The sequence below is a fragment of the Chryseobacterium indoltheticum genome (assembly GCF_003815915.1).
GTDB classification, from domain to species: Bacteria; Bacteroidota; Bacteroidia; order Flavobacteriales; family Weeksellaceae; genus Chryseobacterium; species Chryseobacterium indoltheticum.
Genome location: NZ_CP033929.1, coordinates 1,613,831 through 1,671,501, shown reverse-complemented (window position 1 = coordinate 1,671,501; position 57,671 = coordinate 1,613,831). Strand labels below are relative to the sequence as shown.

Here is a 57,671-nt window from a genome sequence, read left to right as displayed (position 1 = left end):
TACTCTTATTCCTTTTGGTTTAGACTGCAATGCCAATGATCTTGTGAAGGAAACGATTGCGCCTTTTGTTGCAGCATAATCTAAAAGTTCTTCGTGACCTTGATATGCAACTGCTGAAGTGGTATTTATTACGCTACTACCCCCTTTTAAATAAGGAAAAACCGCTTTTGATAATAAGATCATTCCGATAATATTTGAGTTGAAGGTTGTGCGAATATCTTCTTCTTTTAATTTTGAAATATCATCCTGTGGAGTTTGTGTTCCTGCATTATTGATTAAAATATCAATTCTACCAAACTTTTCAACAACCTCTTTGCCTGCTTTTTCACAAAAATCATTTTCATTGATATCCCCTTTCATTATTATACATCCGTTTCCAAAAGCCAGTATTTCTTTTTGAGTTTTTTCGGCGTCTTCATCATCACTGTGGTAAATAATTGCAATATTGGCTCCTTCTTTAGCAAAAAGTAGAGCTATAGCTTTACCAATTCCACTATCTGCTCCTGTAATGAGAGCCGTTTTATTTTTTAGTTGTAAATTGTTCATAGTCTTATTTTATGATTTAAAATAATTGTTAAATACTATCTGATTTGTGTTGTTCTAAGTAAGTCTTGAAACATCCTAAAATAAATTCGGAATAATAAATCTGGACATTTTCCGCCTCTGTTCTGGGATGTAAATCAAGCTTTTTTGTAAAAATTACAGCATTTTTATAACTAAAACTGAAATAAGCAAAAATTTTGTTATCAGACTTTTCTACCGGAGTTGCGTATCCTGTAACAGCTATTCCCCAATCGGTACTAAAAGATTCGGCAATATGCAAAGCCATCACTTCAGCAATATGCTCGGAAACACAATCCCAACTTTCGGCTTCATCTTTATTAACCTTTAAAAATTTCACTTTTTCTTCTAAGGTATAGGCCGTAATTCCGCCCTTATAGAATTTTGAAGCATCAGGCATTTGTGAAAATGAAAACTGCAAAAAACCAGAAGTTACACTTTCTGCAACCGATACGCTTTCTTTCATATCTAACAATAACTGACCTATTCCGGACAGCAGATTTTTTTCAAGTTCCATAAATAGGTTTTTAAAAAGTTTAAAAGAAATTACTTTATCGTGCAATCAATTGCAAATTTTAAAACTTTACAATCAATAAGTATGCTGACACGAAATGCACAGATCAAATTATTTTAATTCGGATGAATTGAGTTTTTCATATTAATTATTGATGATTCGATTAGTGTTAACCGAATTTAGTAATTAAACATCTTTTAGAGTATGCTTGTAATCATAATGCTAAAATTTTTATATCTCAACAATATAGATCTGAAACTCACAAAATTTTACTTTGTCTTAATATTTCAATTTTAAAAAGCTTATTATGATTACAATTATAACTAATCTATAATCAAAAATTTAAATATCTAGAACCTAGACAATGGTCTTGTATTTGTAAATTATAACGTAATACAAATTACCACCTCACAAAAACAAATATACCATGCCTTCAACTGAAAATACAGAACTTCAAGGCGGACAAGGACAAGTTTTAAGTCCAGAAACTTACCGCGACTCTATTGGAACAATGGAGCAATCAGGAAAAAGAAAATGGGTTTTTCCCAAAAAACCAAAAGGCAAATACACCAATTACCGAACTATTGTTGCTTACATTTTATTAGCTTTTTATTTGGCAGTTCCTTTTGTTAAAATAAACGGAAACCCTTTTATATTGCTTAATGTAATCGACAGAGAGTTTTTTATTTTTGGGCAGCCATTTTATCCCCAGGATTTTTTCCTTTTGACTTTAGGAGCTATAGTTGCCTTAGTGTGTATCATTATTTTTACCATTGCATTTGGCAGAATATTCTGTGGCTGGATTTGTCCGCAGACTATTTTTTTGGAATCTGTCTTCCGTAAAATAGAATTTGCTATTGAAGGCGATCGAAACCGACAGATGAAATTGGACAGACAGGAATGGAACAGCGAAAAAATCTGGAAAAGATCATTAAAATGGACGATATTTTTCATCCTTTCCCTTATTTTCACTCATTTTATGATGATGACGATTGTTGGTTCCGAAAAAGTTTTTCAGACTGTTGCTGAAGGCCCTTTTGTACATCCAACCAATTTTATTGTAATAATCCTTTTTACTATTGCTTTTTATTTTGTTTTTGCATGGTTCAGAGAGCAGGTTTGTACTTTGGTTTGTCCATACGGAAGACTTCAGGGTGTTTTAATCGATAAAGAAACCATCAATGTATTTTATGATTATAAACGTGGCGAAAACAGAGCAAAATGGAGAAAAGGTGAAAACCGTAAAGCAGTAGGAAAAGGAGATTGTATTGATTGTTTTCAGTGCGTAGTTGTTTGTCCTACCGGAATCGACATTCGTGATGGACAACAATTGGAATGTGTAAATTGTACAGCTTGTATCGATGCCTGCGATGAGGTAATGGAGAAAGTCGGGCTTCCAAAAGGGCTAATTCGTTATGCTTCAGAAAAAGAAATCGAAACCCGATTGCCTACAAAATTTACGACAAGAATGAAAATATTTATGATTGTTTTGGTTGCATTACAGCTTTTATTAGGTTATCTTCTTTATAACCGGGGTGATCTTGAAGCAAAATTTATAAAGCCTGCTGGAAGCACATTTTTTGTGAGAGATGAAATGATTATCAATACCTACAATTATACCTTTTTAAATAAATCAAATGATAAAAAAATCTTAACAATTAAAGTTATTGAGCCGTCTCATGGTGAAGTTATTTATAGCGGAACAAGTAAAATTACGGTTGATAAAGACAAAATTACAAAAGGAACAATTAGTATTACTTTTCCGGAAAAGGAAATGAGTTTGAGCAAACAGAATATCACAATTGGCGTTTATGATTTAAAAGGAAATCTTGTTGATTCTTACGAAACATATTTTGAAGGACCATTTAAACTGCAGTTTTAAACTAAAGAAAAAAGAGGGATCTTATTAGTGCGCCTCTTCTTTTTTACGAAATAAATTTATTTGAATTCTACCAAACCCTTTGTTAGACATTTCCACTGTATTTTTGAAAAACCAAGCATTCCTCCAACTGCAATCATCATATTTCTTATTGAATTAAAAAATCCTGTTTTTAAATTAGGATATTCATTTCGCCCATAAATTCCCGCTTTTACACCATCTTTTTCTTTTGAAATAATAAACGTTGAAGTCGCATTATTAGAATAAAAATGGGCAATTTTTTTTGTGTTTTCTTTTACAGGATCTTTTGAAGGTCTACATTGAATGATTACCATATCGGGATTTGCAAGATCAATTGAGATAATCTGAACCCAATCAAACGATCTTCCTTCACTCCCACCCGGTCCGGGAATATCAATTCTGATGTAATCACCACGTTGGGGAAAACGTTCTACATTTTTTCCTACAGAATCACAAAGCCGAAAATCAGTAGTACTCTCCTTACAGTAATCTCGCCATTGGTTGATGGATAAAAAACGTTTTTTCAGAATGGTAAATTTCAGATCAAGATCATTAGGATTCCCTACTTCTTTTTTACTTTCGGTGTCATGAAAGCTACCCTTTACATGCTTGGGAACTCCCGGTATATTTTTAGGTTTCATTAGATTTTTTTTTATTTTAAAAAGTGATTACGGAGTTTCATCATTCGCCATATCGACCGGTTTAGATTCCGGCGAGCCTTTTTCCCGAAGCCAGATTGACAAAACAACCAAAGAGAAAACTGCCAGAAATTCGCTCTGCCAGTTTTGTAAGGATTCAAACCAGAACCTGGATTCCGAAAGATAATCGTACCATCGCAATGGCATTTCTCCTTTGATTATTTTCTCTGTATTCTCATCTTTAAAACTTCCGTAAAAATGAAGGATAAAACTTATGAGAAATAGAATAGCGAAAGCAAGCGATAAAGAATGCTGATAAATTTTAAGATAAATTCCACCTTTTCTCACCGGCCAAGGCGCATTTGGATGAGGTTGTGGTTTCTTGTCAACATCTTCAGGCTCTGTTAAAGATTTCGATTCGCTTGAACCTTTTTGCCTTAATGAAATGGTTAAAAGCACATAAAGCATCATCTGCAAAAATTCACTTTCCCAATTTTCGAAAGTAGCCTGAATGAAATGTCCGCTCTGGAAATATTCTGCAAAATTTAACAAAGGTTGTCCTAGCTTTACAAGTTCTTTATTTTCGGTAGTAAATCCCGTAAAAAACTGACCAACCAGACACAAAATCATTAGAATCAATAAAACAATTCCTAAGCTGTTTCGGTAAACAAAACTTGTTTTAAGCATTTTCTTCATTTCCATATTCATCAAAATATATTCTCTGTAGACCTTCTGTAGACGGTGCAGTAAGCAATTTTCCATTGACTGCAAATCTGGAGCCGTGACAAGGGCAATCCCAACTTTTTTCGGCACTGTTCCAACGGACATCACAATATGTGTGGGGACAGGTGCTTTTCAGAACATGAGTCTTACCGTCGGTTTCTTTATAAATTGCATATGAGTCACCTTCGTATTTCACCACTTTTGCTTCACCATCATTAAGTTCTGCAAGACTGTTTATTTTTTCTTTAAATAATTTATCTTTCACAAAATCTGTTGCTGAACTTGCATTTTCCTTCACGAAACTGGCAAATCCTGCAAGTGGTTTTATTCTCCCGGGATCGAAAAGTTTTTCGTATCTGCTGGTTTTTTCCGTAATTAAATCTGAAATAACTTCTGAACTGATCGTTCCGAAGATCATTCCATTGCCCCGAAAACCTGTGGCAGTATAAATATTTCCTGTGCTTCCGGGAAGTTTTCCGATATAAGGCATTCCGTCGACAGGTTCATAATACTGGCTCGACCAACTGTAAACAGCCGCACCAACATTGAAATGTTCTCTTACATAGTTTTCAAGATTAGATAAGCAAACTCCGGTATCTTCTTCGTGACCGGTTTTGTGGTCTTCACCTCCTGCAATCAATAGTTTTTTATCATCAATAATCTGCGTTCTGTAGTATCGGTAAGGATCGTACAAATCATACATCAAATCTTCTGAGTATTTATGGTCTTCAATTTCAAAAGCCATCGCATAACTTCGATAAGGAGCCGTCATCAAATGAAGCACATTTACTCCTGGCGGAATATGTGTTGCATACACCAAACTTGCAGCTTGGAATAAACCCTTTGAAGTTTCAACCGAAATAATACCATCCTCGTTTTCAGTATGATTAATGCACATGCAATCTTCCAAAATAATTCCGCCTAAAGAAATAAAAGCTTCCACAAGTCCCTTGATATATTTTATCGGATGAAATTGTCCCTGATCGGCAATAGAAGCTACACTCACAAAAGAAACAGGAAAAGAAACTCCATCACAGAATTTCATATCGATGCCTACTTTTTGAGCGCCTTCAATCATTTTCTTCAGTTTATCGTGCTGTTTTTGATCTAAAGCAAAAATATAACCTGTCTTTTTTTGAAAATCACATTCAATTTGATAATCTGAAATATTGTTTTTTATTATTTGGATCGCTTCGGTTCCAACATCCGCCAGAAGTCTTGCCTGTTCTTCACCAAAATTACTGATGGCTTCATCGAAAGTGATATCGAAAAACGTATTGAGATGGGCGGTTGTTCCGCCGGACGTACCGAATCCAATGTTTGAAGCTTCCACGAGAAGACATTTCTGACCACGTTTCTGTAATTGCAAAGCCGTTGAAAGCCCTGTAATTCCTCCGCCTGCAATGATTACATCGAACATTTTATTATTTATGATCTGCTCCTCAGAAAAAAATCTCTTTATTTCTTCCTGCCAAATGCTTTTTCTTGCTCCGTCTCTAAACATCTTTTGTATTTTAATAGTTAAATAAATTTTGGCTGCTTATTTTTTAAAATTTAGAGCAAGAGCAAGATTTTATAATTTGTTTTAAATGAAATTAGATTTGTTCATCTGATGGTTTCTGCATTTCATTCATGTGATAGGCAGCCATACTGTCTGATGAAATATTTGACATCGCAACAGTGAGTTTATTTTTTAAACCTGAAACAATTTTATCATCTCCATTCATTAAAGCTTTAAACCCATCTTCTGCAACTTCTTCAGGGGTCGAGAAATTTTCTTTATCCTCCATAATTTTGCTGCGGTTCATTTCGGCTTTGTTGAAAAAATCGGTATCGGTTGGTCCGGGAAGAAGTGCCGTAACGGTAATTCCTGTATCTTTTAACTCTTCACGAATTGCTTCAGACCATGAAAGGATAAATGCTTTTGTACCGTGATACACAGAATGCCACGGTCCGGGAGCTTTACTTGCAATAGATGCCAGATTCAAAATTTTACCTGATTTATGAGGAAGGCGGTCTTTCAGAAATAATTTAGTCAAAATCAAAACTGAGGCAATGTTTAAATTTACCATATCAATCTCACGATGAATTTCTGTATCCTGAAACTTACCATACAAACCTTGTCCGGCATCATTCACAAGAATTTCCGGACTAATCTTGCTTTGCTTTAAATCTGCATATAAAGAGTAAACTTCCTCTGTATGAAATAAATTTTTTGCCAGCGGAATCACATTGATTCCGAAACTTTTAAATTCATTTGCTTTTTGTTTAAGTATGTCCTGATTTCTTCCTACAATAACTAGATTGTAGCCTTCTTTAGCGAACAGTTTTGCCAATTCGTAACCTATACCGCTACTTGCACCAGTAATTAAAGCATATTTGTTATTTTGATCCATCGTTATTGTTTTAAATTTAAATAAATAAAAGCCACACGACAAGAGCTGTCGCATGGCTCTGTAAGAATTTAATCTTCCTGTTCTGCTTCAAAATTGATGTACGTTTCGGCAATTTCGGTAAGATTATAATCTGTATCTTCTTCTTCCTGAAGGGTTTTGTCTAAAAGATCTGCCGCTTTATCGTGTCCCATTGTAATCGCTAATTGAACAAGACCCCCATAGGTTGCAATCTCGTAATGCTCCACTTTTTGTGCAGCAATAATCAATGCAGCATCACGCGTCATTGTACCTTCCTTGGTAGATTTTATAACTTCTTCACCTTCTTTAATGATTCCTTCGATGGCATCACATTTTTTCTTTTCGGGTGTTTCATCGATAGATCTAAAAACTTTTTCGAGTCTGCTGATGTGTTTTTTAGTTTGAAGCTGATGATCTTCAAAAGCATCTTTCAGTTCTTCAGTTGTTGCAGCTTCCTGCATTTTTTCTAAAGCTCCTACGATAGCTTCTTCAGCATAATAAATATCTTTTAATGCATCTACAAAAAATTTATGCAGTGGTGCATTTTTCATCTCACTTTTTACAACAGTAGCATTGCCTGCTTTCATTGTAGAATCTTTTTCAGATTTATTTTCTGTTGCTGTATTATTTTCTGAAGCGTTACTTTTTGCTGCAGTTGCTTCAGTATCCGATGTTGTACTTGATTTGGTTGGCATAATTAAATATTTTTTAATTGGTTAAAAGACAGTCTCTTCAATACGAAAGAGACTGTCTGTAAAAAATTTATGAATTTCTTCTTCCTCCGAAACCTGATCTTCCTGAGCCTGAATTTGAACCTCTTCCGCCACCGTGAGAAGCCTGACCTCCCATTCTTGCGATTCTTGTTCTTTCTTCTTTACTCATAGAAGCAAATCCCTGTCTTCCTGAACCGGAGCTTCCGCCTCTTCCGGAATTACCAGAATTTCCGCCTCTTGAACTGCTTCCAGAGTTACCGCTGTTTGATCCACGTCCAGAATTTGAGTTTCCTCCTCTTGAACCGCTTCCTGAATTACTGCTGTTTGATCTTCCACGACCAGATCCTGATCCTGAATTTCCTCCTCTAGAACTGCTTCCGGAATTACTGTTGCTTGATCTTCCTCTTCCTGAACCAGAACCAGATCCTCCTCTCCCACCGTGAGAAGCTTCACCTCCCATTCTTGCAATTCTTGTTCGTTCTTCTTTACTCATTGAAGCAAAACCTTGCCTTCCTGAACCAGAATTTGATCCTCTTCCAGAATTACCGGATCTTCCACCAGAGTTGCCTGAATTTCCTGAACTACGTCCTGAGTTACCGCTATTTGATCTTCCACGACCTGAACCAGAGTTTGAACCACGAGAACTTCCTCCACCTGAGCTGAATCTGCCTTGGCTGTCTCTGTTTTGATTTCCATTTCCTGAGCGACCAGATCCAGATCTTCCACGACCTCTGTTATCATCATCGTCGTAATCATCATCGTAATCTTCGTCATCTTCATAATCATCATCGCTGTCATCCTCATCATCATATTCTTCATATTCTTCATCGTCGTAATCGTCATCATCATATTCTTCATCGTAATAATCTTCATACTCTGAAAAATCATCATCGTATTCCTCATCTTCTGTAGCATCGGTAAAACCGTGGTCATACCCTAATTGATAAATCTCTTCAAGTAAAGAACTGTTCTGAGACGAGCTGTTTCCCGAATTTCTGTTGTTTGAATTTCTGTTGTTCATAACTGATTTTTTTGACATTAATATTGAGTGATTATGGAAATTCCTGACTAGTATAGAACTTCCACATTTTTTGCATTGATTTTCTTCCTTGAGACTTATTAATAGCTCACGGTAAGTTTTATATTGAAATAATTATTGTGAATATTTGAATCCTACTTACAAATTCTATTGCAGGAAATATTCACATAGACAAAATTATCCTGATGACAATTTGCAGTATTTTATAATGAAATTTTGAAGATCCAAAACATCCTGCACGGAAACTTTGGACAGCAGAAACGCTGAAGCATCTAATGAGTTCATAATATATCTTGTTTGGTGTTGACCAAAGTTAGGACTATATTTTAGGAGATGGTTATGACCTTGGTCATAGCATCAAAAGTTCTAAGAAAATAATCTGGAGTCTACCCTACATTTGCTAAACTGTAACTGAAAGGTATGATAATCGTACATTTCAAAGTATTAAATCATTTCATTACATTTATTATAAGTACATTTTTGATTTAGTAATTATTTAAGTGAAAGGTAAAATAAAACGTTCTTTCATAAGTTTAGTATAAATAAAGTACTATCATACTTTTTCATAAGCAATTAAAAAAAAACTCAATTATCTACTAAAGTTACAAATTACAATAAAACACTAATAATCAACAACTTAAACACAAAAGATGTACAGGATTTATTAAAATTTAAGCTTGAAATTTAGTAAAACTGTCTATTCATGGTAGTTTGATGTGATGAAATTCTTGGAAAGATGTTCAAAAAAAAGATGTTGCAGCATTTCATTTTGTACAACTTTTGTACACCTTAGATTATATAATACATTGAATTTCAACAATATATTACTTTCTGTATCGGAAAGTAGGGAACTAAAACTTCTAAATATTTAATAAAAAAGTCTTTTAACAGTTAACTGTTTCAAAAGACAATGCAAAATTGACGGAAGATTTTATTTTAATTTTAATGTTTTTGAAGCTAATTTCCCATGAAAAAATTTAATATTATTTTTGTAATTATATTTAATATTTTCTAGTTCCTTTTTGTCTATTAAGTTAGTATCTATATCCATTTTTATTTTCAGATGATATCTCTTTTTATCGTCTAAAATAGGATATGTTTTGCCTCCTTTTATATTTGTAGAATCAATAAATGGAAGAGTAAAAATAACTGAACTTTGTGGAGATATTACTCTATGAATACGTTTCTTCGCCAATGTACTGTATTTTTCCATTTCTTTTATATCCTGTGGATTAAACGAACCATTTTCATTTAATATATATAAAGGATCTGAAGAAACTTCAACTTTAGCAGCTATATTTTCAGCACTCACTTCAGCAATTATAGGATTTTTACTCTTTGAATTATAATCAAGTTTAGGATTTTCAAAATAAAACAAATAGTGTTCATTTGTATTATTGTAAAGCTCGAACCGAACAGAATCATTTGTTGAAATCGAAGTATTTAAAATTTTAATTTCAAAATTATCTTTTTTGCAAGAGCAAAGGATGGTTGCCAGTATAATAAGTAATATATTTCTCATAATTCGTTTTAAATGTTCCTTTTTACCAAAAGAAACCATATACTTTTGAGTTTGTTTTTTTAATAAATCAACAAATCAAAAGTAACCGATATTCCCCATCATTTTCCACAGGAGCTCGATGAACACAAGGCAAAACTTTTTGCGAAGGATAATCTACCGCCAAACGCCAAAGATGTCCTATGCCTAAATTTGTTGGATTTGCATCAGGTCTGGCCTCATAATGAAGGTCGAAAAAGTTTTCTTTTAGAAAGTTTTCAAAGTCTTCTTCCGGACCGTCGTGCAATTGTTTAAGCTTTGCTCTGATTTCCGGAATTAATATTTTTTGTTTAACCTCATCAGTAGGTATAATATCGCTTGCTGCACCATAATACGTACATAGAAAAGTATCGGTACCAACTGGCGAGCGATCTACATGAAAAGAATATACATCTGTCGAAATGAAATCGAACTCCTCATCTTGTTCGTAATTTTTGAGTAAATTGAGTGAAGGCGATGCTCCAAAATCACTTAATAATTTTAGATCATTTAAGATAATTTCTCTTGCTAAAATACCATTTTCTGATAATTCTAAAGCCAAAAGATCTTCGATAGAAACTTCTGTAATGTTTTCTTTTAATTGCAGCTTATAAACAATTTCTGCAAAATCACCATTCAATTTTCTGCTCCAACAGATTGCGTTCATAGCTCCATGAAAGCTTGTATCTACAAGTTCGGAAAAAGAAGAAACTACTCCAACTTGATGGTTATCGGAAGATGTATTGTGCATATATTAAATAATTGTATGGTCGTTTAACTTTATGCAAAAATAATGAAACAACGTAAGACAAATATTAGATTGTAAACTTATTTTAGGACGGAACAATTTTAACAAAAAAAGCTGTCTCTCAGAGACAGCTTTCGTTTGATTTGATCGAAATAATTATTTTTTAATAATCTTTTTTACAGTAATTGTTTTATTTCCAGCTGACATAGCTTTTAATATATAAGTACCTTTTGAGAGATGAGATAAATTTAAATCTTTCTTATCTGACACGTACACTATTTTACCGGACATATCATATATAGATACATTGCTTAGTTTTTCAGTAGTATGGATATGAATGTCATTAGTAAACGGATTTGGATACAAATCTACATCAGTTTTATTTCTAATTTCAGCAGTAGCCAAAGAGCTTACAACATTTAAAATTCTTGCAATTCTATTTTTTCCGTTGCCTTTGTAATTGGTAAACACCCCTCCTATTAATACATTATTATTTGGGTCTAAAACCATTTTATTGATATTGTTATTTGTACCGCTACCAACATCAAATGTTGTATCCAGCGTAGCATCTGCATTCAGCCTCATGATTTTATTAGACAATGTAGTCCCGTATTTGGTAAAGGCGCCTGCTATAATCACTTTATTGTCTGGTTGTACAACAAGGGTTTGCACAGAACCGTCAATATTTGTTCCCGGAGCGAATGTAGTGTCCAGACTTCCGTTAGAATTTAACCTTGCAACTCTTGCATTGGCAATCCCGTTAAATGTTGAGAAGTTTCCTCCAATCAATATTTTTCCATCCTGCTGAACTGCTATTGTATATATCGGTAAATTAGTTCCCGTTCCTCCGGTGCTGAAGGATGTATCTATCGTTCCGTCGGTATTCAGTCTGAAAATCCTGCCTGTAGTTCCATTGAAAGAGGTAAATAATCCTGTTATAATCATTTTCCCATCTGTAAGAAGCATAATAGAAGAAATAGAACCGGAATTAGCGCCTGTTCCAATTGAAAAAGTAGCATCTATTGTACCATCGGTATTCAGTCTAGCGAGTCTGTTAATTGCTGTTCCGTTGTAATTGGTAAAGCTGCCTCCTACAATTATCTTTCCGTCATTTTGTACGGCAACTGCAGTAACAGAATTATTGAAACTTGTTCCTAAAGTAAGGTCGTTACTATAAGATCCATCAGCATTTATTCTTACCAGATTAGTTATATCATTTCCATTATATTTTGTAAAAGTACCTCCGGCAATAATTTTACCGTTGTTTTGTAAAGCTACGGCAGAAACAGTTCCGTTTGCACCTGCCCCATTCATATTAAATGATGTATCTAATGTTCCATCGGTATTGAGTCTTGCGATTTTATTCTTTACCGTTCCGTTATAGCTTGTAAATTCGCCGCCTATAATCATTTTATTATCGGGTTGAAAAACAATGGAGCTCACATTGCCATCTGCACCTGTACCTAAATTATAGGTGGTGTCTGGCGTTCCGTCTGCGAGAATATGAGCACAGTAGTTTTTTACCAAACCATTATACATATTAAATGAACCTGTAATAAAGATCGTACCGTCTAAATTGTCTATAATATTAAGTACAGAAGAATTTGCACCTGAATTTCCTGCATTATAGGTGGTATCAAGATTACCATCTGCATCTAACTTTACCAATCTACTCACTGGCACTCCGGCGTAAGAAGTAAAGTTTCCTCCTACAAAAAGTTTATTTCCTATCGTTTTTATAGCATAAACACCTGTATTTGCAGCATTATTAAAATTGAAAGTACCATCTAAAGTACCATCACTATTCAGCCTGCAAATATTTTTGAGGGTACCATTGCCATTGTAAGACCCAAAAGTTCCACCAACGAGAAGTTTACCTGTACTTAAGAGTACAATTTCAGAAACCGTATTGTTAAAGCCTTGTGATGTTCCGCTTCCGATAATAAAAGAAGTGTCTACGGTGCCGTCACTGTTTAATCTTGCAATTCTATTTACTGTAGTACCATTAATTGAAGTGAAGCTCCCTCCAACATAAATCTTCTGATTTGCAGCATCATACTCCATTTTATTGATTGATGCGCTTGAATTTCCGACTCCCGGACTTGAGACAAATGTGGCATCTAAAGAGCCATCAGCATTAAGCCTTGCAATTTTAACCGCAGTAATATTATTATAAGCACTGAAGCTTCCACCTATCAAAATTTTTCCGGTAGGTAAAATCACAATATTATCAACTAAACTATTGCCGCTTGGTCCTGCTCCTACACCTGAAAATGTACTGTCTAAAGTTCCGTCAGAATTTAGTCTTATGATTCTGTTAACTGTAGCTCCGTTGTAGCTGGTAAAGCTTCCGCCAATAATTATTTTACCATCAGGCTGCTCAGCGGCTGAATAAACATAAGCATTTACTCCTGTTCCACTGTTAAAGGTTGCATCAATGCTTCCATCGGTATTAATTCTTACTATTCTTCCTAAAATACCATCATTGTATGAAGTGAAATTACCCACCAGCAATAGTTTACCGCTAGATAATTTTAAAGACTTCGAAATATTTCCGTTGGCACCATCACCAGCACCATTACCCGAATCTGCAGTATTAAATGTTGCATCTATATTACCAGCCTGCGAAAAGTAGAAATTGCAGGTTAACAGTAGAAATAAAAGTATGTATTTTCTCATCGTTTATTAGTTTTTAATTACTTTTTTTGTCGATTCGTTTCCTTTTTTGTCCAAAATACGAACCCAATAAACTCCTTTTTCGAATGAAGAAAAATCAAGCTGACGTGTTTCCTTAGAAGCATTGATCAACTGTCCTGCTGTATTATATATAGTTAACGATGAAATATCTTCTTTAGATTGAATGTGTAAAACAGATCGTACAGGATTAGGGTAAACAGACAAATCATTTTTATCATTTTTTACCAAATCGTTTGTAGAAAGGAAAGATGAGAAGTCATAATTCTGTGCATACGGACTGGTAATCCCCGTTCTGTTCTCAGTCCAAGTCACAATAAACTGATTGTTTAAGCCTTTGTTAAGATAAATATTTCCTTTTGCAAAAGCTGATGTTCCGACCCCTACACTACCTCCGGGAATAATAAATGTAGAAGGTGTATTTTCGTTTAAGATGGTTAAAGAAATAGTTGTAGCATTAGCGCCATTATAATTACTGTCAATTGTGGCAAAAACAGGTTTTTCTCCAAGCATTTTCAAAGTACTCGTCGGTTGCTTTGAAGTTGGTGTTACCGGATAAATTTCCTGCGCACTATCAGATAAAAGTCTGGCACCTGTATTTTTATCGAATTTCTGAACAAATGAACCAATGGAGCCTTGTCCACTTGACGTGAGTCGAGATAAAGCCCAAATATAATTAGAACCGGAATTCATCGCAATAGAGGTATTAAACTCAAAATATTGGTTTGTAGTCGCAAAATCGACCCCGTTAATTCCCCATGGGATAGTTCCGTCAGCAGCAATTTTTTGCAGAAAAGAATCTGTTCTTGAACTGTTTGCCCCGGAATATCCTAAATATAATATATCATTATCCTGCACACAAGTATAATTGGTATTAGAAAAGGTAGTTCTGTCAGAAATCTTTGTTGGAGCTGCTAGCATCGGGGCTCCGGTAGTACTGTTATATTTTTGTGCAAAAAAATTAGAATTGGAAGTTGTTATTGCTGTTTTTGCATGAAAGAGTGCCAAAAAACTACCGTCAGAAAGCACTGCACCTTCACCAAGGCTGGTTACGTTGTAGCTTACCGGAGCTGGAATAGTTTGAGTGGCAGGCCACAATAAAGTTTTACTTGCGTCATATTTACCCAAAACTCCCAATCCGTTCTGAAACGAACTTACATATACGTTAGATGAATTCTTATCCGTAAAAACTTTAGGAAAATACGCTGCATTTCCTAACGGTAATCCATCCGAACCCCACAATTCTGTACCTGCAGGTGAAATTTTGTGTACAAATCCTCTTTGGCTTCCACCCGTTTCCATAAAAGCAATATAAAAATTATTATTGCTATCGATCGCCGTATTATATATTGAAGTATAGGATGACATATTGAGTGGGAAATCTCCACCGGCATGAACTTCCATTCCAGTAGGTCCAAATAGTTTATTTCCATTTTCATCCAATAACTGCACATACAATTTAAAATACTCGGGAGCAGGTTTTGAAACCCAATATGACAAATAAGTTTTACCGTCCGAAGTCGTTTGTGAATTTGAAGCCAATACCGATGCATCCGAAGCAATTGTATTTACTGCATAATTGTTTGTCCACTGTGCTTTACTTGCAACTGCTGCTAAAAGCGCTAAAAAAAAGAGAGATTTTTTCATATACCTGTTGATTATTTCAAACAACAATACAGCTTAGGAAAAAACAGGGCAAATTTATAGCTACATCAACAGCACTCACTTTACAAAGCAAACCACCTACTTACCACACACCTGAAAATTTAAATCTGATAATCAATCAATTAACTTGATAGATATTCGACAAAATAAACATGATTATATTAGTAATTTTTTACTTTTAGAATTTTTAATGATTATTTTCAATACTAAAATTATGATATTTACCAGATTAAAGTCATTAATCAACACATATAAAAACGAAATACTACTCTTACTAAATAAAATTCTTTAATATCAAAGTTACTTTGTTAAATACACATTTAATTATATATTATTTGGAACCTCGGTTTTTATCAAATAAATGGACTGGTATTCTATTTTTAGTCTTAAAATTTCAGACAATTCTTTTTTATTTACATAACATCTTTTATTATGACTTTTTAGAAGAAATTTATAAATTGTAAATATTGATAAAACTTATTTCGTTTTCATTTTACCATTTTTAAACCTTTCGCTTGCAGTTTGATAATAAGAGATTGTTTCAGAAACAAGATCTTTATTTTTAAAGTTAACTTCCTGCAATGATTTGTCGGTTCGGGAAACGGTAAACTGCTTTACTCTTTTTCTGTCGTCAATTTGAGTAAAAAGATCATTCCGAAGTAAGCCCAGAGTGCGGTAATTCCCTATAAAAGCCCTCTCCTCTCCTATTTTGGTTTTATTAATGTCTTTTCCGTACCAACTGGTATCGTATGACCAATTCAGATACCCGAACAGCGAAGGCATAAGATCAATCTGAGAAGTAAGTCTATTGATTTCCTCAGGTTTTTGTTTAAGATTATAGATAATCGCAGGAATATGATGTTTCCCAATATTTATTTCCCATTTTCCTGCGCTGCTTGCACAATGATCTGCAACCACTACAAAGACTGTATTTTTAAACCAAGGTTTTTTCTTTGCATCGCTGATGAATTTTCCTAATGCATAATCTGTATATTTTACCGCTGCGTTTCTGTCACCTTGCGGAAGATCAATTTTTCCTTTTGGAAATGTATAGGGTTTATGATTAGAGGTAGTCATTAGAAACTCAAAAAACGGTTTATTTGAATTACTTTCTTTATCTGCATATTTTATTGCCTGCTTGTATAGATCTCCATCACAAATTCCCCATGCATTTTCAAAACTCACTTCGTCATCTTTTATCTGAAAACGTTCGGTCTTTATACTCTCCGATAAAGGATTTCCTCGATTTCTGTCTACAATCGTAAATCCTTGTCCGCCGAAAAAATTATTCATATTATCAAAATAACCGTCACCACCATAAATGAAGTAAGGCTGATATTTTTTATCTTTTAAAATGGTTGCTACAGAAAACAAATTCTGGTTATTCGGTCGTCTTACGATACTGTTTCCCGGAGTTGGCGGAACGCACAAAGTGAGAGCCTCCATACCACGCACGGTTCTGGTTCCTGTTGCATAAAGATTGGTAAAGAAAATACTTTCTTTTGCCAATTGATCGTAATTGGGAGTAAGATGATCTTTATTCCCGAATGTACTTAGAAATTCTGCGCTAAAGCTTTCAATAGCGATTACTACGATATTTGGTTTTTGCTCTCCATTACCTTTTGTAAGTCTCGAAATATCATCAAATTTCGCTGAGGAATAGCTTTGATTTTCCTGTAAAAGATTCTGCTTTAAAATTGAATATGCTTTTTTATCTGAAATTTTAGGATAAAAGGTTTCATAATCCAGTTCATTTGATCTGAAAGCTGCTATAAATGAAAATGCACCGTTTTTTCCAAGTTCATTGTCTACAAGATTATTACTGAAATCTGCATATTTGTTTTTCATGAAAAATCCCAAAACAATTGTCAAAACCAAGACAGGACTCACAAAAAATGCTCGTTTTTTTAATTCTATATGATCTGAAAAGGTCTTTCTGAATATTTTGAATTTTGTCAGAAGAAAAAACGTCAAAGCGACCAACCCGAACAATATGGCGATAAGCAAAGGTAACGGATAAGACTGATTGATGTTTTCTACAACTTCGTAAGTGTAAATTAAATAATCAACTGCAATAAAATTAAATCTAACTTCAAACTCGTCCCAAAACGGAATTTCCGCAAGAAGACTGAAATAAATGACCAAGAGAATAACCGCTAAATAAAAATAAGTAAAAGCTTTGTCAAATAAAGAGCCTATCCATTTTTTTGGAAAAATCAAAAGGTAAAGAAGGTAAAGAAATAAGAATAATGACCCCGAAATAAAATCATAAAGAAAACCTGTGAAAAATATTCTCAGAATATAAACAAAATTAAAATCTACATCTTTTGATGACCATAAAAAAAATACTAATCGTATTAAAAACGACAATAAAATATATAAACTTAGAATACTGAAAAATGCAGAAAATCTACTGTTAAATGCCTTTCCTGTAAGGTTTGAAAGTTTTTTTGAGAACATGCTTTACTTTTTTAAAACGTAAAGATGTTTCTCAATTTAGAATTAATTTAGAATTTTAAAAATTCACTGTAAAAATATGTTGATCATTTTCAAATGTGTAAATAATTTCCCAATTCTGAAATTTGCAGATTTCATAGATAATGGCAAGCCCTAAACCGCTTCCGGTACTGTCAGCAGAAAGTCTGGAGAATCTTTTAAACAAAAAATCTTCATTAAGCTTTTCCGTTCCTGAATTTGTAATTTGAAAAGAAGAGTCTACCAATTTCATATCAATAATTCCATTTTGTGTAGTATGCCGTATTGCATTAACTATTAAATTATTGATCAAAACTTCCGTTAAACTCATGTTTCCATTTACAAAAACTTCCATTTCAAGAGAAGAATGTACTTTAATATTTTTTTGATGAAAATGCTCTTCCAGCATTTCACAGCTTTGCTCAATTACCTTATTAAACAAAATATTTTCAGATATATCAAACTGACTGTTTTCAATTTTGGCAAGCAGCAAAAGATTTTTATTGATTCTGGAACTTCTGGTCAAAGCCTTGTTGATATCTTCTACAATTTCATATTGTTTTGAAGTTAAATCTTCATTCTGAAGAAGAATATCCAATTTATGCTTAATAATTGCCAAAGGAGTCTGCAATTCGTGAGAAGCATTTTCAGTAAATTCCTTTTGAGTTTTATAGACCGAGATACTGTGTTCTATTAATTTAGATAGTGACTGGTGAAGCTCCTCAAACTCTGTAGTATCGGTTTTTTCAAATTCTATTTTACTTTGATGGTTCAGGTTGAAGTTTTTTAGTTTTTCTAATGTATTTCTGAACGGATTCCAAACCACTACCGACAGTCTTCTGTTGAGAAAAAGAAGTCCCACAACAATAATTGCAAAGAAAAATGCCGTATTGAGCGCAATAGCAGCAATAGTTTCACGAGATTCTTCGATATTGGTCTGTACCGTAAAAAGAAAGGGTTTGTTGTTGATGTAAACTACTTTTTTCAGACAACGATATCGTTCTATTTCAGGTTCGGCAGCAAAAGTTTCGGCTTTTTCTACGGTAAAATATTCGTCATTTTGCGGAACTTCTGCTTTTATGTTTTCAATATTTGTCTCCGGCTGAATGCTGTTCCAAAGTTTAATACTTTCGTGCAACATTTCATTAGAAAGCTTCAGGTGATTAAATTCATAAGCTGTTTTTTCTGCAATAGTTTTGTTATGCTCATCAAGCTCATTCTGCCAAATCGTATCTACAATAAAATAATAAACAGGAATACTCATTAATAAAATTACGAGTACATAGATAATAAACGGTTTGGTGGTTTTACTTAAAAGCGGTTTCATTAAAAATTATAAGTTATGAATTATAAATTATAAATTTTTCGATTTGTTATTATAATGGCGCTACGAATCATTTTTAATATTTCTAATGTATAACAATGTGTTTATATAGTTTTACAATTCTTATTGCAAAAAATAAAGCTCTTATCTTTCAAAATATTCTTTTTATCATTCATAACTCATCATTTATAACTCATAACTAATTATCACCCCATTTATAACCGGTTCCGTAGACTGTTTTAAGATAATGTTCGCAACCTGCATCATATAATTTTTTCTTGAGGTTTTTTACATGAGCGTAGACAAAATCATGACTGTCGAGCATGTCTGCCAAATCTCCTGAAAGGTGCTCTGCCAGAGTACTTTTAGAGATTACTTTATTTTTATTTCCTATAAAGTAAAGAAGCAGATCAAATTCTTTTTTTGTAAGATTAATATTTTTATCGTTAATCATCACCGTCTTGGCCAAAAGATCGATCTGAAGCTCGTTCTGAACGATAATATTAGAATTGTTAAATTGTTTTCTCCTGATGATCGAGTAAATTCTCGCCATGAGTTCAGAAAGATGAAAAGGCTTCGTCAGATAATCATCTGCTCCCAATTGTAAACCTTCGATTTTATCTTCTAAAGCATTTTTTGCCGAAACAATAATGACACCGTCTTGTTTGTTTTGTTTTTTTAATTCTTTCAAAATAGTAAGCCCGTTTCCATCGGGAAGCATGATGTCTAAAACAATACAGTCGTACTGGAACATTTCTATTTTATTCATTGCCTGCTTAAAAGTAGTGGCAAATTCACACAAATAGATTCCTCCCGAAAGATATTCTGCAATACTTTTAGACAGTTCTATTTCGTCCTCGATGATTAAAATTTTCACAGCATCAAATTTAATGATTCATTCCCGAGGAAATTATGAATTAAAAAAGTAATAAAGATAAGATTTAAAACTTATCAATCTGCAGAAAAATATTACCGATAACAACACCTTGCAAAAACTACAAAATATTTTAATCAAAAATCCGTAACTTTGCGCTCTACGAAAAATTTTATGGAAAGTATTCAAGTTCACGACAAAACTTTTGTTCCCTATTTAAAGGATGCCGAAATTCAGGAAATTGTAAAGGCAACCGCTCTGAAAATCTATGAAGATTATAAAGATGAAGTACCTGTTTTCATCGGTGTTTTAAACGGTGTTATCATGTTTTTCTCTGATCTTCTTAAACATTATCCCGGGCCTTGCGAAATCGCTTTTATTCAGATGAGTTCTTATGCAGGAACAGAATCTACAGGTATTGTTTATCAGAAAATGGAATTGACGAAAGATGTAAGAGATCGTCACATCATTCTTGTAGAAGACATCGTAGACACAGGAAATACTGTTGAAAGTCTTTTTAAATATTTTAATGAGACCCAACGTCCTAAGTCTGTAAAAATTGCTTCTTTCTTATTGAAACCTGAAGTTTATAAAAAGGATTTTAAACTGGATTATATTGGAAAGGAAATTCCAAACAAATTTGTTTTGGGTTATGGATTGGATTATGATGAACTAGGCAGAAACCTATCGAATCTATACCAATTGGAAGACGGACAAATCAACCATTAAACGCTGTAGGCTAGGAGCTCACAGCTTTTAGCTTAAAAAAGTAAAATAAAGAAATAAATTTAATAATAACTAAAAAAGCTGAAAGCAAAGTTGCAAACCGCCAAAAGCAGTTGCCAATTGCCCAAAGCAAAACAACATTATGATAAACATTGTTCTGTTCGGCCCTCCAGGAAGTGGAAAAGGTACTCAAGCGCAAAACTTAATCGAGAAATTCAATTTAAAGCAAATCTCAACAGGTGATCTTTTCAGATTCAACATGAAAAATGATACCGAATTGGGAAAATTGGCAAAATCATATATCGATAAAGGAGAATTGGTTCCGGATCAGGTAACGACAGATATGCTGATTGACGAAATCAGAAAACCAAGCGATGCGGCAGGATTTATTTTCGACGGATATCCCAGAACTGCAGTGCAGACAGAAGCTTTGGAAAAAATAGTAAAAGAAGAACTGAATGATAAGATTGATGTTTGTCTTTCTTTAGTTGTTGAAGACACTATTTTAGTTGAAAGATTACTGAAAAGAGGTGAGATCAGCGGAAGATCAGACGACAGCAATGTAGAAATCATTGAAAACAGAATAAAAGAATACTACACAAAAACAGCAGAAGTAGCCGAGCTTTACAAACAACAAGGTAAATATGTAGAGATCAACGGTGTTGGAGAAATCAACGAGATTTCTGAAAAACTTTTCGCTGAAGTAGAAAAAATAAAATAAGGAATTAGGGTTTAGGAATTAGGTAATAGTTGTTTACGCTAAATCCTAAGCTCTAAGCCCTAAATCCTAAGTTAAAAATATATGTCAAATTTTGTAGATTACGTAAAGATTCATTGTAAAAGCGGTCATGGTGGCGCAGGTTCTGCCCATCTTCGTCGTGAAAAATATATTCCCAAAGGTGGTCCTGATGGTGGAGACGGAGGCCGAGGTGGCCACGTGATCATGAAAGGAAATGCCCATGAATGGACTTTACTTCCGCTTCGTTATACCCGTCACATAAAAGCTGAGCGTGGACAAAACGGAGCAAAAAACCAGTTAACAGGAGCGTACGGAGAAGATGTTTACATCAATGTGCCGATCGGAACTATTGCTAAAAATGAAGATGGAGAAATTGTAGGCGAAATATTGGAAGATGGCCAGGAAATCATTCTGATGGAAGGCGGTAAAGGTGGTAAAGGAAATGAATTTTTCAAATCATCAACCAATCAAACGCCACGTTTTGCACAACCGGGAATGGATGGTCAGGAAGGTTACATCATTTTCGAGCTTAAAATATTAGCCGATGTCGGTCTTGTAGGTTTCCCAAATGCCGGAAAATCTACTCTACTAGCCTCTGTTTCTGCAGCAAAACCTAAAATTGCCAATTACGCATTTACAACTTTAACGCCCAATTTAGGAATCGTTGATTACAGAAATTACAAATCTTTTGTAATGGCAGATATTCCGGGGATTATTGAAGGCGCTGCAGAAGGTAAAGGTCTTGGCCATAGGTTTTTAAGACATATTGAAAGAAATTCGATCTTATTATTCTTAATACCTGCAGATTCTGAACATCATTTTCAGGAGTTTAAAATTTTGGAGAATGAATTGAAAGAATATAATCCTGAACTTTTAGATAAAGACTTTATTATTTCTGTTTCTAAAGCCGATCTTTTAGACGATGAATTGAAAAAAGAAATTTCCGCAGAATTTCCAGAAAACAAAAAACCACTGTTTTTCTCGGGTGTTACCGGAGAAGGTTTAGTTGAATTAAAAGATGCTATTTGGAAACAATTGCACGGATAGAAAATAATATTTATCAATATTTATAGAGAAGCTTTCGGGTTTCTCTATTTTTTTATTCGCTATTTTGGAATACTTATTGAAACAATCATTTCAAATAAAAAAAACAATGAAATATCTATTAAGTCTCTTTTCAATTATTTTTCTTTTCTCATGCACTACTCAGAAAATGTCATCGTCAAAATATTCAACCATAGAATATGAAGCGGGTGCATGCTTTGGTTCTTGTCCCATTTATAAAATGACCATTAACGCTGACCGAACAGCTGTTTTGGAAGCCGAGCATTTTAATTTTTCTAAAGGATTTTCAAAAGGAGAATTTGATAAACCCAGAGAAGGAACTTTTAAAACGACTATAAAAGAAGCAGATTACAAAAAACTTATTACACTTCTTGATGGTCTAGACCTAAAAAGTCTTAATGATAAATATGGCTCACGTAATATTACCGATTTATCTACATCTTATTTAAGAGTAAAATTTAATGATGGATCATCTAAAAACATTGAAGATTACGGAAAACGAGGAACTGAAAAACTGAAGACTGTGTATCAATTTTTTGAAGATCTGAAGCACAATCAGCAGTGGGAAAAAGTTCAATAATTGTATTTAAAATTATTTACGCTATATTTGCAGTATATTTCGCGGCATTCTCAGCCAAATAGTAATTAATATTACTTAAAAACTCTGTTAATCTTTTTAGCAGATCTGCTAAAAAATGATGAAGTATACTGCTTCGACCGCATTATTTTAATACGCAATATATATTTTGTTATTTACAGACTTAAAACTTATTAAGCCCATCTTGGATGCGCTTCAAAAAGAAGGTTACGAAAAACCAACACCTATTCAGGAACAAGCGATTCCATCAATTTTAGAACACAGAGATGTTCTGGGTACAGCACAAACAGGAACCGGTAAAACTGCTGCTTTTGCCATCCCGATTCTACAGAATCTTACAGAAAGAAAAGGCCCAAAAAGTAATCATATAAAAGCATTAATTCTTACTCCAACAAGAGAATTAGCTATTCAAATTGAAGAAAGCTTCAATGCATACGGAAAAAATTTACCATTAAAACAGTTGGTGATTTTCGGTGGTGTAAAACAGGGAAATCAAGTTGCAGCTTTGAGAAAAGGTGTTGATATTTTGGTAGCAACTCCTGGAAGATTGTTAGATTTTATTGCACAGGGAATTATTTCTCTTAAAAATCTTGAAATTTTTGTTTTGGATGAAGCCGACAGAATGCTAGATATGGGTTTTGTACATGATGTAAAAAGAATTATTAAACTTTTACCTCAAAGAAGGCAAACTCTTTTCTTTTCTGCAACAATGCCGACTGAAATTCAAAAATTAGCAGATTCTATCCTGAATACACCAATAAAGGTATCTGTAACACCAATTTCTTCAACTGCAGAAACAATTAAACAATCTGTTTATTTTGTTGATAAGGATAAAAAACTGGATCTTCTTTCTCACATTTTAGAAAACAACATCAAAGAATCTGTTCTGGTATTCTCAAGAACAAAACATGGTGCTGACAAGATTGCTAGAAAACTTCAGTCCGCAAACATAGCAACAGAAGCGATTCACGGTAACAAATCTCAAAATGCGAGACAAAATGCTTTGAATAATTTTAAATCAGGAAGAACGCGTGTTTTGGTAGCTACAGATATTGCAGCGAGAGGTATTGATATTGATGAACTGAAATATGTTATCAACTTTGAGCTTTCTGATGTTGCAGAAACCTACGTTCACCGTATCGGAAGAACAGGCCGTGCAGGAGCTGAAGGAAGTTCTTTATCTTTCGTTGATGGTTTAGATTTACTTAATCTTAAAGATACCGAAAAACTGATCGGAATGAAAATCCCCGTTGTAAAAGATCATCCTTATCACACCGATAATTTGGTTGTTGAGAAAAGAGATTCTAACAATAAACCTTTTACACCGAGACCCAAACCGGCAAATGCAGGTCAACAAAGAAAAGATACAGGTTTTAAAAAACCAAAGAATAAAAATAACTTTTCCAGAAATAAATAAACAAGAAAGCCTTCCGATTTTGGAAGGCTTTTTTATTGTATCTATTCTAATTGATTATTAATTAACCTGAGTTAGGGTTAAAGAAAGCTTAAAAATAATTGACCATCATTTACTTTTTTCAAGTTTAATGATGGTTTTTTTGGGAAAAAGCAATATGCTGAAAGACTTCCCAAAATATTCATCATAAAATTATTCACGCTTCGATGTCTGGTGTGTTCCACTTGGCAGTGATTCTTTAATTCATCATTTATCGTCTCAATGATGGCTCTTTTTCGAAGCAAAATCTTGTCTTCCATTTTCATGATATGATTTTTCATATTCTTACGAAGCTTTGTGAAAAGCTGGATTCCATCAGCAAAAAGCATCTCCCAGAGAGCCTTGGAAAGATATCCTTTGTCGGCAAAGAGTTTTCCAAAAAGCTGCTCTGTCATTTTTTTAATATGTTTCGGATTTCGGTCATCAACATTTCCTTTCGTTAAATAAAAAGATAGAAGTTCTCCTTTTTCATTACAAACCAAATGCAGTTTAAACCCATAAAACCAGCCCATTGAAGATTTTCCGCGTTCTGCCAAACCTTTGAAAACTTTATGATTGTGTATCCTTTGGTTTCTACAAACCTTCAAAGTGGTACTGTCCATAAAGCTTATTCCCGTGCATTTACCCAAACATTTTTCTTTCAGAAACAATGCAAAAACCACAAAACTTCTTTGCTGAAGTTCTATAAATCTATTGTAGGAAAGGGCTTTTGGAAACAAATTTTTCCAGTAGCCACACACTATTTCCTGGTAGTAATGCTTAAATGTTTTGTGTGCACCGAGATGAAAACCGATCATGATGGTAATGATTTCAGAATCGGACATCATAGATCTTCTGTTTCTTCTCTTCTTTTGATCTCCCAGCGCCTGAAACTTCATTTGTTTGATTTGGGAATCAAATTCTTTACAAAAATCGTCAACTTGTACAAAAATATTTGTAATTTGGTCTTTCAGAATCATAAGCAATAATTCGTTTAAACATTTGAATGTTAGATACTTAAATGTACAAATTATTGCTTTTTATTGCAAATTTATTTTCAACTCTTATCCCGAACTCAGGTTAATTATATTTTCTTTCTGATAAAAAGCAAAAGCTAATAACACAAAAAGGAAGAGCTGCTGCGAGATAAGTAATATTAAGATAATTAAAAGTTGTCTCTCTCAGTAATTGTTGGATTATATGGGCACACATTAAACTAAAAACAATTATTGTAGACAGATAAAAAATATGTCGAATCTCTTTTACAATAAATGATAAAAAAACCGATAACGAAAGGAAAATCAATATTACAAAAACATTAGACTGACCTTGCATTCCTAAAGGATTATAAGCTAAAATGTAATCAAAATCCTCAGCTGGCAAAAGTATTGATAAGAGCAACAGAACGATAGTGATAATGTACATGCAAGAAAATTTAATTTTCTCTGCCCATGAAGCTTGAAAAAAGGGTTTGCATAAGAAAAGTATGATTGGTACTACTACCACACTCCTAGTCAGACACAATACCCCCAAAATAACACCTAAAAGCAAAGGTTTCTGAAAATAATTGTCTTGATATTTTCTACTCCAATAAATAATAAAAAATGAAACTATAATAAAAGAAGAAATAAAATCGCTCTTACAAACAGCTTCATAAATAAAAGAGAGCGAAAAAAACATCATCAAAATTCCTAATAAACGAATGTTATTAGCTTTAAATTCTTTTATTACAGCAAAACTAAAAAGTACCAAACTTACAACCTGCAAATACCCTATATTACCAATAAGATAGAAGCCTAACAAAAACAAAAGCTGTCCAGGTAAATATGAAGGAATATTACCCATAAAATTTTTGGTACTGTAAATATATTTTCCGTGAAGCCAATAATCCAGCGAATATTCTGCAGTCTGCCATCTGTCAATTTTCAGTGCATATGGATCTTTGGTAAGATGTGATAAAAATAAGTAGATAATTCCTGTGACTACAACTAAACCATAGATAATTTTTGAGTTTAGTTTTAATTTATTAATAATCGAATGATAGCTAAAATAGAATATTGCATGGATAAAAATGAAAATTACAGCCAAAAATAAGATGTGTACTTTTTCCTGACGAGCACCATATTTTACTAAAAATAAAAAATTGATAATGAAGTAAATGATAAAAATAATCACTTTCATCAGTTTTGAATCTTCTAAAAATTTAAATAAACTACTCTTCATTAATCATTCATTTAATTTTTTTGGAAAATTCTCCTCGCATTCTCAGTTGTAATTCTATCGATCTCAGCAAAATCTTTCTGATAAATATCAACCAATTTTCCGGCAACCAAATCTAAGTAAGAACTTTCATTTCTTTTTCCTCTAAACGGAACGGGAGCAAGATAAGGTGAATCTGTTTCCAGAACAATTTTTTCTAATGGAATTTCATTTAAAAACTGATCGATTTTTCCATTTTTAAAGGTTATTACTCCACCAATTCCCAAAATAAAGTTTAAATCTAAAGCATGTTTTGCCTGTTCTAAATTTCCTGAAAAACAATGGAAAATCCCGCGAAGTTTGGGATGCTTTTTTCTTTCTAAAACGTCAAAAGTCTCGTCAAAACTTTCTCTGGTGTGGATAACGATTGGCAAATCTTTTTCTATCGCCCAATCAATTTGCTGTTCAAAAGCTTTTATCTGGATATCTAAAGTTGATTTATCCCAGTACAGATCAATTCCGATCTCTCCAATGGCAGGAAAATGTCTTTCATCAAGATATTTTTTGACTAATTCAAGTTCTCTTTCCCAAGATTCTGGCTTTACGTAACAAGGATGAAGCCCCATCATCGAAAAAATCTGGTTTGGATATTCACTTTCTAACTGAAGCATTTTTTCGTGCGATTCTGAATCGATAGCAGGAAGATAAAATTCTGTAATTCCTTTATCTAAAGCTCTTTGAATCGTTTCTTTTCTATCTTCATTAAATTCTTCAGCATATAAATGCGTATGTGTATCAATCATTATTTTAAATTTTTAAAAGATCTTCGTAAGGATTTTTTAAGCCTAAAAGCACTCCGAAAGCCGGCTCGGTTTTGATTCCTTTTTTCTTAAGATCGATTATTTTTTGTTTAAACTCCTCTCCATTTTCCTGCAAAATTTTATATTCGACGATCATGTGGCGATAAGCATTTTGCTCAATAGTTGGCATATTTTGTGCAAAAATTTCGATAGGAAATTCTTCCAGTTGAAAATTACAAATGATAGAATTTTCTTCTTTAATCGTAATTTTTTCAATTTTCAAATCAAATTCCGAAAAATTTTTAACTAAAAATTTCTCAAACTCGATTTTATCCTCAACCTCACAAATTATATCCAAATCACTTCCTTCAATATCAATCTCAATAGGAATTGTTCCTGCTAAAATTGGCGAATAATGTTCTAAAACCTCGAAGATTCTATATTTTGTTAGAACTTCATAAGCTCTTTTCTGTCTTTCATTTCCTATCTTCAGATAATCGAGTTTCGTAAAATCAATCATTACATGAGGTTTTAACATTAAACATTGAACTTTAAACCTTGAATATGTTGTGTTTTACTTTTTGCCTCTGAACTTCAATTCTTTGATTTAATTTTTCTTTAAAATCAATAAATTTGGGATCTTTTTCGTCGTCTGTTCGATGTTCTAAAGCTTTATTAATTTTAAAATTTTCTTTAATAAAATCTTTCGTTTCACATGAAAAATAAGCTTCACCAAATTTCTCAAAAATATAATTAACGGCTTGTGAATTAGGATGTATCAAATCTTCTTTATAAAATCGATAATCCCGCAAATCATCCATTAAGATTTCGTAAACCGGCAAATAATGGCAGTTTTCAAACTGTGAAGCCACTTCGTGAATTGAAGTAATCAATTTTGATTTACTCAGTTGATTTTCAATCATTCCGTCTTTTGTGTGACGAACGGGTGAAACCGTAAACAGAATCTGAACATTTTCCGGACAAATATCATGAAGATTAATAATCGTATCGTAAATGGAATCTGTAAGTTCCTGATGCGTTAAAAGTCTTTTTTCAAAGAATTTTTGTGGAATCTTATGACAATTTGCAACCAGCTTTTTTTTAGGTTCAAATTCATAGATAAATGAAGTTCCATAAGTAATAATCACCCAATTGGATTCCTGCAAAAAGCGATTTCCTTCTTCTATTTTCGAATTGATTTTATCTAAAGTCTGGTGAACGTATCTTGTATCAAAACTGGTGTGATGATCCAAAGAAATAAATTCGTCATGATAGGAAATCAAATCATCTTCGTAATAAAACTCTGAATCATGAAGTCTTTTAATCGAATTATTAATCGAAAAAGGATTAAAAATCGTCCCAAAAGGATTGTTTACCGTCTGAAGCTGACCTTTCTGAAACAAATCTGACATTTCTAAGGCAAAACAAGAACCTATCGAAAATATCTTATCTTCAATTTCAATTTTTTGCTGCGACGATTGTATATCAACTTCTGTACGGAATTTCATATTTTTTGGAGTAGGAATTAGTAAAAGGCAGTTTAAAAACTAAGCCCTAATTCCTAAAATCTATTACCTAATTTAGCTTTCTCTTCTTAGCAAATAGTTAGCAAGTTCAGAGAATGGTCTTTTCTTTTCTTCGGGAACATTTATTTTTGCTAAATAACTTTGTCCGATTTCATTATGTTTTTCGATCAGACGTAATGCTTTCTCATCAACTCTTGTTCTTCTGAAAATCTTTTCAACACCGTATACTTTATCGATGTTATCTGTTTTTTTAGAATACCAGTAGTCTAGTTCTTTACGTTCTTCTTCAGTTCCGTGCTCTCTTGCCAGAAGATAAAGCACTGTTTTTTTATTTTCATAAATATCTCCGGCATGCTTTTTTCCGAACTGTGCCTGATCTCCGAAAACATCCAAATAATCATCCATAATCTGGAAAGCGATACCGATGTGTTTTCCGAAATTGAAAATTGCTTTAGCATCTTTAAACTGTGCTTTAGCGATCATTGCTCCGATCTCAAAAGATGAAGCGCTCAAAACTCCGGTTTTATAAGTAATCATTCTGATATAATCATCAAACGTTACATTTTCCTGAGTTTCAAAATTAATATCATATTGCTGACCTTCGCATAGAAGTAAACCTGTATGTGTGAAAATTCTGACGCAAGCTTTAAAAATTTCCGGCTCCAAATCTTCAAAAAACTTGTATGCTTTAAGCATTAGACCGTCTCCTGAAAGAATTCCTGTATTAAGACCGTGAATGGTATGAATAGTCGGTTTGTTTCTTCTTAGCGGAGCTTCATCCATAATATCGTCATGAATCAACGTGAAATTATGAAAAAACTCAATCGCCAGAGCCGGCTTTATCGCTTCTTTCTGATCACCACCAAATAAGTCGCAAGCCATTAAAACCATAATCGGACGGAGACGTTTTCCACCGTGCGAGATGATATAATTCATCGGCTCATACAGCTCTGTAGGTTTGTCTTTAAACGTATATTTAGTAATAGCATCAGCAACAATCTGTTGGTAGGTGTCTAAGAATTCCATAAAAGATTTTAATTTGAACAAAAATACGATTTTCTGAGCGTTTTGTAAAAGAAAAATCCGCCTTATAACTGAGGCGGATGTATTGCATATCTTAAACAATTAATCTAAATAATTATTTTTACGTTTCCTATTTTCTATAACCTTATCTTTAACTTCTTTGCTTATTGGATTATTTGACAATTTTTGCAATTCAGCAATAGGATTATCATTTACCTCTCTTCTTTTCTTTTTAAAATCATTATAAGTTGTCTTAATCGCCCTATTCATTGGTATAATTTCTTCATTTAATCTTTGTATGGAGATAAGGGAAATAAAAAAATACTTATTGGTGTCATACACTTCCAAAATTAAACCCGGTAACCCTTTAAAGGTATACGGACCCTCTGAAATCGGAATTTCTTTTGTAAACCATGCAGTATAAAATCTATTATTGTATTGTCCTGTAGCTTTTTGACAAGTATAACCTGCAATTTGTTTAGTTTCTACATTTATTTTCCAATCAATTTTTTTATTAGCTGGATAGAAATACTGATCTTTAATAATATTATCGAAAATAACTAAGTCATCGCCATTTTTATATACTTCATGAACCAAATTAACTTTTGGTATTTTCGAAAAGTCTATGACTACAGATTTTTTATCTTGCGCATTTTGCATACTATTTTTTATAGATTCATGCCGTAAAGAGTCTGTTTTCCTTTTTTGTTCACTTTTATATAATGAAATATTCCCTCCAATTTGCAAGGCCATAATTTCATTTGTTTTACTTTCTACATTCAGAGTGTCTTTTAGAAACTGAACCTGATATCTGCAAACAATGTTGGTGGTTGCTCCACCAACATTGTTTTGTGCCTTACTTAAAAAGCATGAAAGTAAAAACATCATAGATATTAATTCTTTCATATTAATTAACAAAGTTCATTATCCCAAGCATCCCAAATGACCATAAGATCACATTCAATATCATCATAGCTATCACAATAAGAATCCAATATTCTCTCTCCGCAAGATAAAACGTATGTCACAGTATAACAATTGTCTATGACAGTTTCTTTTGTAGAATTATCTGTATTTACAATTTCGACTTTCTCTACAATCTCAGATGTTTTTGCGCTTACTAATCCAGCAACTCCGAAAGCTGCTAATAAAATAATTTTTTTCATGTTAATTGAAATTTAAAATTAATATTTTTTTTGTAAATCAAAGTATTTCGCGAAAAAACTTTTATTAAAAGTGGATATTTTTTTTGAATTCAACAATTCCAAAAAGAATATAATTTATTTTATTTAGAATAAAAATTAATCTAAATAAATATATTTGTTTTATATAACACAATTATGAAAAAAATTATAGGTCTTAAAGTCAAAAACTTAAGAGAACAACAAAAAATATCACAAGAAGATTTAGCCTTCAATCTAGAAATCTCACAAAGTTATCTTAGTAAAATAGAAAACGGGTTTATCGAAAAAATAGACTTTATTCTAATTCAAAAAATAATTCTTTTTTTTCAAATAGATTTACAATATTTTTTGAAAGAAAAAAATAATGATTCGACAAAAGAAAACACAAGTTATGAAAACATTTTGGTCAGGATCAAAAAAACCAAGAACAAATCAATAAACTTGTTGAACTACAAAATAATTTAATTTTCCAACTAATAAATCAATCAGTTTAAAACAAAAAACTTTGCCTAATAAGACAAAGCTTTTATTACTATAAAGACAATTATTATTCTTTTTTACATTTAACAGAAACAGAAAATGCTGGAATAATTGAATTTTTAGATGATGAATCTTCTTCAAATGGTTTTATATCCCATGAAATTATAGGTAGATTTTCTCACAAACATTTTTCCTGAGCTGCTTTTATCTTTTACATTTAAATAAACTTTGTTTGTAAACATATTACTTTTAGTATATAAATTCTCTACCCAAATAACTGATACATAAAACGATCCTGCAATTATAATTTTTTCGTTGATTTTAACAGAATTACCACTCTTCAAATTATCTAAAGAAATTACATAATTATTTGAGTTCAATTTATCTCCTATCCTATTATTTTTCTCTTCATAAATATCTAAAATTAGATATCCTTTCTTGTGCAAAGATTTTTTAAATGGAATTTTAACATCCTCTAATTGACACAAATTAAAAGGATTTATAATTTTAATCGCGAACTCTTTATTACTATCAATAATTATAGTATTCTTACCTTTTTTATAACCAAGCAAATCGCTAACATTAAAATTATTTTCACCTAATTCCACTCTCTCTATATTGTTAAAAATTGGTTTTAACTTTATAATATTACTATTAAGTGATACAATACTTTTATCCTCATAACCATTTGCCCGGATAATAAATCCAACCGGTCTCTGATCAAAAAAATACTTACCTAAAGAATCTGATATTAGCAACCTATTTTCTAAATATATTTTACCGTAAGGAATAGGTTTATCGTCAATACTATTAATAATTCTTATTTCTTGCCCATAACATAATAATGACAAAAATAAGAAGAAGAATAATTTTATTATTTGTTTCATACAATATACTGAAATAGGCTGCTTTACACACAGTAAAACAGCCCTTTTATTTTATAATTATGTGAATTATTCTTTAACAAGAAACCCATTCTCCAGTTGGTTCATGTTATATTTTAATCCAAAACACATATACATCCTCATAAACTACTCACTCACGGTGTCCTGGAGAAGTTTCCAAGCAAGGACCGAGACTTGAGTCAAGACCAACCTTTGCTTCCATTTTGGATGGGGCTAATATAAAGCCAAAAGTTAAAACCAATACTAAAGATGGTAAGCCTAATTTAAGTGATTTTTCACTTAAATTTGAAATTTAAAATTAATATTTTTTTGGTACATCAAAGTATTTCGCGAAAAAACTTTTATTAAAAGTGGATATTTTTTTTGAATTCAACAATTCCAAAAAGAATATAATTTATTTTATTTAGAATAAAAATTAATCTAAATAAATATATTTGTTTTATATAACACAATTATGAAAAAAATTATAGTTCTTAAAGTCAAAAACTTAAGAGAACAACAAAAAATATCACAAGAAGATTTAGCCTTCAATCTAGAAATCTCACAAAGTTATCTTAGTAAAATAGAAAACGGATTTATCGAAAAAATAGACTTTATTCTAATTCAAAAAATAATTCTTTTTTTCAAATAGATTTACAATATTTTTTGAAAGAAAAAAATATTGACTCAACAAAAGAAAACGTAAGTTATGAAAACATTTTGGTTAGGATCAAAAAAAACCCAGAACATATCAATAAACTTGTTGAACTACAAAATAATTTAATTTTCCAACTAATAAATCAATCAGTTTAAAACAAAAAACTTTGCCCAAACGGACAAAGTTTTGTATTGTGATAAAATTTTTTGTTTACGAGAAATACGTAATTACCAAATAAGTAATTCCTGCAACAATCGCCGAGATAGGAATTGTTAACACCCAAGCCCAAAGTAAGCTTACCGTGATTCCCCAACGTACTGCAGAGATTCTTTTGGTAAGACCTACACCAATGATAGAACCTGTAATGGTATGCGTTGTAGAAACCGGAATACCAAAGTGATCGGTGATGAAAAGCGTGATTGCTCCAGCTGTTTCAGCACTTACTCCTTCCAATGGTGTTACTTTTGTAATTTTCGTACCCATTGTTTTGATAATTTTCCATCCACCACTCATCGTTCCTAATGCAATAGCAATGAAAGAAACCAGAGGAACCCACATATAGTGTTGAGAGAAATAGTTGAAACGGTCTGCAGGTGCAATATTTAAATAAACAGGATCCTGCAACATATTTACATGATAGTAAATTAAAGCTGCACCAATGATCCCCATTACTTTCTGAGCATCATTCAAACCGTGACCTAAACTGAACAAAGCTGAAGACGCCAACTGAAGTCTCTTGAATGATTTGTCTGCTTTATGCGGATTTGATTTTTTGTATAGATGAACAATAATTAAAGTGATGATAATTGAGATAATCATCCCGATAACCGGTGCCAGGAATATGAATAAGAAAATAGGAATTACTTTGCTAAATTTCACAACATCTTGGGTTGTTACTTTCATCATGGCTTCTTTTAGCGTAGCAAACATTCCCAAATCCGGTTGAGTTGCTACCACTTCGTTGTAATCCATCAGGAAAGCATGCATTAATGCTGCTCCTAAAAACCCACCAATCAAAGTATGTGATGATGATGAAGGAATACCAAACCACCAAGTTAAAAGATTCCAGGCAATTGCCGCAATAAGCCCTGAAAAAATTACTTCCAGCGTAATAAAGTTTTCGTTGACGGTTTTTGCAATTGTATTACCAATTTTAAATTCTCCGATAATATAAACTGCGATGAAGAACGCTGCAAAGTTCCAAACTGCTGCCCAAAGAACCGCCTGAAACGGTGTAAGAACTTTAGTAGAAACAATGGTTGCAATAGAGTTTGCCGCATCATGAAAACCGTTGATGTAATCGAAGATTAAAGCTAAAGCAATAATAACCGTAAGTAAAATAGGAAAATCCATTTCTGTTATATTGTTTTAAGCGTATTTAATCATGATGTTTTCAATTGTATTGGCAACATCTTCTGCTTTATCGGTTACTACTTCAAGGTAATTTAATACTGATGAAATTTTGATAATATTAATCGCATCATTGGTCTCAAACAATTCTACCATAGAATTTGAAAGAAGATCATCTGCAATATTTTCTATAGAGTTTACTTTGATACAAGCTTCTTTTACCTGCTCCATATTTTTGAAACCTTTAAGGTTTTTCATTGCATTCTGAATCTCAAGACAAGCCTTGTGAATCAATAATGAAAAATCTGCATAAGCCTTCATTAAAGGAGATTTGTAAAGAAAAATATATTTTGCAGACGCATAGATATAATCTGCGATATCATCTAAACCGGTAGCTAACGTGTGAATGTCTTCACGATCGAAAGGTGTAATGAAGTTTTTCCCCAATTCAACAAAGATCTCGTGAGTAAGCTCATCATTTTTGTGCTCGTAGTCGCTCATCAATTTTAGCATAGAATCATCATTCAGATCAAAATCTTTGATTCCGTGATTAAAATCGTTTGACATAGCAACCAGATTATCTGTAACTTTTTCGAAAAGCACAAAAAAGATTTTATCTTTTGGTTGAAAAGCGTGGAAAATATTACCAATGCCCATTTTATAGTATTTATAAATTCGTGTGCAAATTTCTTAAAAAACCATGTTACCAAAAAGCATCCAGCGTTAATTTTTGTTCACATTGAGGTAATATTTATCAGCTTAAAAAATGACGCACAATCAGCTTTTTTCTATAAACTTTGGAATCAACAACTTAAACAAGTGTTTACAAAAAAAGAGCCGACAAAAAATGCCGGCTCAAATTATATGGTAAGAATAAGATTAGTTAGCTTCTTCAGCTCTCATGTCTTTTCCTTTAAACTTCATCGATTGGATATTTCCTAAAAGTTCATTTTTATAAGATTTTTCAATCTCAAAGAATGAGAATTTTTCAAGAATTTCAATATTACCGATTTCCGCTCTTTTGTTTCCTTTGCTAGAAGTAGCTTTATTGATGATTTCTAAAACATCTAGTTTTTTCAACTGATCTTTTTTACCAAGATTGAAGAAAAATCTAGTCATGTTCTCATCTTTTTGTCTTGGTTTACCACCACGATCACCTCTTCTTTCTCCTCTGTCGCTTCTTCCGTCACGATCTCCTCTAGGACCTCTGTCGCGGTCTCTATCTCTTCCTCTGTCACGATCTCTTCCTCTGTCACGGTCTCTTCCACCTCTGTCATCATCTCTGCTGCTCATTTTCTGCTCCAGAATATCATGCTTGTCTTTGTAATACAAAGCAAGATCTTTAAGTTGGAACTGAAGTAATTTGTGCACCAATTCTTCTTTTGTAAATTCTGAAAGATCAGGAATCAATGAATCATCAAATTCAAAGAAATCTTTCTGTACTTCAAGTAAGTTTTCGAAAACACCTGCAACCTGAGCTTTTACGATATCTTCACCTGTAGGAATTCTAGCTTCAGCGATATCAATCTTAGTAACCGATTTTATCTGCTTCAATTTTCTGCTTTCTTCAGGTTTAATCAAAGAAATAGAGATACCATCTTTTCCGGCTCTACCCGTTCTACCACTTCTGTGAACGAATACTTCAGGATCATCAGGTAAAGAATAATGTACAACGTGAGTTAAAGAATCTACGTCTAATCCTCTTGCTGCAACATCAGTTGCTACCAAAATATCAATATTTTTCAGTCTGAATTTCTTCATTACCGTATCTCTCTGCGCCTGAGAAAGATCACCATGAAGAGCATCTGCTGCATAACCATTCTGCATCAAGAAATCGGCAACTTCCTGAGTTTCCATTCTTGTTCTACAGAAAATAATTGAATATTGGTTCGGGTTTGAATCGATCAATCTCTTCAAAGCCTCCTTTTTATGACGGTAACCAGCCACATAATATTCGTGCTTAATATTCTTCTTAACTTCGTTAATAGAACCCACAGAAATACGGTGAGGTTTTGTCAAATAATTTTTTGAAATTCTCTCCACTTCTTTGCTCATCGTTGCCGAGAACAAGAAAGTTTGTTTTGTTTCAGGAGTTTCTCTCATAATGGTTTCCAACTCGTCTTTGAAACCCATAGAAAGCATTTCATCTGCTTCGTCTAAAACCAACCAGTGAATTTCTGAAAAGTCTAATGCCTTTCTGTTAATCAAATCGATCACCCTTCCCGGAGTTCCCACAATAATCTGCGGCTTCTCCTTCAAAGAACGAATCTGATCCACAATACTGCTTCCACCGTAAACTGCTGTAGTTTTGATGTTCTGCATGTACTTTGAATAATTTTTGATGTCTTTTGTAATCTGAAGACATAATTCTCGTGTCGGACAAAGCACCAAAAATTGGATTTTGCGACTCGTATCGTCAATCATATCCAAAATCGGAAGCGAAAACGCTGCTGTTTTGCCTGTCCCTGTCTGCGCAAGTGCGATTAGATCGCGAATATCTGAAAGAATAAAAGGGATAGTCTGTTTTTGGATTTCTGTCGGGCTTTCGTAACCCAGTTCGCCAATGGCCTTAAGGATATCAGGACTTAAATTGGTCTCCGTAAATAAATTCATTAAATATTATAAAATTTTTGCAAAGATACAGCTTTTATTTGGATATTGAATTATACAATATTAACGAATTGATAATTTTATTTTAGAAAACCACAATCATTTTTATATTTAGACAAAAAAACAACAGCTTTTTTATTTTTAATTTAAAAATTTTTCAACAATAATTACAATTGCTGAATAATACATTTTGCACATTAATAATTATGAAATAATGAAAATTTTCTTGTTTACTATTTTCAATATTATTATTTAAATTTGATAAAAATTTAAAATATGGCATCGCAGATATCCCCTAAAATATTCGATTTTTTAAAACTCATCGAGAAAAATAATAACCGTGAATGGTTCAATGATCACAAAAATATTTTTCTTGAAGCCCAATCAGATTTTCAGGATTTCACTGAAGAACTGATTGCCGAAATGGGAAAATTCGATGAAAATATTTTAAAGCTTGATGCCAAAAAATCATTGCTAAGAATCTATCGTGATACCAGATTTTCAAAAGATAAGACACCCTACAAAACCTACTTCGGCGCATCACTCGGAATGGGAAAAATGAATACCAAAGCAGGTTTTTATCTTCATGTAGAATCTGGAAAATCTTTTTTAGCAAGTGGAATTTACTTACCTGAAGCTCCTATTTTAAAGGCAATTAGAAAGGAAATTTCTCTATTTAAAGATGATTTCTTGAAAGCCGTAGAAGATAAGGACTTCAAAAAAGTGTACGGCGAACTAGACCCGGAGCACAAGTTGAAGAATGTTCCGCAGGGATTTGAAAAGGAAGACCCGATGGCAGAATATTTAAAACTGAAAAGCTTCATCGGGGTTTATAATATTACCAACAAAGATCTTTCTGATAAAAATGCAATAAAAAATATTTCTAAGATATTTGAAGCTGCAAAACCTTTAAACGATTTTCTAGATACCTCAATTTCAAATGCTCAGAATTAGATAACAGCAAAATAAATACTGATAATCAAACAATTACAATTAAGAATTTTTAACAACAATTTAACATTTTTCATTACCTTTGCTGGTCGTCAAATTTCCATACAATGTCTTTATACCAGCAACTCGCAGAAAAACTACAGTACATAAGCCCAAGTTTTTATAAAAAGAGATATTTTAAAAGTTTAAAAAATCTTACAAAAGAAAATTTTTCAGGCCGGAATGTAGAACCTGAACTTGTTTGGATTAAAGAATATCTGCAAAACGACGCTGTAATTTTTGACATCGGAGCCAATGTAGGCACTTTCCTTTATCAGTTTGAAAACAAGCTGAATCACAAGAACATTTACGCTTTTGAGCCTAATAAAAAACTCAACATCAGACTAAAAAGACTTTTCCCGTCGATGAATATTTCTTCTGTGGCACTTTCTGATGAAAATACAACAGCACAGTTTAAAGTTCCGATTATCAAAGGAAAAATGGTTGCTTCGAGAGGCACGCTCAATACTTCTTACAAAGAGAAAGACGAAGAAAACAGCTATACAGAAACCGTAGAAGTTGTAAAACTGGATGACTGGGCAAAATCTAAAAATATCAAAAAAATAGATTTCATCAAGATTGATGTAGAAGGAAACGAAATGAAAACCCTTTTTGGCGGAAAAGAAACAATACAAAAATTCAAGCCGACTTTAATGGTCGAAATGGAACAAAGACACCACGATCAACCGATCTGGAACGAGATTTCTGAGGTTGAAAACTGGGGCTTTGAAGCGCATTATTTAAACAGGAAAACATTTACCCTCGAAAAACTGACGGAAGAAATCCTATTAAAAAACATCAGTGACGAAAAAAATAAAACAGAGTACATCAACAACATCATTTTCATTGCTAAAAATCATTAAAATCTAAGTATGAGTGTAGTTGCAAGACAGGGTTTTAAGTATTCCATCATCGGATACGTCGCGACGTTGATCGGGATGTTTTCTATTTTTATTTTCACCAACGACCTCTTTTTTTACGGAAAACTAAGATACATTATGTCTGCTGCCGAAATGCTAGTTCCTTTTGTCGTATTAGGAATTTCGTATTCGAATGTGAAATTTTTTGGCAAAGCTCACGAAGATGATAAGCACCAAAATCTGCTATCGCTTTCTTTGGGATTGGTCGGTATTAATTTCTTAGTATTTCTTATTATTTTCTTTCTCATTCCGACTGTTTTTCCTGAATTCACCAAAATGAAAATCTGGGAAAGCAAAAAGTACATTCTTCCGCTTGTTTTAACGCTTTCTTTATGCGCAATTTTCAACAGATATATCTCCAATTACAAGAGGATTGTTGTTTCTAATATTTTCGATAATCTTTTGCCCAAATTAGCAAATCTGGGATCTTTCTGCCTGTTCTTTTATTTTCAGTTTTCAGAGCAGATTGCATTGGCTTTTTTCTTCGGAATGTTTGCTTTAATGCTTTCAGGATACATCTATTACACCAACAAGCTTGAAAAAATAAACCTTGATTTCAGCAAAGATTACTTTAAGAAAGACAATTTTTATAAGGAATTCGCGGCTTATAGTTTCTTTGGATTTTTAGGAACTTTCGGAAATCATATGGCGATCAACAATTATATGATTGGTGAGTTTATTGGTGAAGAAGAGATTGCCGTTTACAGTATTTTATTGGCACTTATTTCTTTGATTTCAATTCCGCAATTGGGATTATTTAATATTTCTGCACCTATCATCCGAAAAAATTTAGCAGATGGAGATATGGAAGATCTCGACAGATTCCATAAAAAAACATCGTTAACTATTTATTTCCTGGGAGCTGTATTGTTTGGTTGCATTATGGTTGGATTCCCATATTTGACGCATTTTATGCCGAACAAAGGAGATTTATTGAGAATGTATGAACCCGTAATCTGGATTTGGGGTTCTGCAGTTTTAATGGATTTAGCGACCGGTTTTAATGGCAACATTATCTCGCTTTCAAAATATTACAAGTTCAATATTATCGTGATGCTTTTATTAGCTGGTTTAACGATTAGCTTAAACTGGTATTTCATCAACCACACTGATCTTTCGCTGATTGGCATTGCGCTTTCAACCGCAATTTCAGTGACTATTTATAACCTTATTAAAGTTATTTTCAATTATTTCGTGTTTAAGGTTTCGCCTTTTTCTATTGAAATGATCTTTGTGTCGATTATCTGCACTTTGGCTATTACAGTGGCAATTGTTTTGCCGGTTTTTCATAATAATTTCATCAATTTAGTCTATAAACCTGCAGTCGTTTTAATCTTAATATTTATTGGAAATCATTTCACTAAAATATTCCCGATTGAAGATTATCTGAATATGAGATTTATTAAAAGTATTTTGAAATTTAAGTAAGCTTGTGAAGAAGGTTTTCTAAATTTTCGAGAACAGTTTGCTTGCTGTATTCTTTCTGAAAATCATAGTTAAAATTCTGCAATTCATAAAACTGTTCAATAACATTTTCTTTTTCGGCAACAATAAAATCAAGATCTGAAGTATAATTTGCGGGGAAAACTGCGATTTTACCAAATTTTATTGCATCACCAATATTCCCGGTCATTTTTGTTTTTCCATACACTTCTTTTTGGCTGAAAAATTCGGTTTGCTGTTGAATCGGACACCATAAAACATCTGCTTTTTTCATCCACACTTCAAAATCTTCCTGCGAAACTCTTTCTGTAAAATATTTTATATTGACGTGCTCAAGAGAACGTTCCAAATCGACAAGCTCCTTCAATTCATCACCTTTAGCTTTTCCTAGGAATACAAATTCAATAAGTGGATTTTTCAGTTTATAACCTCCCTTAATTCTGTTTTCTAAATCAAAAATAGCCTTAATTACGCTTTTATAATCTCTTCTTTTCTGAGAAACTCCACCCGGAATTACGATAGTAAATATTTTATTTACAGAAAGTTCAATAGGTTTCGTATAAAAAAGCGGTAAAAATTGATATTCCTGCGAAGAAAACTCTCTATCCAAAACCAAAAGGTGCTTTGATTTTCTGTACACTTTTGAAGCATTGAATAAACCTTCTTTCCACCATAATTTCAGTCGGTAAATGATATCTTCCTTTAAAACATTTTTGATTAAATCTAATTTGGAAGTCTTCGAAAAATTGAGATTATGAACAATGACAGCGGTTTTATAGTTATTGGTAATATTAAGAAAAGTATTGAAATATCGATGAACCGTTCCTATAATTATTAAATCATATTTTTTAGATTTAAGCTGATCTAAAATCATTGAATTATCCGACAAAAAGAAAGGCAAACCATGAGTATCAACCTGATTTATAATTCGTTCAGAAAAATAATAGTCCACAGAAAACTCTTTTGAATCTTTCATTAGATCCATAAAGTCGGTTGCAATTTCTGCATGAGTATCAATTTCTATGTAAGCTATTTTTTTCAAAATGAAAATTTAAAATTTAGATGTTAAGTTTAGGCTAAAGCCAATGAAATGATTCTATTTTTTAAACGGGCTAATGCCCATTCCTATTGAAATTTAAAATGAGTTACATTTTAAACCATTTCTTTTTAAACTGATTCCAACGCTGCTCATTAATCACCTTTTGTTCATCTTTTGAAATTTTCAATTCAAGATTTTGAGATTTGCATTTTTCGTACGAACTGATAATCTGAAACAAAAACGAAGGCGATTTTATTTTTGCAGCTTCTTTTGCTGCCGCAACATACGTCAGAAAACGGTTTAAGCCTAAAAAATAAAAATATCTGCCGTAATAATCTGCTGGTTTTATGGTATAATCTGCTCCTTTTACTTTAATTAATTTTACATGTAAATTAGGAAGGACAATTTCTTTCCAGCCTAAATTTTGAAGCAAAATTGCATCAATATTATCCCAACCCAACGTTTCTCGTAAACCTCCCATTTGAAGAAAACATTCCTTTCTGTAAGCTTTCATCGGACCACGAACATGATGTTTATTTGAATTCCCTTCATACACCCATTCTCCGTTTTTTTCGACATATAAAAGTCCGCCGACCAGACCGTAATCAGGATTTTTCATAAAAGAATCTGCGACAGTTTGTAAATAATTTTCAGCCAGAATAATATCTGAATCAAACTTGCAAATAATATCAAATTGATTCAGATCTTGGGTCTGTAATCCTTTTTTAAAAGCCGCAACAACTTTTGAACCCGGTTGATGCAATGACTTTTCCAGATTAATCGTTTCAAATCGGGAATCCTGGTCAGTATATTTTTTAATGACTTCTGAAGTTTTATCAGTCGAGCCATCATTCACCACCACCACTTTAAAATCCTTAAAACTTTGCTGTTGTAAAGAATCTAAAGTGAACGGAAGATTATTTTCCTCGTTGTGTGCAGGAATTATGATTAAAAATTTCAATGTAAATGATCAATGATGAATAATAATTGGTAAATGATAATATTCAACAATTAGCTTGCATCAATTATCATTTACCGATTATAGTTAATATTATTTATTGTGCGGTTTGAGCATATTTTTAGGATCCAGAATTTCATCTAATTTTTCCTGCGAAAGTAAGTTCTGCTCCAAAACTAAATTATAAACACTTTTACCGGTTTCTAAAGCTTCTTTTGCAATTTTTGTAGATTGTTTGTATCCGATGTAAGGATTTAAAGCGGTTACAATCCCGATACTGTGTTTTACCATATTCAGGCAAACATCTTTATTGGCAGTAATTCCGATGACACATTTTTCACGAAGCGTTTCTAAAGCATTGCACAAGAAATGAATATTCTCCATAATCGCATGCGAAAGTACAGGCTCCATTACATTCAACTGCAATTGTCCCGCTTCAGCAGCAAAAGTCACGGTAAGATCATTTCCAATTACTTTAAAGCAAACCTGATTGACCACTTCCGGAATTACAGGATTTACTTTTCCTGGCATAATAGACGAACCGGGTTGCATCGGAGGAAGATTTATCTCAGATAATCCTGCTCTAGGTCCTGAAGAAAGCAATCTTAAATCATTACAGATTTTAGAAAGTTTCACAGCAAGGCGCTTCATTGCTGAAGAATAAATCACGTAAGAACCTGTGTCCGGAGTTGCTTCAACCAAATCGGGAGCAGAAACAACCGGATATCCTGTCAATTCAGCTAAATTTTTAGCACAAAGCGTTGCATAACCGATTGGAGCGTTGATTCCTGTACCAATTGCCGTTGCTCCCATATTGACTTCAACAAAAAGATTGGCGTTGTTATTCAGTTTTGAGATATCTTCTTCTAAAGTTGCCGCAAAAGCTTCAAATTCTTGCCCCATTGTCATCGGAACAGCATCCTGAAGCTGCGTTCTTCCCATCTTAATAACATCATGAAACTCTTTTCCTTTTTCACGGAATGCGTCAACGATTCCTATCAATTTTTCCACCAATTTTTCGTTCATCTGCAACAATCCCATTTTTATTGCAGTAGGATAAGCATCATTGGTAGACTGTGAAAGATTGATATGATCGTTTGGTGAACAGAATTCGTATTCACCTTTATTTTTACCTAATTTTTCTAAAACACGATTGGCAATCACTTCATTAGCATTCATGTTGATAGAAGTTCCTGCCCCACCCTGAATCATATCTACCGGAAATTCGCTGTGAAACAATCCGCCGATTAATTCTTCACAGGTTTCTGAAATTTTAAAATACAAATCCTGATCTAAAAGACCCAATTCATAATTGGTTTTTGCAGCTGCTTTTTTTACATAAGCCAAACCTTTGATAAATTCAGGATATGATGATAACAGCTGTCCTGAAATTTTGAAATTATCTATTGCTCGCTGAGTCTGAACTCCGTAATAAGCATTTAGCGGTACATTTAGTTCACCGAGTAAATCACTTTCTTGTCTGAAATTTTCCATTAAATAGTATTTAATAGTTTTAATATTTGATTCATAAAAAACGCACCGTGAAGATGCGCTTTAAAATTTATTTTGTAGGATATTTTTCATTTAAAGCCTGAAGAATTGCCCATGTTTCAGCATCCATAATCCCATCATAATTCTGAGGCCTGAAATGATATTGTAATGCTTCGATAGTTTTTTTTGTAACATCATCCCATTTTCCGTTAGGAAAAACTTCGTAACCAAATTTCTGCAATGCAGTCTGAACCAAAAAGATAAACGGAGTCTCATTATATCTCATTGAAACGTCGGTCTGTGCCGAAGTAAGAAAATTTTGTTTAGCAGCTTCATCATACCACATTCCGATCTGATATTCGTCGTAAAGTTTTTTCCATGGAAACTGTGGACCCGGATCCTGTTTTCTTGCCGGAGCAATATCTGAATGCGCCAAAACATTGGTTGCAGGAATATTATATCTCTTCACAATATCTTTAGCTAAAGCAGCTACTTTTTTGATCTGATCATCGCTAAAAGGCTGAAATATCTTTGCGCCTGTCGCATCTGCGGTGTATCCCATATTTACAATTTCAATTCCTATCGAAGTATCATTCAGATTTTTATCTGTGCGCCACGCACTTACTCCGGCATGATAAGAACGTTTGTTTTCATCTACCAATTGATAGATCTCATTATCTCCTAAATTATTGACAAGATAATGTGCGCTCACTCCTTGCTGAGTAAGAACCGTTATCGATTTATCATCAGGTAAAACAGTATAATGCAAAATCAGATATTTTTGTCTGAAATTTTGTGCAATCGCAGGGAAATAAGTTTTTACAACTTTGTATCCGGCAGGTTTTGCAGAAACAATAGAACCGTAACTGGCTGTGTTATCATTTTTGGTTATATCTGCAATATTGGTTGTGAAAAATTCGGCTCCACTTTCTTTTGTAATTTGTGGTTTATTTTTTTCCTGAGAAGCAGAATTAGTTACAGTTTTTGGTTGTGTGACTGCTGTTTTGGGACGGTAAGTATTTTTTTTAATATTTTTTTGTGATGTACACGAAAAAGCGAATATACTTAAGCCGATGATATATAATGTCTTACGCATTAGTTTAAATTTTTAATCATTTATCAGCGTAAAAATACACAATTTTTTTCTGAATTTTATTTGGTAAATAAAGAAATCTATTCTATATTTGCACTCGCAATAACAGAACAAAAGATCTTTAAAAATACATAATAAATGGAGAGTTGCCTGAGTGGCCGAAAGGACATGTTTGCTAAACATGCGTACTGGAAACGGTACCAAGGGTTCGAATCCCTTACTCTCCGCATTTATTATTCTCGGGGCGTAGCGTAGTCCGGTCATCGCGCCTGGTTTGGGACCAGGAGGTCGCAGGTTCGAATCCTGCCGCCCCGACTGTTTTAGTAGTTTTCTCAAAACTATTCAATGGGTGCGTAGCTCAGCTGGATAGAGCATTCCGATTCTCGGAACGGTCGAAGCTGAAAGATTCGCTTAAAAGTTTAGTAATTTCTTAAAATTACAAATGGGTGCGTAGCTCAGCTGGATAGAGCATCTGCCTTCTAAGCAGACGGTCTCAGGTTCGAATCCTGACGCGCTCACACAAAACTCACAATTTTTATTGTGAGTTTTTTTGTTTACATTGGTTTCATGTGTTTTTGCTATATTTTTCCATTTAATCTTCCACAAATTTTGTTCTTGCTGCTTTGATTCCAAAATAAAACATCACGATGACCGAAATTCCTAAAAAATAAAATGACAATTTCCAGGAAGTATCGTAATCATGCAATTTACCGAAAACAGCAGGCCCAAAAGCCGCTATCAAATACCCAATAGATTGCGCCATTCCTGAAATTTTAATCGCATTGGCACTAGATTTTGTCCGCAAAGAGAAAAACAGAATCGACAAACTAAACGACAAACCATTTGATAACCCTAATAACACCGCAGTTGCATAAATCCATTCTGACTTTAGCCAGGCAAACATCAGAATACTTACAAGCATCAACACAGAAATAAAAACAATCATTGCTTTTTGATTTTTCATTTTACTTGCGATAACAGGTCCTACAAAAGTAATCGGTATCATCGAAATCTGTATGATAAACAAAACCCAGCCAGGCTCATTACCCTGCATTCCGTAATCACCAAGAACAGCAGGCAACCAGGAAATTAGTGAATAATACACCAAAGACTGAAGCCCCATAAAAATACTGATATTCCAAGCCTGAGCAGATTTAAACATATTAAAATTAGACTTAACAAGCGAATTTCCGGCTTGTTTTATCCTGGATTTATTCAGTAATAATTCTAAAATCACTACAAATAATGCCAACAATGCAATGACAAGCCAAACTCCCAATGAACCGCGCCATCCATAACCCGTCCATTCACCAAGACTCACACTATATCCTGAAGCCAAAGCCGCTGTAAGATTCATTGAAACAGCAAAAATACCGGTCATTAAACCTATCTGTTTCGGGAAATTATTTTTGATATATCCCGGTGTAATTACGTTTCCGATGCAAACTCCTAAACCTATAAATATTGATCCTGTAAATAAAGTCCAGACTGATCCGAATACTCGCATAAAAAGCCCGAAGCTCAGAATAATTAAAGCATACAACAAAAATCTATTGATACTGAAGCGATGCGAGAATCTACTCACCAAAACAGAACAGCTTGCAAACATCAGAAGCGGGATCGATGTAAGCATACTGCTTTGTAAATTGTCTAAATGAAGCGAATTACTAATCTGATTGAGAACAGGGCCTACAGAAGTGATAGGAGAACGAAGATTACTGGATACCAAAATCAAAACCAACACATTTATAATCAATACGATATAAGAGGACCTTCTCCTTATTTTGTTTTTCATAATACTTTATAACAATTAATATTACAAAAGTAGCTTTGTTATTTTATATACATTTGCCATAATATTAATTTAAAACGACATGCTTTCGGGAAAAACCTTATCTGTTGACGACATTCACAAACCTAATTTTGTTTGGTTTGAAGACAACTGGACGCATGATAATGTGATGCATAAACACGAAAAAGCTCAATTAATTTATGTAGAAATTGGTTTTCAATATTTAACAGTGAATGGAAAAATTTATCTTTTGCCACAAAATCATGTCGCTTGGATTCCGCCCAATGCCATTCATAAAACCAATTCACATTCTGAAATCATCAAATTGATGATCATCTTTTTTGAAGTAAGTAAGAGTGATTTGTTTTATTACGAAGTCAATATATTTTCGGTTCCTCCCGTTCTCAAAGAAATGATAAAATATGCCGAAAAATGGTCTAGAAATATAGAAGAAAGTGCTGATGAAAATATATTTTTGAAAGCATTATATAATGAGCTCCCCAATTTTGTAGCAGACGCTATCCAGCTGCATATCAGTCTTCCAGAAGACAAACGCCTGAGCAAGGCTATAAAATATCTGAACAATAATTACACTAAAGATCTTAAAATGGACGACCTAAGTGAAATAGCGGCTTTGTCGCTCCGTTCTATCGAAAGAATTTTTAAAAAAGAAACAGGCCTTACTTTGAGTAAATACCAACAGATGCTCCGTATTATTAAAAGTCTCGAACTTCTAAGCGCCCATAAATGGACAATATCTGAGATCGCTTATAAAGTAGGTTACAAAAGTTTGCAGGCTTATACGAACAGTTTTAAATCTGTAATGCAATACAGTCCGAGTGATTTTTTGAAGACAATTTAATGCGACTATAGCTAAAAAGGAAAAAGAATCATAACCTTTAAAATTGTCTGCTTTTGTATCATTAATTCGGAAAAGAAATACCATTTTCTTAGATTCCAATTTGCAATAATCTTATTTCTCGATTTTGCAAACCTTCATTAAGGCTCAATATTTAAATCAGCTAAAAGCCTTTTTAATACAATTAATAAAAAAATTATAAAAATATTTTTCATTTCATATTTTAAGATAAGTTAATGGTTATGAATACTGTAAGGACAATAAAAAAGAAGACATTCAATATTGATCAAAAATTATTGTAGATTTTATTTTGAATTATAAAAAAATATCCTATCTTTGCACCCACAAAAAACAAGGTAATTCTTGTTAAAGATGACCTTTAATCGGGGCGTAGCGTAGTCCGGTCATCGCGCCTGGTTTGGGACCAGGAGGTCGCAGGTTCGAATCCTGCCGCCCCGACTGTTTTAGTAGTTTTATCAAAACTATTCAATGGGTGCGTAGCTCAGTTGTAGAGCATTTCGATTCTCGGAACGGTCGAAGCTGAAACAATAACTTAAAAGTTTTAGTAATTTCTTAAAATTACAAATGGGTGCGTAGCTCAGCTGGATAGAGCATCTGCCTTCTAAGCAGACGGTCTCAGGTTCGAATCCTGACGCGCTCACTCAAAACTCACAATTTCTATTGTGAGTTTTTTTGTGTACATTAATTTCATGTGTTTTTGATATATACTGGATCAATCACAAAACTTGGGGACTATGCAAAAAGTTTAGACAACCTGAACAGAAAAAATGCTTTATCCCGCACACCTCTTAATTGCAATCTGAAGTTTTTATTTTCGCATTGAAAGACTCTGCGGAAGCATTCGTGCTTCTTCTTTCAAAATAATTGAGAATCTCATTGTAATGATTCATTATGGTTTTTCTGAGCACCGAGAAAGCTTTAAATCTTGATTCTTCCACCTCTTTGAACCAATGTGCCAGTTTCAACATTGCAACGGATTTTTGAATGTTTTGGTTGTAAATTTTCCTCAAGCCATCAGATAAATTGTACGCTTTTTCTAAATCAGGATATTGCGAGAATAAGATTTCAGCTCGCTGATTTTGCGATGCAGTCCATTTTTCTCTGGTTTTGTAGAGTAAATACCTGCTTCTTGCCAAAAGTTGCTTTCGGGTATCGCCATTTTCAAAAGTTTCAATCCCGGGGTTGTTTTTCTTTTCTTTTGCTTCCATGAGCAGGTTGTTTTCTTGCTCAATAGCTTCCCAACGGTGGCTTATCCTTAATTCCTGCAACGCTTCTATGGCTAATTTCTGGACATGGAATCGGTCGATAATTTGTGTGGCATTGGGAAAACATCTTTTGGCGATGAGCTTCATAGAACCTGCCATATCCAAAGTAATTCCTTTTACATTTAACCTTAGTTTTTTGTTGATTTTTAAGAGATATTCTATTACGGTATCACTGTTGGTTCCTTTGATAATGGCGACAATACTGCCTTTTCTGCCCCTTGCTTTTTTGGAGGTCAGAACAGTGTACAATTCGCCATCAGAAAGAGCAACTTCATCGAGAGATAGGTGGTGTGAGAGGTTTTCGGGATAGAGAATCCAATCCTCGGCGTGTGATTTTTGTTTCCAGTTTTTAAAATTGCTGATGCTTTGCTTGTATTGCCTTTGAAATTTCCTGCCATCCACGCCATACATCTCGCCAATGGTTTTACAGGGAAGCGCTTTAGTATCGGCTGATTTTTTTTAAGAACTCGGCAAAATCCTGTGTCATGCGGGTTCCTTTGGCAATGAGATTCCAATCTCTTTGGATGATGTTGCCGGTTTTTGTATCGGTCCATCTTCTGCGTTTGATGTGGAGTTTTACTGTTTTTCCACGAAGAGGAAAATCGTCAACGGTAATTTCCGGAACAAAACCTTTTGACTGCAATAACAGAGAAGAAAATTCTTTCGGAGCTGTATTTTTCTCGTCAAAGTAAATGTGGACGATTTTGTTTTCTTCTTCAACTTTTACAATCTCAAAATGCTCAATCAAGAGTTCAGGTAAAAATAATTTGAGGAGTTCGGCATCGTTTAACATTCCACAAAATTATCAATATTTTTTTTATCCCCAACTTTTGAGATTGATCCGAAAGATTAAGAAAGCATCTTTCATATACTATCCAAATCCAGAGCTCCACTGCTTATCATTTAGCAAAATTTCACTCACTATAAAATCATCTGGATAATTATTAAACCCATCTTTTTGTTTAAGAAGATCAACAACATCAGTAGCCATTTTTTGATCAGAGAACACCCCTATTTCTCTTTCGTCATCCAAGAAAGTATGAATACTATAAACGTGACTTACTTTAAAAACTGTTTCTAAACTTAATTTCTTAATTATTGTGCTATAATCATGAATGAAATCATCTTCAGTTAAATAATCTCTTCCCATCTCACCAACAACCACTGTAAAACCGTTTTGCCAATTTATTTTATTTAATTCAACTTTTTTTAAATAGAAATCGTTAGGATAATCTGAAAATCCACGGAAAAGAAATAACCTTTCCTTTTCTTTTTGAGCTTTATCGGGATCGTCAAAATATCCTAAAAACTTTCTGTCACGGTGAGTGTTATCTGTATAAACATGTTCAAGTGCATAGAGAAAATAATTCATAATCTTAAGTTTAATAAAAACAAAAACCACCGTAAATATACAGTGGTTTCAAATTTTATTGTTAAGATTATTTCAGTCGGTAAGAATCACCATTCCAAAGATACGTTTTTGATGCATTTTTCTTCTTTTCACGGTCTTTCTCATCTCTTTCCATCTCTTCTATCTTGAGGATAAAAGAGATGGGAATTCCGCCTTTATCGTTAGGGAAAACAAATTGTTCGCTGTGGTAATAAACATCTGCGTCACCAACATTCATCAATTGAGGAAGCGCAATCATTTTTTTATCTTTTACCAGAATATACTGGTCATAACTTGCGATTCCACAGGCTTCACCCGAAACCATAGCTTTTAAAGTAAATTCTACATTTTTCAGCTTATGATTACTTTCAATATTGAAAGTTCCGTAACTCAAACTTTCGCCTGAACCAGTATCAAAAGAAATCTCATCAATCAGTGTGTTTCCTTCAACCATTTTGATGGCTGCAATATTTTGTTGAATTGCTCCATCGAACTCAGGATTTTTTTTACTAATAGTTTTGGTTAATCCAAAAAGGAAATCATATCCATTTTTATTTCTGTAGCCTACACAAAGATTTCCGCCCCAAACGTAACCTTCGGAAGTTTTATCGCCTTTCTGGTAAGATATTTTGTACCAATTGGCTCTTCTTTCGCCTAATTTCAGAATAGTTTCATCTTGTTTAAGAATCAAAATTTGTTGATTCGTTTGTAGAGAATCTAGAATTTGGGCATTGACATTTGGTGATTGTCTGATTCTCGTAAAATCGGTAAAAATTTTCTGCGTTTTATTTTCTTCAAACTGAAAAACTCCGTTTGCATATTCGTAATCTTCTTCCTGCGCAAAAAAAAGCTGAATGACGCATAAAAATAAAATGGTGATGAATGGTTTCATATTAATTAGGTTGAGGCTGAGGTTGAGCTTGAAATTAAAATATTACAATAACAGATTTTACTTTTCAAGTAATAAGCTTACCCATTCTTCACGCTGCAATTTCTTTTTCAGTTCTAAATTGTTTTCTTTACAAACTTCCAAAATATCATCAACATCGAAGAAGCACAAACCTGAAAGCAATAATTTACCATCTTCATTTAAAACAGAAACGTAAGTTGGAATATCTGAAATCAAAATATTTCTGTTGATATTTGCTAAAATTATATCGTAATTTTCTTTTCCTAAATTGTCTGCAGTTCCCAGTTCGATATCCAATTCCACACCGTTTCTTGCAGCATTTTCTTTTGAGTTTTCAACTGACCATTCGTCAATATCAATGGCTTTTGTATCTCCGGCTCCGATTTGTTTTGCATAAATCGCCAAAACCGAAGTTCCGCAACCCATGTCTAAAACTTTCTTGTCTTTAAAATCAATATCCATCATTTGTTGGATCATCAAATGCGTTGTCGGATGATGACCTGTTCCGAAAGACATTTTTGGCTGAATGATAATTTCGTGCATTCCTTCTACAGATTCATGAAATTCTGCTCTGATTAATACTTTATCATCAATATTGATCGGTTCAAAATTCTTTTCCCACTCTTCATTCCAGTTGATGTTGGGCATTTCGGTGAAAGAATATTCTATTTTCACTTCTTCATTTTGAAAAAGTGGCAACGCTTTCAATTCTTCTTCTTTGAAAAGTTCTTTCTGAATATATCCTAAAATACCATGAATTTCTTCTGTAAAACTGTCGAAACCTATCTCGATAAGTTCAGCCATTAATATTTCGTTCCAAGGTTGAAGTGGCGAAATCCTGAAATCGAATTCTAAATAATTTTGCATGTGAATAATTTGTTGCAAAAATAAGTATTTAAAAGTTTAAAGGTGATGAGATTTACCCATGAAGATTATAATTGAAAGAAAATATATTTGGCTAAAGCCATGTATCGCGTCAAAGCAAAAGCGGACTAAAGCCCGCTTCTATTGATTTTATTATCTTAATGTAGAAGTTGTTATTATTTATAACTATCGTCTTTCTGTTTCACAAAAACCAGCCCTTCGAGGAAGGGAAATTTTAGCATTACTAATACTAACTTCTAATATCTAGTTTCTAACTTCTTTTTTATGGATTTGTAGAGAAAATAGAACCATTCGCTATCAAAGCACGTCTGTTCATTTTCAAAATATCTCTTACCCATTCTGCAAAATCTTCAGGCTGAAGAACTTTATCCGGATTTCCGTCTGTCAAACCGCCTTGGATAGACATATCTGAAGCAATGGTACTCGGCGTTAAAGTAATTACACGAATGTTTTGTTTTCTCCATTCTGCCATCATTGATTGAGATAAAGAAACGACGGCTGCTTTTGAAGCTGCGTAAGCCGACATATTTGGTCCACCTTTCAAGCCTGCTGTAGAAGCTACATTTACAATATCACCTTCGCCTTTTTGTTTTAAGAACGGATACACTGCTTTTGCCGCATAATACACTCCGAAAAGATTGGTTTTTATTACCTGTTCCCAAGTTTCGGAAGGCATCTCTTCAATAGAACCAAAATCTCCGATTCCCGCATTGTTGATCAGAATATCTACGCCACCCAATTGCTCTGCAATGGATTCTATTCCTGCTTTCACATGGATTTCATTATCTATACTAAAAACCGCATACGCTGCATTCACACCAGATTTTCTGATTTCGTCAACAGTCATTTTCAGGTTTTCTTCGTTTCTTCCGGTGATTCCTATATTCACGCCTTCATTGGCAAGAAGTAAAGCTATAGCCTTTCCCAGACCTCTACCACCACCCGTAATGATGGCGTTTTTTCCGCTTAGATTCATTATTTAAATTTTAATGGTGCAAATTTACGAAACCCTTTTTTTAAACAAGCGTTTATGTTTTTGATTTAATGAAAATTAATTATCAGGAAATTCTATATCAAACAAAACCAGCTTACGAATAAGCTGGTTTCTGAAAGTAATATATAAAAAGTAAAAACTGATTCTAAGGAATAAGCACTGCGTTTTGAACTTCAAATTCTTCCGATGCCGAAAATTCATTTCCGTACATATCGAAAGCTTTCACCTCAACTTTGTGCTTTCCGAGTGTTAATTTATTTCCAAAACCTCCAGCCCAGATATGCTTTGACTGTTCAGGATTTGAAGGCCTTCTTCCAGGGAATATTTTTTCTGTAGAATCCCATTTAAAAACAGCGTTTGCAAAGTTGGGATCGATAGTTTCGTTGTATTCCATTTCTTCCCATTTTCCGCCATCAATTCTGTATTGAACTTTATCTTTTTTGCTTCCCATAAAGAAGTTTGCCAAAATTTTAGCTGAAGTTTTCGATGGATGAGGAATCACTTTCGGAACATACAATTGAATTTGATAATCTTCAGGTTTTCCTGCAGTTTTATACTTCACTTTGTACTGATTATCATTAAAACTGATGAAAGAATATCCTTTCGCAGTACCATCTCTCATTGTAGAAGTCGGCAAGCCAATTTCATCAGAAGTCCCTGACCACCAATCTCCGCAAGTGGTTCCTACATTATATTCATGAAGATCTTTTGTACCTTCCCAGCCTTGAGCTTTTCCGTAAAAAATCTGCTGCTGAATGTGAGTATGAGCCGACAACATCAATGCATTTGCGAATGGAGAAAGCGCATCAAATAATTTCTGGCGATCTGCATTTCTGAAATTATCTTCATTGTTATGCTCCAAAGGAATGTGAAAAGAAACAACGATCAGTTTGTTTTTGTCTACCAATTTTAAATCATTTTGGATAAACTGAACCTGATCTTCTCTGAAACCTCCCCAATATCCTTTTCCGTCTCTCGGGTCCGGGTAAAGAATATCATCAAGTACAATAAAATGTACATTTCCGTAATTAAAAGAATAGTTGGCAGGACCAAAATTAGCTTCAAAAGTTTCGTCTGAAAGCTGATCATCTTTAGCATCATAATTCATATCATGATTTCCCATTACGTTGTACCAAGGCAAACCGACTTCTTTCATTACATCAGCATAAGGTTTCTGAAGACTCAGATCATCGCCTACCAAATCTCCAAGACTGATTCCGAAAACTGCATTTTTCTTGGTTGATTTCACTTCATTTACAATTGCTCTTTTAAAATAATCCAGCTGCTTTTCGGTGTAAGGTTGCGGATCTCCGAAAACCAAAATATCAAAATTCTTGCTTTCGTTTTGTTTATGTAATGCAAAATTTAATTCTTTAGGAAGTTCTCCTGTAGGTGCAGATCCTTTATACTTAAAATCTGCAGGCGAACCTTTAGGCTTGTATTGATAGTAATATTGCGGTAAATTATTTTGATTTAAAGCCATCATATATCCGGATGGTTTAATAACAAAAACTGTCTGACCCTCTATAATCGGTAAGCTATATTCTCCGTTTTTATCGGTTAATACAACCTGAGCTCCGTTTGAAACGGCTACATTTTCTATTCCTTTTTCACGTTTTTCTTTCTGCTGATTTTTATTGATATCTTCAAAAACATATCCTGAAACCGATGCCTGAGAAAATGCCATTGCTGAAACGAGTACTGATGGCAGTAAAAATTTTATGTTCATTTTAATATTGATTATTGATTAATTTGGAATTACTGATTCCACCACATTTTTGTATTGATATTATCGCCACCCATATTTTGAGAAGCTGTTACATAATTGTCATAATTCTGAACTTTTGTAACCGTTGGATAAGGCATTCTCTGGGGCATTTTTGCGTTATTCATCAAACCTCCGTTGTTGGGCAATACAGGAAACCCTGTTCTTCTCTGCTCATACCATTGTTGATGATCTACAAAGAACAATCCTACATATTTCTGAAGCATAATTCTTTCTAAAGTTCCGTTGTACGCTACTTTCGGATTGGCAAAATAGTTTGCAGGCATTGTTGCTCCCCATTGTTCAAGAGTTGCTTTCACGCCGCTTTCGTAGAACGTTTGTGCACTTCCCGGAATAATTCCTTTAAAAGCCAACTCCGAAAGAATAAACTGAAGTTCTGCATAAGGCATTACCAAAATTTTCAGCGGTGCTTTTGCTAAATTCTGATTCAGATTTGAAGGCTGATAATCGAATGTAGATCCCAATGCGTATCCGGAAGGAACACCTTTATAACCAATATTTGCATTGGCAGGCGGAAGACTTTTAGCCTGAGTAAAAAACATGCTTAATCTTGGGTCATTATTGTCTACCAAAGTCTGAGTAAAAAAACCTCCTGAAGCCCTATATGCTGTAAAATCCTGCGGTCTTGCAATCGGCGGCATCAATGGTGCAATACCTGAAATATCTAAAGTAGCACCATCTGCATTACTCTGAAAAATCGGATAAACTGTAGGGTTACTAATAATCTCATTGATTCTGGCGTGCACATCTACTTCGCCATTTTTATTTAAAATCCTTGTCAAAAGTCTTAATGAAAGAGAATTACAGAATTTTTTCCACTTTATGATTCCGGCTGTGCTTGCGTTGGCCTGAAAGAAAAGATCGCCTTCAGTCAACGTTTTTGTGGTATCAAAAAGTGTATTTGCTTCTTTAAGATCATTTAAAAGAGATAAATAGATGTCTTTCTGTTTATCATATTTTGGCTTCATTATATTTTCTTCAAGACGTAAAGCTTCCGTCATCGGGACATCTCCAAATGCATCGGTAAGATTGGCCATAATCCAAGCATTCAAAACTTTAGAAATAGCGAGATAATTATTGTTTTGCTCTTTTTTTGCTGCTTCATTAAGCTCTTTTACCTGTTTCAGCCATTTGTAGCTTGTATTCCAATATCCGTTTCCGGTACTTTCGGTTAAATAATAACGGCTTACTGTATTTCCTTCATTAGGAAAATCCAGAGCAACCTGCATGATATCGAATGTAAAATCATCTGCTCTGTTGTATCCGTAAGATCCCATTTCGTACTGAATCGGAACGAGAAAACTGCCTACAGAAGGCTGCTTTATTTTGCTTGTATCTGTATTGATCTCTTCAAAGCTCCTTTCGCAAGAATTCATACTAAAAACTGAAAGAGCAATTGCGGTAGATAAAAATATTTTTTTCATGAGGTTGATCTTAGAATTTTAAATTAACTTGAAAACCGACAGTTCTTGCCGTTGGAAGCTGACCAATTTCAGCACCTGGAGTAATTGTAGAGTCATTAAGCGCAGCAACTTCAGGATCAAACATTGGAAATTTGGTCCACATCCAAAGGTTTTTACCAAAAACTGCTAAAGTAAGCTCAGTAAGTTTTAATGGAGCAATCACATCTTTTGAAAATGAATAGGCAATTCTTGCATCTCTCAATTTAATGAAAGAAGTATCAAAAGTATTGGTCTCAATATTGGCTCTTCTGTAGTAATCACCGTAATATGCTGCTAAACCAACCGCTTTTGTATTTGGGCTGTAAGTTCCGTCAGAATTTAAAACAACACCCTGTCCTACAATCGTTCCACTCGGATTATCTCTTCCCATTAAAGTATTCTCAAGTTTACCTTGCTCAGACATTTTGTGATGAGTTTGTGAATATGCCATTCCACCATACTGACCGTCAAAAGAGAAGCTGATCTGCCAGTTTTTAATTTTGAAATCATTTTGAAGACCGGCTCTCCATTTCGGGAATGCATTTCCTACTTTCTCTACTCGATCGGGTCTTGAAGGAAGCCCTGTTGTTGCATCATAAACTACTTGTCCGTCAGCATTTCTTACTAATTTGAAACCATAAAGATCTCCCAAAGCACCGCCAACAACTGCGTTGTAATATAGAACTCCCGCTACGGTAGAAATTGTGTAATAATTATCACCCGTGTATTCTTCAGGAAGTGACATTACTTTATTTCTATTCATAGACCAATTTGCAGAAACATTCCAGCTAAAGTTTTTAGATTTTACCGGAATTGCATTCAACCCCATTTCAATACCTCTGTTTCTTATTTCCCCTGCATTGATAATACGAGTTGTATACCCCGATTCTACAGGAGTGGAAACCCCAAGAATTTCGTCAACTGTTGTATTTTGATACAATGTGAAATTGTAGCTTAATCTATTTTTTAAAACAGAAAGATCCATTCCCGCTTCGATATTGGTGTTTTCCTGAGGTCTTATATTTGGTGTCACATACGTACTTGGCGTTAAAACAGATCCTACAAAATCACTTGGCGTGTAATATTTATCAATCTGATAAGGTGATCCGCCAAGACCGACCTGTGCCCAAGACGCTCTTAATTTCCAGTAATTAAAATTTGAGCTTGATAATTTAAATATATCTGAAAGAATAAAACTTGAACTTACCGAAGGATAAAAAAATGATCGGTTATCTTTATTTAAGGTACTGCTCCAGTCATTTCTTGCAGTAACATCTAAGAATACCAAATTATTATAATT

53 protein-coding genes and 5 tRNA genes (2 of these 58 running past the window's edge) are annotated in these 57,671 nt (G+C 33.5%); 17 read left to right on the top strand and 41 right to left on the bottom strand.

Annotation, left to right across the window (positions count from 1 at the left end):
- Both EG358_RS07910 and EG358_RS07905 read right to left on the bottom strand, forming a co-directional pair.
- On the bottom strand, positions 1-546 hold the 5' portion of the coding sequence (locus EG358_RS07910; protein ID WP_076561552.1) for an SDR family oxidoreductase. Its footprint begins 207 nt before the window's first position; 546 of the gene's 753 nt are visible here — the first part of the coding sequence; the start codon lies at positions 544-546; its stop codon lies off the left edge, out of view.
- Between the two features lie 28 nt (positions 547-574).
- On the bottom strand, positions 575-1,078 hold the full coding sequence (locus EG358_RS07905) for a CinA family protein (protein WP_076561551.1): 504 nt from the start codon (positions 1,076-1,078) through the stop codon (positions 575-577).
- A 424-nt stretch (positions 1,079-1,502) separates the two neighbouring features.
- Between EG358_RS07905 and ccoG the strand changes: the two genes are divergently transcribed.
- Positions 1,503-2,957: a cytochrome c oxidase accessory protein CcoG gene (gene ccoG / locus EG358_RS07900; RefSeq protein WP_076561550.1), complete on the top strand. Its 1,455-nt coding sequence runs from the start codon at positions 1,503-1,505 to the stop codon at positions 2,955-2,957.
- Between the two features lie 56 nt (positions 2,958-3,013).
- On the opposite strand, the gene EG358_RS07895 is transcribed toward ccoG, so the two are convergent.
- The 13 genes from EG358_RS07895 to EG358_RS07835 form a co-directional block, all read right to left on the bottom strand.
- Entirely contained in the window at positions 3,014-3,616 is a 603-nt protein-coding gene (locus EG358_RS07895) for a hypothetical protein (RefSeq protein ID WP_076561549.1), read from the bottom strand.
- A gap of 27 nt (positions 3,617-3,643) precedes the next feature.
- The gene (locus EG358_RS07890) at positions 3,644-4,315 is read right to left on the bottom strand and encodes a DUF6766 family protein (protein ID WP_228422011.1); all 672 of its coding nucleotides are present in this window, start codon (positions 4,313-4,315) and stop codon (positions 3,644-3,646) included.
- Positions 4,293-5,840 (bottom strand): FAD-dependent oxidoreductase, encoded by a 1,548-nt coding sequence (locus tag EG358_RS07885; RefSeq protein ID WP_076561548.1) that lies wholly within the window; start codon positions 5,838-5,840, stop codon positions 4,293-4,295. Before EG358_RS07885 ends, EG358_RS07890 begins: the two co-directional genes overlap by 23 nt.
- Before the next feature lie 91 nt (positions 5,841-5,931).
- The gene (locus EG358_RS07880; RefSeq protein ID WP_076561547.1) at positions 5,932-6,732 is read right to left on the bottom strand and encodes an SDR family NAD(P)-dependent oxidoreductase; all 801 of its coding nucleotides are present in this window, start codon (positions 6,730-6,732) and stop codon (positions 5,932-5,934) included.
- Positions 6,733-6,800: 68 nt separating this feature from the next.
- A complete protein-coding gene (locus tag EG358_RS07875; protein WP_115596414.1) occupies positions 6,801-7,445 on the bottom strand; it encodes a YciE/YciF ferroxidase family protein in 645 nt (214 codons plus the stop codon).
- A gap of 67 nt (positions 7,446-7,512) precedes the next feature.
- Entirely contained in the window at positions 7,513-8,484 is a 972-nt protein-coding gene (locus tag EG358_RS07870) for a KGG domain-containing protein (protein ID WP_123890051.1), read from the bottom strand.
- A 949-nt stretch (positions 8,485-9,433) separates the two neighbouring features.
- Positions 9,434-10,024, bottom strand: a complete 591-nt coding sequence (locus EG358_RS07865) for a hypothetical protein (protein WP_123890049.1) — start codon at positions 10,022-10,024, stop codon at positions 9,434-9,436.
- 67 nt (positions 10,025-10,091) lie between these two features.
- The gene (locus tag EG358_RS07860) at positions 10,092-10,790 is read right to left on the bottom strand and encodes a DUF1826 domain-containing protein (protein ID WP_076561544.1); all 699 of its coding nucleotides are present in this window, start codon (positions 10,788-10,790) and stop codon (positions 10,092-10,094) included.
- 153 nt (positions 10,791-10,943) lie between these two features.
- On the bottom strand, positions 10,944-13,466 hold the full coding sequence (locus EG358_RS07855; RefSeq protein WP_076561543.1) for a T9SS type A sorting domain-containing protein: 2,523 nt from the start codon (positions 13,464-13,466) through the stop codon (positions 10,944-10,946).
- Positions 13,467-13,472: 6 nt separating this feature from the next.
- Entirely contained in the window at positions 13,473-15,128 is a 1,656-nt protein-coding gene (locus EG358_RS07850; RefSeq protein ID WP_076561542.1) for a T9SS type A sorting domain-containing protein, read from the bottom strand.
- A 495-nt stretch (positions 15,129-15,623) separates the two neighbouring features.
- Positions 15,624-17,606 carry an LTA synthase family protein gene (locus tag EG358_RS07845; protein ID WP_076561541.1) on the bottom strand — a complete coding sequence of 661 codons (1,983 nt, stop codon included), beginning with the start codon at positions 17,604-17,606 and terminating at the stop codon, positions 15,624-15,626.
- A 55-nt stretch (positions 17,607-17,661) separates the two neighbouring features.
- Positions 17,662-18,948 (bottom strand): sensor histidine kinase, encoded by a 1,287-nt coding sequence (locus tag EG358_RS07840; RefSeq protein WP_076561540.1) that lies wholly within the window; start codon positions 18,946-18,948, stop codon positions 17,662-17,664.
- A 196-nt stretch (positions 18,949-19,144) separates the two neighbouring features.
- Positions 19,145-19,822: a response regulator transcription factor gene (locus EG358_RS07835; protein WP_076561539.1), complete on the bottom strand. Its 678-nt coding sequence runs from the start codon at positions 19,820-19,822 to the stop codon at positions 19,145-19,147.
- A 171-nt stretch (positions 19,823-19,993) separates the two neighbouring features.
- Between EG358_RS07835 and EG358_RS07830 the strand changes: the two genes are divergently transcribed.
- The 5 genes from EG358_RS07830 (at position 19,994) to EG358_RS07810 (ending at position 24,364) form a co-directional block, all read left to right on the top strand.
- The gene (locus EG358_RS07830) at positions 19,994-20,548 is read left to right on the top strand and encodes a phosphoribosyltransferase (protein WP_076561538.1); all 555 of its coding nucleotides are present in this window, start codon (positions 19,994-19,996) and stop codon (positions 20,546-20,548) included.
- 139 nt (positions 20,549-20,687) lie between these two features.
- Positions 20,688-21,266, top strand: a complete 579-nt coding sequence (locus tag EG358_RS07825; protein WP_076561537.1) for an adenylate kinase — start codon at positions 20,688-20,690, stop codon at positions 21,264-21,266.
- 81 nt (positions 21,267-21,347) lie between these two features.
- Complete coding sequence (gene obgE / locus EG358_RS07820; RefSeq protein WP_076561536.1) at positions 21,348-22,331, top strand: GTPase ObgE; 984 nt, start codon at positions 21,348-21,350, stop codon at positions 22,329-22,331.
- A gap of 106 nt (positions 22,332-22,437) precedes the next feature.
- Positions 22,438-22,929: a DUF6438 domain-containing protein gene (locus tag EG358_RS07815; protein WP_076561535.1), complete on the top strand. Its 492-nt coding sequence runs from the start codon at positions 22,438-22,440 to the stop codon at positions 22,927-22,929.
- 166 nt (positions 22,930-23,095) lie between these two features.
- A complete protein-coding gene (locus tag EG358_RS07810) occupies positions 23,096-24,364 on the top strand; it encodes a DEAD/DEAH box helicase (protein WP_076561534.1) in 1,269 nt (422 codons plus the stop codon).
- Between the two features lie 77 nt (positions 24,365-24,441).
- Here the strand turns inward: EG358_RS07810 and EG358_RS07805 are convergent, their stop codons facing one another.
- The 8 genes from EG358_RS07805 to EG358_RS07770 form a co-directional block, all read right to left on the bottom strand.
- Positions 24,442-25,359, bottom strand: coding sequence for an IS982 family transposase (locus tag EG358_RS07805; RefSeq protein ID WP_394337935.1), 918 nt, complete (start codon positions 25,357-25,359; stop codon positions 24,442-24,444).
- Between the two features lie 100 nt (positions 25,360-25,459).
- The gene (locus EG358_RS07800) at positions 25,460-26,560 is read right to left on the bottom strand and encodes a hypothetical protein (protein WP_123890047.1); all 1,101 of its coding nucleotides are present in this window, start codon (positions 26,558-26,560) and stop codon (positions 25,460-25,462) included.
- A 53-nt stretch (positions 26,561-26,613) separates the two neighbouring features.
- The gene (locus EG358_RS07795) at positions 26,614-27,381 is read right to left on the bottom strand and encodes a TatD family hydrolase (protein ID WP_076563086.1); all 768 of its coding nucleotides are present in this window, start codon (positions 27,379-27,381) and stop codon (positions 26,614-26,616) included.
- A gap of 4 nt (positions 27,382-27,385) precedes the next feature.
- Positions 27,386-27,898 (bottom strand): DUF4269 domain-containing protein, encoded by a 513-nt coding sequence (locus EG358_RS07790; RefSeq protein WP_076563123.1) that lies wholly within the window; start codon positions 27,896-27,898, stop codon positions 27,386-27,388.
- Between the two features lie 31 nt (positions 27,899-27,929).
- Complete coding sequence (locus EG358_RS07785) at positions 27,930-28,886, bottom strand: GSCFA domain-containing protein (protein ID WP_076563088.1); 957 nt, start codon at positions 28,884-28,886, stop codon at positions 27,930-27,932.
- Positions 28,887-28,958: 72 nt separating this feature from the next.
- The gene (locus EG358_RS07780) at positions 28,959-29,930 is read right to left on the bottom strand and encodes a polyprenyl synthetase family protein (protein ID WP_076563090.1); all 972 of its coding nucleotides are present in this window, start codon (positions 29,928-29,930) and stop codon (positions 28,959-28,961) included.
- A gap of 99 nt (positions 29,931-30,029) precedes the next feature.
- Positions 30,030-30,833, bottom strand: a complete 804-nt coding sequence (locus tag EG358_RS07775) for a GLPGLI family protein (protein WP_076563092.1) — start codon at positions 30,831-30,833, stop codon at positions 30,030-30,032.
- 5 nt (positions 30,834-30,838) lie between these two features.
- Positions 30,839-31,093 (bottom strand): hypothetical protein, encoded by a 255-nt coding sequence (locus EG358_RS07770; protein WP_076563094.1) that lies wholly within the window; start codon positions 31,091-31,093, stop codon positions 30,839-30,841.
- Between the two features lie 174 nt (positions 31,094-31,267).
- Here EG358_RS07770 and EG358_RS07765 point away from each other — a divergent pair, with 174 nt between their 5' ends.
- A complete protein-coding gene (locus EG358_RS07765; RefSeq protein WP_076563096.1) occupies positions 31,268-31,576 on the top strand; it encodes a helix-turn-helix domain-containing protein in 309 nt (102 codons plus the stop codon).
- A gap of 152 nt (positions 31,577-31,728) precedes the next feature.
- On the opposite strand, the gene EG358_RS07760 is transcribed toward EG358_RS07765, so the two are convergent.
- Positions 31,729-32,478 carry a hypothetical protein gene (locus EG358_RS07760; protein WP_076563098.1) on the bottom strand — a complete coding sequence of 250 codons (750 nt, stop codon included), beginning with the start codon at positions 32,476-32,478 and terminating at the stop codon, positions 31,729-31,731.
- A gap of 472 nt (positions 32,479-32,950) precedes the next feature.
- On the opposite strand from EG358_RS07760, the gene EG358_RS07755 reads away from it, so the two are divergent.
- The gene (locus EG358_RS07755) at positions 32,951-33,127 is read left to right on the top strand and encodes a helix-turn-helix domain-containing protein (protein ID WP_083677113.1); all 177 of its coding nucleotides are present in this window, start codon (positions 32,951-32,953) and stop codon (positions 33,125-33,127) included.
- Between the two features lie 216 nt (positions 33,128-33,343).
- On the opposite strand, the gene EG358_RS07750 is transcribed toward EG358_RS07755, so the two are convergent.
- The 3 genes from EG358_RS07750 to EG358_RS07740 form a co-directional block, all read right to left on the bottom strand.
- Positions 33,344-34,486, bottom strand: a complete 1,143-nt coding sequence (locus EG358_RS07750) for an inorganic phosphate transporter (protein WP_076563100.1) — start codon at positions 34,484-34,486, stop codon at positions 33,344-33,346.
- Positions 34,487-34,501: 15 nt separating this feature from the next.
- Positions 34,502-35,140: a DUF47 domain-containing protein gene (locus tag EG358_RS07745; protein ID WP_074229593.1), complete on the bottom strand. Its 639-nt coding sequence runs from the start codon at positions 35,138-35,140 to the stop codon at positions 34,502-34,504.
- A 222-nt stretch (positions 35,141-35,362) separates the two neighbouring features.
- Positions 35,363-37,096 carry a DEAD/DEAH box helicase gene (locus EG358_RS07740; protein ID WP_076563102.1) on the bottom strand — a complete coding sequence of 578 codons (1,734 nt, stop codon included), beginning with the start codon at positions 37,094-37,096 and terminating at the stop codon, positions 35,363-35,365.
- Positions 37,097-37,369: 273 nt separating this feature from the next.
- Here EG358_RS07740 and EG358_RS07735 point away from each other — a divergent pair, with 273 nt between their 5' ends.
- The 3 genes from EG358_RS07735 to EG358_RS07725 all read left to right on the top strand — a co-directional run bounded on the left by EG358_RS07735 (position 37,370) and on the right by EG358_RS07725 (position 40,431).
- On the top strand, positions 37,370-38,047 hold the full coding sequence (locus EG358_RS07735) for a DUF2461 domain-containing protein (RefSeq protein ID WP_076563104.1): 678 nt from the start codon (positions 37,370-37,372) through the stop codon (positions 38,045-38,047).
- Between the two features lie 104 nt (positions 38,048-38,151).
- Complete coding sequence (locus tag EG358_RS07730) at positions 38,152-38,946, top strand: FkbM family methyltransferase (protein ID WP_076563106.1); 795 nt, start codon at positions 38,152-38,154, stop codon at positions 38,944-38,946.
- Between the two features lie 9 nt (positions 38,947-38,955).
- On the top strand, positions 38,956-40,431 hold the full coding sequence (locus tag EG358_RS07725) for a lipopolysaccharide biosynthesis protein (protein WP_076563108.1): 1,476 nt from the start codon (positions 38,956-38,958) through the stop codon (positions 40,429-40,431).
- Here EG358_RS07725 and EG358_RS07720 read toward each other — a convergent pair.
- From EG358_RS07720 to EG358_RS07705, 4 genes are all read right to left on the bottom strand, one after another.
- The gene (locus EG358_RS07720) at positions 40,424-41,488 is read right to left on the bottom strand and encodes a hypothetical protein (protein ID WP_076563110.1); all 1,065 of its coding nucleotides are present in this window, start codon (positions 41,486-41,488) and stop codon (positions 40,424-40,426) included. The genes EG358_RS07725 and EG358_RS07720 overlap by 8 nt on opposite strands.
- 103 nt (positions 41,489-41,591) lie before the next feature.
- Complete coding sequence (locus EG358_RS07715; RefSeq protein WP_076563112.1) at positions 41,592-42,446, bottom strand: glycosyltransferase; 855 nt, start codon at positions 42,444-42,446, stop codon at positions 41,592-41,594.
- Between the two features lie 90 nt (positions 42,447-42,536).
- Positions 42,537-43,937, bottom strand: coding sequence for an aspartate ammonia-lyase (aspA, locus tag EG358_RS07710; RefSeq protein ID WP_076563114.1), 1,401 nt, complete (start codon positions 43,935-43,937; stop codon positions 42,537-42,539).
- A 67-nt stretch (positions 43,938-44,004) separates the two neighbouring features.
- Complete coding sequence (locus tag EG358_RS07705) at positions 44,005-45,030, bottom strand: N-acetylmuramoyl-L-alanine amidase (protein ID WP_076563116.1); 1,026 nt, start codon at positions 45,028-45,030, stop codon at positions 44,005-44,007.
- A 137-nt stretch (positions 45,031-45,167) separates the two neighbouring features.
- Between EG358_RS07705 and EG358_RS07700 the strand changes: the two genes are divergently transcribed.
- The 3 genes from EG358_RS07700 to EG358_RS07690 all read left to right on the top strand — a co-directional run bounded on the left by EG358_RS07700 (position 45,168) and on the right by EG358_RS07690 (position 45,545).
- A tRNA-Ser gene (locus tag EG358_RS07700) sits at positions 45,168-45,254 on the top strand.
- Positions 45,255-45,267: 13 nt separating this feature from the next.
- Positions 45,268-45,342, top strand: a tRNA-Pro gene (locus tag EG358_RS07695).
- Between the two features lie 129 nt (positions 45,343-45,471).
- Positions 45,472-45,545, top strand: a tRNA-Arg gene (locus EG358_RS07690).
- Positions 45,546-45,619: 74 nt separating this feature from the next.
- Here the strand turns inward: EG358_RS07690 and EG358_RS07685 are convergent.
- Positions 45,620-46,822, bottom strand: a complete 1,203-nt coding sequence (locus EG358_RS07685) for a CynX/NimT family MFS transporter (protein WP_076563118.1) — start codon at positions 46,820-46,822, stop codon at positions 45,620-45,622.
- A 79-nt stretch (positions 46,823-46,901) separates the two neighbouring features.
- Here EG358_RS07685 and EG358_RS07680 point away from each other — a divergent pair, with 79 nt between their 5' ends.
- The 3 genes from EG358_RS07680 (at position 46,902) to EG358_RS07670 (ending at position 48,339) form a co-directional block, all read left to right on the top strand.
- Positions 46,902-47,681: an AraC family transcriptional regulator gene (locus tag EG358_RS07680; protein ID WP_076563121.1), complete on the top strand. Its 780-nt coding sequence runs from the start codon at positions 46,902-46,904 to the stop codon at positions 47,679-47,681.
- A gap of 381 nt (positions 47,682-48,062) precedes the next feature.
- Positions 48,063-48,137, top strand: a tRNA-Pro gene (locus EG358_RS07675).
- A gap of 128 nt (positions 48,138-48,265) precedes the next feature.
- Positions 48,266-48,339 (top strand) — tRNA-Arg (locus tag EG358_RS07670).
- A gap of 148 nt (positions 48,340-48,487) precedes the next feature.
- Here the strand turns inward: EG358_RS07670 and EG358_RS07665 are convergent.
- From EG358_RS07665 to EG358_RS07625, 9 genes are all read right to left on the bottom strand, one after another.
- Positions 48,488-49,375: an ISAon1 family transposase gene (locus EG358_RS07665; RefSeq protein ID WP_455580153.1), complete on the bottom strand. Its 888-nt coding sequence runs from the start codon at positions 49,373-49,375 to the stop codon at positions 48,488-48,490.
- A 28-nt stretch (positions 49,376-49,403) separates the two neighbouring features.
- On the bottom strand, positions 49,404-49,757 hold the full coding sequence (locus EG358_RS07660; RefSeq protein WP_076561346.1) for an ISAon1 family transposase N-terminal region protein: 354 nt from the start codon (positions 49,755-49,757) through the stop codon (positions 49,404-49,406).
- A gap of 78 nt (positions 49,758-49,835) precedes the next feature.
- Positions 49,836-50,336: a hypothetical protein gene (locus EG358_RS07655; RefSeq protein WP_076562262.1), complete on the bottom strand. Its 501-nt coding sequence runs from the start codon at positions 50,334-50,336 to the stop codon at positions 49,836-49,838.
- Between the two features lie 67 nt (positions 50,337-50,403).
- Complete coding sequence (locus EG358_RS07650; protein WP_076562263.1) at positions 50,404-51,246, bottom strand: SH3 domain-containing protein; 843 nt, start codon at positions 51,244-51,246, stop codon at positions 50,404-50,406.
- A gap of 57 nt (positions 51,247-51,303) precedes the next feature.
- Positions 51,304-52,131: a 50S ribosomal protein L11 methyltransferase gene (gene prmA, locus EG358_RS07645; RefSeq protein ID WP_076562264.1), complete on the bottom strand. Its 828-nt coding sequence runs from the start codon at positions 52,129-52,131 to the stop codon at positions 51,304-51,306.
- 280 nt (positions 52,132-52,411) lie between these two features.
- Positions 52,412-53,125, bottom strand: coding sequence for a 3-ketoacyl-ACP reductase (locus EG358_RS07640; RefSeq protein WP_076562265.1), 714 nt, complete (start codon positions 53,123-53,125; stop codon positions 52,412-52,414).
- 163 nt (positions 53,126-53,288) lie between these two features.
- Positions 53,289-54,872: a calcineurin-like phosphoesterase C-terminal domain-containing protein gene (locus tag EG358_RS07635; protein WP_076562266.1), complete on the bottom strand. Its 1,584-nt coding sequence runs from the start codon at positions 54,870-54,872 to the stop codon at positions 53,289-53,291.
- 29 nt (positions 54,873-54,901) lie between these two features.
- Positions 54,902-56,353, bottom strand: a complete 1,452-nt coding sequence (locus EG358_RS07630; protein ID WP_076562267.1) for a SusD/RagB family nutrient-binding outer membrane lipoprotein — start codon at positions 56,351-56,353, stop codon at positions 54,902-54,904.
- Positions 56,354-56,363: 10 nt separating this feature from the next.
- Positions 56,364-57,671: the 3' portion of a SusC/RagA family TonB-linked outer membrane protein gene (locus tag EG358_RS07625; protein WP_076562268.1), read on the bottom strand. 1,671 nt of this gene lie beyond the right edge of the window; the window shows 1,308 of its 2,979 coding nt (coding positions 1,672-2,979); its start codon lies beyond the right edge, outside the window; it ends in the stop codon at positions 56,364-56,366.

What these genes read in the sequence shown, in the direction of transcription:
- EG358_RS07905 (WP_076561551.1), bottom strand. Translation starts at nt 1,078, where the DNA reads ATGGAACTTGAAAAAAATCTGCTGTCCGGAATAGGTCAGTTATTGTTA.
- ccoG (WP_076561550.1), top strand. Translation starts at nt 1,503, where the DNA reads ATGCCTTCAACTGAAAATACAGAACTTCAAGGCGGACAAGGACAAGTT.
- EG358_RS07895 (WP_076561549.1), bottom strand. Translation starts at nt 3,616, where the DNA reads ATGAAACCTAAAAATATACCGGGAGTTCCCAAGCATGTAAAGGGTAGC.
- EG358_RS07890 (WP_228422011.1), bottom strand. Translation starts at nt 4,315, where the DNA reads ATGGAAATGAAGAAAATGCTTAAAACAAGTTTTGTTTACCGAAACAGC.
- EG358_RS07885 (WP_076561548.1), bottom strand. Translation starts at nt 5,840, where the DNA reads ATGTTTAGAGACGGAGCAAGAAAAAGCATTTGGCAGGAAGAAATAAAG.
- EG358_RS07880 (WP_076561547.1), bottom strand. Translation starts at nt 6,732, where the DNA reads ATGGATCAAAATAACAAATATGCTTTAATTACTGGTGCAAGTAGCGGT.
- EG358_RS07875 (WP_115596414.1), bottom strand. Translation starts at nt 7,445, where the DNA reads ATGCCAACCAAATCAAGTACAACATCGGATACTGAAGCAACTGCAGCA.
- EG358_RS07870 (WP_123890051.1), bottom strand. Translation starts at nt 8,484, where the DNA reads ATGAACAACAGAAATTCAAACAACAGAAATTCGGGAAACAGCTCGTCT.
- EG358_RS07865 (WP_123890049.1), bottom strand. Translation starts at nt 10,024, where the DNA reads ATGAGAAATATATTACTTATTATACTGGCAACCATCCTTTGCTCTTGC.
- EG358_RS07860 (WP_076561544.1), bottom strand. Translation starts at nt 10,790, where the DNA reads ATGCACAATACATCTTCCGATAACCATCAAGTTGGAGTAGTTTCTTCT.
- EG358_RS07855 (WP_076561543.1), bottom strand. Translation starts at nt 13,466, where the DNA reads ATGAGAAAATACATACTTTTATTTCTACTGTTAACCTGCAATTTCTAC.
- EG358_RS07850 (WP_076561542.1), bottom strand. Translation starts at nt 15,128, where the DNA reads ATGAAAAAATCTCTCTTTTTTTTAGCGCTTTTAGCAGCAGTTGCAAGT.
- EG358_RS07845 (WP_076561541.1), bottom strand. Translation starts at nt 17,606, where the DNA reads ATGTTCTCAAAAAAACTTTCAAACCTTACAGGAAAGGCATTTAACAGT.
- EG358_RS07840 (WP_076561540.1), bottom strand. Translation starts at nt 18,948, where the DNA reads ATGAAACCGCTTTTAAGTAAAACCACCAAACCGTTTATTATCTATGTA.
- EG358_RS07830 (WP_076561538.1), top strand. Translation starts at nt 19,994, where the DNA reads ATGGAAAGTATTCAAGTTCACGACAAAACTTTTGTTCCCTATTTAAAG.
- EG358_RS07825 (WP_076561537.1), top strand. Translation starts at nt 20,688, where the DNA reads ATGATAAACATTGTTCTGTTCGGCCCTCCAGGAAGTGGAAAAGGTACT.
- obgE (WP_076561536.1), top strand. Translation starts at nt 21,348, where the DNA reads ATGTCAAATTTTGTAGATTACGTAAAGATTCATTGTAAAAGCGGTCAT.
- EG358_RS07815 (WP_076561535.1), top strand. Translation starts at nt 22,438, where the DNA reads ATGAAATATCTATTAAGTCTCTTTTCAATTATTTTTCTTTTCTCATGC.
- EG358_RS07805 (WP_394337935.1), bottom strand. Translation starts at nt 25,359, where the DNA reads ATGATTCTGAAAGACCAAATTACAAATATTTTTGTACAAGTTGACGAT.
- EG358_RS07800 (WP_123890047.1), bottom strand. Translation starts at nt 26,560, where the DNA reads ATGAAAGTGATTATTTTTATCATTTACTTCATTATCAATTTTTTATTT.
- EG358_RS07795 (WP_076563086.1), bottom strand. Translation starts at nt 27,381, where the DNA reads ATGATTGATACACATACGCATTTATATGCTGAAGAATTTAATGAAGAT.
- EG358_RS07790 (WP_076563123.1), bottom strand. Translation starts at nt 27,898, where the DNA reads ATGATTGATTTTACGAAACTCGATTATCTGAAGATAGGAAATGAAAGA.
- EG358_RS07785 (WP_076563088.1), bottom strand. Translation starts at nt 28,886, where the DNA reads ATGAAATTCCGTACAGAAGTTGATATACAATCGTCGCAGCAAAAAATT.
- EG358_RS07780 (WP_076563090.1), bottom strand. Translation starts at nt 29,930, where the DNA reads ATGGAATTCTTAGACACCTACCAACAGATTGTTGCTGATGCTATTACT.
- EG358_RS07775 (WP_076563092.1), bottom strand. Translation starts at nt 30,833, where the DNA reads ATGAAAGAATTAATATCTATGATGTTTTTACTTTCATGCTTTTTAAGT.
- EG358_RS07770 (WP_076563094.1), bottom strand. Translation starts at nt 31,093, where the DNA reads ATGAAAAAAATTATTTTATTAGCAGCTTTCGGAGTTGCTGGATTAGTA.
- EG358_RS07765 (WP_076563096.1), top strand. Translation starts at nt 31,268, where the DNA reads ATGAAAAAAATTATAGGTCTTAAAGTCAAAAACTTAAGAGAACAACAA.
- EG358_RS07760 (WP_076563098.1), bottom strand. Translation starts at nt 32,478, where the DNA reads ATGAAACAAATAATAAAATTATTCTTCTTCTTATTTTTGTCATTATTA.
- EG358_RS07755 (WP_083677113.1), top strand. Translation starts at nt 32,951, where the DNA reads ATGAAAAAAATTATAGTTCTTAAAGTCAAAAACTTAAGAGAACAACAA.
- EG358_RS07750 (WP_076563100.1), bottom strand. Translation starts at nt 34,486, where the DNA reads ATGGATTTTCCTATTTTACTTACGGTTATTATTGCTTTAGCTTTAATC.
- EG358_RS07745 (WP_074229593.1), bottom strand. Translation starts at nt 35,140, where the DNA reads ATGGGCATTGGTAATATTTTCCACGCTTTTCAACCAAAAGATAAAATC.
- EG358_RS07740 (WP_076563102.1), bottom strand. Translation starts at nt 37,096, where the DNA reads ATGAATTTATTTACGGAGACCAATTTAAGTCCTGATATCCTTAAGGCC.
- EG358_RS07735 (WP_076563104.1), top strand. Translation starts at nt 37,370, where the DNA reads ATGGCATCGCAGATATCCCCTAAAATATTCGATTTTTTAAAACTCATC.
- EG358_RS07730 (WP_076563106.1), top strand. Translation starts at nt 38,152, where the DNA reads ATGTCTTTATACCAGCAACTCGCAGAAAAACTACAGTACATAAGCCCA.
- EG358_RS07725 (WP_076563108.1), top strand. Translation starts at nt 38,956, where the DNA reads ATGAGTGTAGTTGCAAGACAGGGTTTTAAGTATTCCATCATCGGATAC.
- aspA (WP_076563114.1), bottom strand. Translation starts at nt 43,937, where the DNA reads ATGGAAAATTTCAGACAAGAAAGTGATTTACTCGGTGAACTAAATGTA.
- EG358_RS07705 (WP_076563116.1), bottom strand. Translation starts at nt 45,030, where the DNA reads ATGCGTAAGACATTATATATCATCGGCTTAAGTATATTCGCTTTTTCG.
- EG358_RS07685 (WP_076563118.1), bottom strand. Translation starts at nt 46,822, where the DNA reads ATGAAAAACAAAATAAGGAGAAGGTCCTCTTATATCGTATTGATTATA.
- EG358_RS07680 (WP_076563121.1), top strand. Translation starts at nt 46,902, where the DNA reads ATGCTTTCGGGAAAAACCTTATCTGTTGACGACATTCACAAACCTAAT.
- EG358_RS07665 (WP_455580153.1), bottom strand. Translation starts at nt 49,375, where the DNA reads ATGTATGGCGTGGATGGCAGGAAATTTCAAAGGCAATACAAGCAAAGC.
- EG358_RS07660 (WP_076561346.1), bottom strand. Translation starts at nt 49,757, where the DNA reads ATGTTAAACGATGCCGAACTCCTCAAATTATTTTTACCTGAACTCTTG.
- EG358_RS07655 (WP_076562262.1), bottom strand. Translation starts at nt 50,336, where the DNA reads ATGAATTATTTTCTCTATGCACTTGAACATGTTTATACAGATAACACT.
- EG358_RS07650 (WP_076562263.1), bottom strand. Translation starts at nt 51,246, where the DNA reads ATGAAACCATTCATCACCATTTTATTTTTATGCGTCATTCAGCTTTTT.
- prmA (WP_076562264.1), bottom strand. Translation starts at nt 52,131, where the DNA reads ATGCAAAATTATTTAGAATTCGATTTCAGGATTTCGCCACTTCAACCT.
- EG358_RS07640 (WP_076562265.1), bottom strand. Translation starts at nt 53,125, where the DNA reads ATGAATCTAAGCGGAAAAAACGCCATCATTACGGGTGGTGGTAGAGGT.
- EG358_RS07635 (WP_076562266.1), bottom strand. Translation starts at nt 54,872, where the DNA reads ATGAACATAAAATTTTTACTGCCATCAGTACTCGTTTCAGCAATGGCA.
- EG358_RS07630 (WP_076562267.1), bottom strand. Translation starts at nt 56,353, where the DNA reads ATGAAAAAAATATTTTTATCTACCGCAATTGCTCTTTCAGTTTTTAGT.